Annotated in this window: 50 protein-coding genes; 25 read left to right on the top strand and 25 right to left on the bottom strand. The window is 72.0% G+C overall.

The genetic code is table 11. From position 1 onward, the window contains the following. Nucleotides 1-177 precede the first annotated feature (177 nt). On the top strand, nucleotides 178-525 hold the full coding sequence (locus tag IF55_RS26475; RefSeq protein WP_048832502.1) for a hypothetical protein: 348 nt from the start codon (nucleotides 178-180) through the stop codon (nucleotides 523-525). A 357-nt stretch (nucleotides 526-882) separates the two neighbouring features. Here IF55_RS26475 and IF55_RS26470 read toward each other — a convergent pair whose 3' ends face one another. Then, nucleotides 883-2,397 carry an FAD-dependent monooxygenase gene (locus IF55_RS26470; protein WP_030887340.1) on the bottom strand — a complete coding sequence of 505 codons (1,515 nt, stop codon included), beginning with the start codon at nucleotides 2,395-2,397 and terminating at the stop codon, nucleotides 883-885. A 73-nt stretch (nucleotides 2,398-2,470) separates the two neighbouring features. On the opposite strand from IF55_RS26470, the gene IF55_RS26465 reads away from it, so the two are divergent. Further along, a complete protein-coding gene (locus IF55_RS26465) occupies nucleotides 2,471-3,184 on the top strand; it encodes a TetR/AcrR family transcriptional regulator C-terminal domain-containing protein (protein ID WP_030887337.1) in 714 nt (237 codons plus the stop codon). A gap of 125 nt (nucleotides 3,185-3,309) precedes the next feature. On the opposite strand, the gene IF55_RS26460 is transcribed toward IF55_RS26465, so the two are convergent. The 5 genes from IF55_RS26460 to IF55_RS26435 all read right to left on the bottom strand — a co-directional run bounded on the left by IF55_RS26460 (nucleotide 3,310) and on the right by IF55_RS26435 (nucleotide 11,291). Beyond that, on the bottom strand, nucleotides 3,310-4,929 hold the full coding sequence (locus IF55_RS26460) for a type 1 periplasmic-binding domain-containing protein (protein ID WP_245661428.1): 1,620 nt from the start codon (nucleotides 4,927-4,929) through the stop codon (nucleotides 3,310-3,312). After that, nucleotides 4,926-7,115 carry a hypothetical protein gene (locus tag IF55_RS26455; protein ID WP_030887332.1) on the bottom strand — a complete coding sequence of 730 codons (2,190 nt, stop codon included), beginning with the start codon at nucleotides 7,113-7,115 and terminating at the stop codon, nucleotides 4,926-4,928. The genes IF55_RS26460 and IF55_RS26455 overlap by 4 nt, the downstream gene beginning before the upstream one ends. Before the next feature lie 312 nt (nucleotides 7,116-7,427). Further along, nucleotides 7,428-8,660 carry an acyltransferase family protein gene (locus IF55_RS26445; RefSeq protein WP_078645238.1) on the bottom strand — a complete coding sequence of 411 codons (1,233 nt, stop codon included), beginning with the start codon at nucleotides 8,658-8,660 and terminating at the stop codon, nucleotides 7,428-7,430. Nucleotides 8,661-8,799: 139 nt separating this feature from the next. After that, nucleotides 8,800-10,314: an alpha-2,8-polysialyltransferase family protein gene (locus tag IF55_RS26440; RefSeq protein ID WP_245661426.1), complete on the bottom strand. Its 1,515-nt coding sequence runs from the start codon at nucleotides 10,312-10,314 to the stop codon at nucleotides 8,800-8,802. Continuing rightward, a complete protein-coding gene (locus IF55_RS26435; RefSeq protein WP_030887325.1) occupies nucleotides 10,314-11,291 on the bottom strand; it encodes a glycosyltransferase family 2 protein in 978 nt (325 codons plus the stop codon). Before IF55_RS26435 ends, IF55_RS26440 begins: the two co-directional genes overlap by 1 nt. Before the next feature lie 187 nt (nucleotides 11,292-11,478). Between IF55_RS26435 and IF55_RS26430 the strand changes: the two genes are divergently transcribed. The 12 genes from IF55_RS26430 (at nucleotide 11,479) to IF55_RS26375 (ending at nucleotide 25,859) form a co-directional block, all read left to right on the top strand. Then, nucleotides 11,479-12,813 carry a DUF6716 putative glycosyltransferase gene (locus tag IF55_RS26430; protein ID WP_030887322.1) on the top strand — a complete coding sequence of 445 codons (1,335 nt, stop codon included), beginning with the start codon at nucleotides 11,479-11,481 and terminating at the stop codon, nucleotides 12,811-12,813. 23 nt (nucleotides 12,814-12,836) lie between these two features. After that, nucleotides 12,837-14,063 carry an acylneuraminate cytidylyltransferase gene (locus IF55_RS26425; protein ID WP_030887319.1) on the top strand — a complete coding sequence of 409 codons (1,227 nt, stop codon included), beginning with the start codon at nucleotides 12,837-12,839 and terminating at the stop codon, nucleotides 14,061-14,063. Between the two features lie 75 nt (nucleotides 14,064-14,138). Beyond that, a complete protein-coding gene (locus tag IF55_RS26420) occupies nucleotides 14,139-15,065 on the top strand; it encodes an N-acetylneuraminate synthase family protein (RefSeq protein WP_030887316.1) in 927 nt (308 codons plus the stop codon). Between the two features lie 119 nt (nucleotides 15,066-15,184). Then, nucleotides 15,185-16,390: a hypothetical protein gene (locus tag IF55_RS26415; RefSeq protein WP_245661424.1), complete on the top strand. Its 1,206-nt coding sequence runs from the start codon at nucleotides 15,185-15,187 to the stop codon at nucleotides 16,388-16,390. 258 nt (nucleotides 16,391-16,648) lie between these two features. Then, on the top strand, nucleotides 16,649-17,878 hold the full coding sequence (locus IF55_RS26410; protein WP_030887310.1) for an amidohydrolase: 1,230 nt from the start codon (nucleotides 16,649-16,651) through the stop codon (nucleotides 17,876-17,878). Between the two features lie 130 nt (nucleotides 17,879-18,008). Continuing rightward, complete coding sequence (locus tag IF55_RS26405) at nucleotides 18,009-19,037, top strand: BMP family lipoprotein (protein WP_030887307.1); 1,029 nt, start codon at nucleotides 18,009-18,011, stop codon at nucleotides 19,035-19,037. A 295-nt stretch (nucleotides 19,038-19,332) separates the two neighbouring features. Beyond that, nucleotides 19,333-20,943 (top strand): ABC transporter ATP-binding protein, encoded by a 1,611-nt coding sequence (locus IF55_RS26400; RefSeq protein WP_078645236.1) that lies wholly within the window; start codon nucleotides 19,333-19,335, stop codon nucleotides 20,941-20,943. Next, entirely contained in the window at nucleotides 20,940-22,046 is a 1,107-nt protein-coding gene (locus IF55_RS26395) for an ABC transporter permease (protein WP_030887303.1), read from the top strand. Before IF55_RS26400 ends, IF55_RS26395 begins: the two co-directional genes overlap by 4 nt. Continuing rightward, nucleotides 22,043-23,329, top strand: a complete 1,287-nt coding sequence (locus tag IF55_RS26390) for an ABC transporter permease (protein ID WP_030887300.1) — start codon at nucleotides 22,043-22,045, stop codon at nucleotides 23,327-23,329. The genes IF55_RS26395 and IF55_RS26390 overlap by 4 nt, the downstream gene beginning before the upstream one ends. 60 nt (nucleotides 23,330-23,389) lie before the next feature. Then, nucleotides 23,390-23,734 carry a cytidine deaminase gene (locus tag IF55_RS26385; protein ID WP_048832499.1) on the top strand — a complete coding sequence of 115 codons (345 nt, stop codon included), beginning with the start codon at nucleotides 23,390-23,392 and terminating at the stop codon, nucleotides 23,732-23,734. Nucleotides 23,735-23,890: 156 nt separating this feature from the next. After that, complete coding sequence (locus IF55_RS26380; protein WP_030887295.1) at nucleotides 23,891-25,168, top strand: thymidine phosphorylase; 1,278 nt, start codon at nucleotides 23,891-23,893, stop codon at nucleotides 25,166-25,168. A 97-nt stretch (nucleotides 25,169-25,265) separates the two neighbouring features. Beyond that, nucleotides 25,266-25,859, top strand: coding sequence for a Uma2 family endonuclease (locus IF55_RS26375; RefSeq protein ID WP_048832472.1), 594 nt, complete (start codon nucleotides 25,266-25,268; stop codon nucleotides 25,857-25,859). A 68-nt stretch (nucleotides 25,860-25,927) separates the two neighbouring features. On the opposite strand, the gene IF55_RS26370 is transcribed toward IF55_RS26375, so the two are convergent. Further along, entirely contained in the window at nucleotides 25,928-27,316 is a 1,389-nt protein-coding gene (locus IF55_RS26370) for an MFS transporter (protein ID WP_030887288.1), read from the bottom strand. Between the two features lie 119 nt (nucleotides 27,317-27,435). Between IF55_RS26370 and IF55_RS26365 the strand changes: the two genes are divergently transcribed. Further along, nucleotides 27,436-28,365 carry a LysR family transcriptional regulator gene (locus IF55_RS26365; RefSeq protein ID WP_030887285.1) on the top strand — a complete coding sequence of 310 codons (930 nt, stop codon included), beginning with the start codon at nucleotides 27,436-27,438 and terminating at the stop codon, nucleotides 28,363-28,365. A 122-nt stretch (nucleotides 28,366-28,487) separates the two neighbouring features. On the opposite strand, the gene IF55_RS26360 is transcribed toward IF55_RS26365, so the two are convergent. After that, the gene (locus IF55_RS26360; protein WP_030887283.1) at nucleotides 28,488-29,576 is read right to left on the bottom strand and encodes a YncE family protein; all 1,089 of its coding nucleotides are present in this window, start codon (nucleotides 29,574-29,576) and stop codon (nucleotides 28,488-28,490) included. Between the two features lie 282 nt (nucleotides 29,577-29,858). Beyond that, entirely contained in the window at nucleotides 29,859-30,641 is a 783-nt protein-coding gene (locus tag IF55_RS26355; RefSeq protein ID WP_030887281.1) for an alpha/beta fold hydrolase, read from the bottom strand. A 102-nt stretch (nucleotides 30,642-30,743) separates the two neighbouring features. On the opposite strand from IF55_RS26355, the gene IF55_RS26350 reads away from it, so the two are divergent. Beyond that, the gene (locus IF55_RS26350) at nucleotides 30,744-31,898 is read left to right on the top strand and encodes an adenosine deaminase (protein ID WP_030887279.1); all 1,155 of its coding nucleotides are present in this window, start codon (nucleotides 30,744-30,746) and stop codon (nucleotides 31,896-31,898) included. 133 nt (nucleotides 31,899-32,031) lie between these two features. Beyond that, entirely contained in the window at nucleotides 32,032-32,454 is a 423-nt protein-coding gene (locus IF55_RS26345) for a hypothetical protein (RefSeq protein ID WP_063764041.1), read from the top strand. A 149-nt stretch (nucleotides 32,455-32,603) separates the two neighbouring features. Here IF55_RS26345 and IF55_RS26340 read toward each other — a convergent pair whose 3' ends face one another. Next, a complete protein-coding gene (locus tag IF55_RS26340; RefSeq protein ID WP_030887273.1) occupies nucleotides 32,604-33,701 on the bottom strand; it encodes a helix-turn-helix transcriptional regulator in 1,098 nt (365 codons plus the stop codon). Nucleotides 33,702-33,872: 171 nt separating this feature from the next. Between IF55_RS26340 and IF55_RS26335 the strand changes: the two genes are divergently transcribed. Beyond that, the gene (locus IF55_RS26335) at nucleotides 33,873-34,271 is read left to right on the top strand and encodes a VOC family protein (RefSeq protein WP_030887271.1); all 399 of its coding nucleotides are present in this window, start codon (nucleotides 33,873-33,875) and stop codon (nucleotides 34,269-34,271) included. 167 nt (nucleotides 34,272-34,438) lie between these two features. On the opposite strand, the gene IF55_RS26330 is transcribed toward IF55_RS26335, so the two are convergent. The 5 genes from IF55_RS26330 to afsQ1 all read right to left on the bottom strand — a co-directional run bounded on the left by IF55_RS26330 (nucleotide 34,439) and on the right by afsQ1 (nucleotide 38,832). Continuing rightward, nucleotides 34,439-34,645 carry a PspC domain-containing protein gene (locus tag IF55_RS26330; RefSeq protein ID WP_030887270.1) on the bottom strand — a complete coding sequence of 69 codons (207 nt, stop codon included), beginning with the start codon at nucleotides 34,643-34,645 and terminating at the stop codon, nucleotides 34,439-34,441. Between the two features lie 139 nt (nucleotides 34,646-34,784). Beyond that, nucleotides 34,785-35,348, bottom strand: coding sequence for a VanZ family protein (locus tag IF55_RS26325; RefSeq protein ID WP_030887268.1), 564 nt, complete (start codon nucleotides 35,346-35,348; stop codon nucleotides 34,785-34,787). A 187-nt stretch (nucleotides 35,349-35,535) separates the two neighbouring features. Then, nucleotides 35,536-36,282, bottom strand: coding sequence for a hypothetical protein (locus tag IF55_RS26320; protein ID WP_245661422.1), 747 nt, complete (start codon nucleotides 36,280-36,282; stop codon nucleotides 35,536-35,538). Then, a complete protein-coding gene (locus IF55_RS26315) occupies nucleotides 36,279-37,916 on the bottom strand; it encodes a sensor histidine kinase (RefSeq protein WP_048832497.1) in 1,638 nt (545 codons plus the stop codon). The genes IF55_RS26320 and IF55_RS26315 overlap by 4 nt, the downstream gene beginning before the upstream one ends. A 238-nt stretch (nucleotides 37,917-38,154) precedes the next feature. After that, a complete protein-coding gene (gene afsQ1 / locus IF55_RS26310) occupies nucleotides 38,155-38,832 on the bottom strand; it encodes a response regulator transcription factor (RefSeq protein WP_211270041.1) in 678 nt (225 codons plus the stop codon). A gap of 298 nt (nucleotides 38,833-39,130) precedes the next feature. Here afsQ1 and IF55_RS26305 point away from each other — a divergent pair, with 298 nt between their 5' ends. Beyond that, the gene (locus tag IF55_RS26305) at nucleotides 39,131-39,904 is read left to right on the top strand and encodes a SigE family RNA polymerase sigma factor (RefSeq protein WP_030887260.1); all 774 of its coding nucleotides are present in this window, start codon (nucleotides 39,131-39,133) and stop codon (nucleotides 39,902-39,904) included. 172 nt (nucleotides 39,905-40,076) lie between these two features. Here IF55_RS26305 and IF55_RS26300 read toward each other — a convergent pair whose 3' ends face one another. Further along, entirely contained in the window at nucleotides 40,077-40,781 is a 705-nt protein-coding gene (locus IF55_RS26300; RefSeq protein ID WP_245661420.1) for an ATP-binding protein, read from the bottom strand. A 126-nt stretch (nucleotides 40,782-40,907) separates the two neighbouring features. Here IF55_RS26300 and IF55_RS26295 point away from each other — a divergent pair, with 126 nt between their 5' ends. Then, nucleotides 40,908-41,372 (top strand): hypothetical protein, encoded by a 465-nt coding sequence (locus tag IF55_RS26295; protein WP_048832468.1) that lies wholly within the window; start codon nucleotides 40,908-40,910, stop codon nucleotides 41,370-41,372. Between the two features lie 82 nt (nucleotides 41,373-41,454). Here IF55_RS26295 and IF55_RS26290 read toward each other — a convergent pair whose 3' ends face one another. Together IF55_RS26290 and IF55_RS26285 are read right to left on the bottom strand one after the other, a co-directional pair. Further along, nucleotides 41,455-42,930, bottom strand: coding sequence for a DHA2 family efflux MFS transporter permease subunit (locus IF55_RS26290; protein WP_048832466.1), 1,476 nt, complete (start codon nucleotides 42,928-42,930; stop codon nucleotides 41,455-41,457). After that, on the bottom strand, nucleotides 42,927-43,430 hold the full coding sequence (locus IF55_RS26285) for a MarR family winged helix-turn-helix transcriptional regulator (RefSeq protein ID WP_048832464.1): 504 nt from the start codon (nucleotides 43,428-43,430) through the stop codon (nucleotides 42,927-42,929). Before IF55_RS26285 ends, IF55_RS26290 begins: the two co-directional genes overlap by 4 nt. A gap of 107 nt (nucleotides 43,431-43,537) precedes the next feature. Here IF55_RS26285 and IF55_RS26280 point away from each other — a divergent pair, with 107 nt between their 5' ends. Further along, nucleotides 43,538-44,140, top strand: coding sequence for a cysteine hydrolase family protein (locus IF55_RS26280; protein WP_030887244.1), 603 nt, complete (start codon nucleotides 43,538-43,540; stop codon nucleotides 44,138-44,140). 21 nt (nucleotides 44,141-44,161) lie between these two features. Further along, nucleotides 44,162-44,695, top strand: a complete 534-nt coding sequence (locus IF55_RS26275) for an L-threonylcarbamoyladenylate synthase (RefSeq protein WP_051776202.1) — start codon at nucleotides 44,162-44,164, stop codon at nucleotides 44,693-44,695. A gap of 419 nt (nucleotides 44,696-45,114) precedes the next feature. Here the strand turns inward: IF55_RS26275 and IF55_RS26270 are convergent, their stop codons facing one another. After that, a complete protein-coding gene (locus IF55_RS26270) occupies nucleotides 45,115-45,510 on the bottom strand; it encodes an ATP-binding protein (RefSeq protein ID WP_030887239.1) in 396 nt (131 codons plus the stop codon). Nucleotides 45,511-45,718: 208 nt separating this feature from the next. On the opposite strand from IF55_RS26270, the gene IF55_RS26265 reads away from it, so the two are divergent. Continuing rightward, entirely contained in the window at nucleotides 45,719-46,600 is an 882-nt protein-coding gene (locus tag IF55_RS26265) for a helix-turn-helix domain-containing protein (RefSeq protein ID WP_030887236.1), read from the top strand. Then, on the top strand, nucleotides 46,597-46,803 hold the full coding sequence (locus tag IF55_RS26260; RefSeq protein ID WP_030887233.1) for a DUF397 domain-containing protein: 207 nt from the start codon (nucleotides 46,597-46,599) through the stop codon (nucleotides 46,801-46,803). The genes IF55_RS26265 and IF55_RS26260 overlap by 4 nt, the downstream gene beginning before the upstream one ends. An 817-nt stretch (nucleotides 46,804-47,620) precedes the next feature. On the opposite strand, the gene IF55_RS26255 is transcribed toward IF55_RS26260, so the two are convergent. The 4 genes from IF55_RS26255 to deoC all read right to left on the bottom strand — a co-directional run bounded on the left by IF55_RS26255 (nucleotide 47,621) and on the right by deoC (nucleotide 52,065). Further along, nucleotides 47,621-48,550: an NADP-dependent oxidoreductase gene (locus IF55_RS26255; protein ID WP_030887231.1), complete on the bottom strand. Its 930-nt coding sequence runs from the start codon at nucleotides 48,548-48,550 to the stop codon at nucleotides 47,621-47,623. A gap of 219 nt (nucleotides 48,551-48,769) precedes the next feature. After that, entirely contained in the window at nucleotides 48,770-49,633 is an 864-nt protein-coding gene (locus IF55_RS26250; RefSeq protein ID WP_030887228.1) for an aldehyde dehydrogenase family protein, read from the bottom strand. Beyond that, nucleotides 49,623-51,056 (bottom strand): aldehyde dehydrogenase family protein, encoded by a 1,434-nt coding sequence (locus tag IF55_RS26245; protein ID WP_030887225.1) that lies wholly within the window; start codon nucleotides 51,054-51,056, stop codon nucleotides 49,623-49,625. Before IF55_RS26245 ends, IF55_RS26250 begins: the two co-directional genes overlap by 11 nt. A gap of 7 nt (nucleotides 51,057-51,063) precedes the next feature. Then, on the bottom strand, nucleotides 51,064-52,065 hold the full coding sequence (gene deoC, locus IF55_RS26240) for a deoxyribose-phosphate aldolase (protein ID WP_030887223.1): 1,002 nt from the start codon (nucleotides 52,063-52,065) through the stop codon (nucleotides 51,064-51,066). Between the two features lie 370 nt (nucleotides 52,066-52,435). On the opposite strand from deoC, the gene IF55_RS26235 reads away from it, so the two are divergent. Continuing rightward, the gene (locus IF55_RS26235) at nucleotides 52,436-53,086 is read left to right on the top strand and encodes a PH domain-containing protein (RefSeq protein ID WP_030887219.1); all 651 of its coding nucleotides are present in this window, start codon (nucleotides 52,436-52,438) and stop codon (nucleotides 53,084-53,086) included. A 29-nt stretch (nucleotides 53,087-53,115) separates the two neighbouring features. Here IF55_RS26235 and IF55_RS26230 read toward each other — a convergent pair whose 3' ends face one another. Together IF55_RS26230 and IF55_RS26225 are read right to left on the bottom strand one after the other, a co-directional pair. Then, on the bottom strand, nucleotides 53,116-54,399 hold the full coding sequence (locus IF55_RS26230) for a glycosyltransferase family 39 protein (RefSeq protein WP_157854480.1): 1,284 nt from the start codon (nucleotides 54,397-54,399) through the stop codon (nucleotides 53,116-53,118). Nucleotides 54,400-54,566: 167 nt separating this feature from the next. Next, nucleotides 54,567-56,231, bottom strand: coding sequence for a phospho-sugar mutase (locus IF55_RS26225; protein WP_030887211.1), 1,665 nt, complete (start codon nucleotides 56,229-56,231; stop codon nucleotides 54,567-54,569). Nucleotides 56,232-56,413: the final 182 nt, after the last annotated feature.

The raw sequence follows: 56,413 nt of genomic DNA, 5'->3' as shown, positions 1-56,413 counted from the left end.
AGTACTGTTTTGCAAGTAGTAGCATTGCAGTACTAGTGACAGTGCATCGGAGATTGCCCCATGACAGACACCGAGACCGGCGCCGACACCGACACTGACGCCCAGGCCGACCCCAGGGACGTCACTGCTACCGGCACCGCACACGCCACGCCCGTACCCCACTGGGTCCTGAAATTCATGGATGCCATCGACACCCTGGAGTTCGAGGAGGGCTTCGCGCCGCTGACCGAGGACACCGACATGTTCTTCGGCACCGAGCACGTCCGCGGCGTCGAGGCCATCAAGGCGTTCTTTGTGAGGATCGACGAGCCGCTGAACATCACCCACGAGGTCCTGGAGTACTGGACCGCGGGCGACGGCGTCCGCCTGCTGCGCGGCGAGGCCACCATGGCCAAGAAGACCGCGCCGGACACGGTCGTACGCGCCCCGTTCACGCACATCTTCTACCTCGACCAGGAAGCCCCCGCCCGCATCCGCACCCTCCGCATCACCGCGGGCCCACTCCAGACCGACGCCGTGATGTGACGACGCCCCGGGGCCCGGGGCCGCATCGCCGGCCTGCGCATGGCCAACTCGAACGTGGGACCACCCCCGCACGCGCGGGGACCGCTCGGCCTCGGCGTACTCGTCGAACAGCTCCGGGGGACCACCCCCGCACGCGCGGGGACCGCAGGACGTGACCTGCTCGTTCGAATCGGCGGGCCCTGGTTTTTACTTGCCTGTGCAGTTTCTGGCATGGAGCATAAATCCCCTACCCCTAGGCCCGGACCCATCGTTGGGGCAACGTGGGCGGCTCGACCAGAAGGCCCGCGATGTGGGCCTGGACAGGCGACCACCAGTAGCGGGCACCGCCCCCGCGTCGCCGGGGCTGCCGCCGGCCCGTCACCCCCCAACCGGCCAGTACCCCGCCACATCCGCCGCCTCGTTCGTGGCCAGGCCCACGTAGCCGTCTGGGCGGATCAGGAAGAGGCCGTGGTCGGCGTAGGCGCGGGTGGCGTGGGCGTCGGGGTCGAGGAGGTCGGGGGTGGGGCCGGCTATGCGGTAGGTGCGGACGCGCGGCGTCAAACCGTCCACCGAAGTGGGGAGTTCGGTGTCTCCCAGTGCCAGCAGGGTGAAGTGCGGGCCGCGGAAGAGGTCGAACAGTCGCCGGGCCTCGCCCGTGCGGGCGTCCTTGCAGGGGGCGTCCGGGGCGCGGTCGCCCGCACGTAGCGCGGTGTCCGCAAGACCCGTACGGCGCTCCACGGACAGGGGGCTGTCGCGGTAGCCGAGGGCCAGTTGGTGGCCTTCGGGGCCGCGGTGGCTGCTGAGAGGGCCGGTGGTGGTGCCGCGGTGGAGGCGGGTGCTCAGGCCGAGGACGCCGGCGGCTACGGGCAGGCGTTCGGCCTCGTACGAGTCCAGCAGGGCGTCCGGCGCGCCGCCACGCAGCACGGCGGCGAGCTTCCAGCCCAGGTTGTAGGCGTCCTGGATGCTGGTGTTGAGGCCCTGGCCGCCGGCGGGGGAGTGGATGTGGGCGGCGTCGCCGGCGAGGAAGACGCGGCCTTCGCGGAAGTGCTCCGCCATGGCCGCCCGGGTGCGGAACACCGAGGCCCAACGGACCTCGCCCGCCGGCAGGCCCGTACGCTCGGTGACCACGCGGCGCACCGCCTCCGGGGCGGGGTCCGGGTCGCCTCCGTCGAAGCGGATGTAGGTCTGGAAGAGGTTCGAGTGCGGCAGCGGGCACATGGCGACCGCGCCGTCGGGGTGGGAGTTCCAGGTGTGCCAGTGGGTGCGCACCAGGCCCGCCTCGTCCATCTCCATGTCCGCCGTCAGCATCGGCGTCGGGTCCACCGTCTCGCCCGTGAAGGTGGTGCCGAGGGCCGCCCGTACCGTGCTGCGGCCCCCGTCCGACCCGATCAGATACGCGACCCGTACGCGCTCGAACGCGTCCCCGGGGCCCGACAGCTCGGCCGTCACGCCCTCCGCGTCCTGGGCGAAGTGCGTGAGCCGCACCCCGAACTCGACCTTCCCGCCCAGTTCCGCGAGCCGCTCCCGCAGCACCTCCTGCGTGCGCGACTGCGGCAGCAGCCACGGCTCCGCGTACGGCGTGTCCGGGGTCGGCTCGCCGCGGGTCATCATGTCCCAGTCGCGGACGCGCTCGCCGTTCTCCCAGGCGGTCATCGTCGGGTACGGCGAGCCCTTGGCGTGGATCGCCCCGATGACCCCGAGGTCATCGAAGACCTCCTGCGTACGCGGTTGCAGCCCCTTTCCGCGCGAGCCGGGGAAGGCCGCCTCCGCCGCGTCGATCAGGCGGTGCGGCACGCCCCGCCGGCTCAGCTCCAGCGCCAGCACCAGGCCGGCCGGGCCCGCCCCGGCTATCAGCACCTGCGTCGTTCCCGTTGTGACGGTGGTCTCGGGCATGGTCTCACCCACTCCTTAACGACGTTCAATTTAACGTTGTTAAGGGTGTACTGAACGGCGTTAAACTGTCAAGGTGGCAACCCGAATCGATCGCGAACAGGTAGTGGGCACCGCCCTCCGCGTGCTCAATGACGTCGGCCTGGAAGGGCTGACCCTGCGCCGCATCGCCAACGAACTGGGCGTGCAGGCCCCCGCCCTCTACTGGCACGTCAAGAGCAAGCAGGACCTGCTCGACGAGATGGCCACCGAACTGCTGCGCCGCGCCGCCCTCGACTTCGACGAGGCGCGGGAGGGCGGCGGGGGCGAAGACATCGGGGCTTCCGGGGCTTCCGGGGGCGACCGTACTGGCGAGGGGAGCGCGCCCGGCTGGCAGGAGCCCTACGCCCAGGCCATGCGCTCCCTGCGGCGCGTACTCCTCCGCTACCGCGACGGCGGGAAGGTCTTCGGCGGTACGCGCTTCCGCGGCACCGAGTACGGCGCGCACATGGACCGGCAGTTCGCCGCCCTCACCGAGGCCGGGTTCGAGCTGCGGGCCGCCGCGCGGGCGGTGATGACGGCGTACGCGTACACCATCGGCTACGTCGTGGAGGAGCAGTCGACGCGCGGCGACATGGTCACCGGTGAGGGCGGGTTCGACGTGGACGTACGCGCCGAGCGACTGCGGGAACACCCGCTCGCCGCTGCCGCCGGCTACGAGATGTTCACCGAGTACGACGACGGGTTCGAGGCCGGGCTGGCGGCCATCGCCGCCGGGGTCGAGGCCACGCTGCTACGGAAGAACCGCTAGCCCCCCGGCCGTACCAGCCCCCGGTCGTACCAGCCCCCGGTCGTACCAGCCCCCGGTCGTACCAGCCCCCGGCCGTACCAGCCCCTGTCCGGGGCAGCCCCCGTCCGTACTGGCCCCTGTCCGGGTCAGTCCCCATCCGCCGTGCAGTCCTCCGCCGGCGGTCTGCCGCCCTCCGGCCACGCGTGGCCCACGAAGTCCACGCTCCTCGTGCGCGGGTTCAGCCGGACCACCGGTACCGACTTGTCGTACGGATTGCCGTAGTTGTCCAGGCAGATCCAGCCGCTCGCGCCCCGCACCTTGTCCGCGCCGTGCAGCCGCAGCCACGCGTTGCGCACCTGGTCGAGGCTGGGGATGGTCCCGGAGCCGTTGCGGGAGTTGTTGCGGATGGCGGTGATCGCCGTCCAGGCCGCGTCGTGCGTCGTGACCGCCCGCGAATCGGTGAGGTCGACCCGGCCGATCGGGCCGACCGGTTTGCGCGCCGCCTCCGCCGCGAGGCCGCTCAGCTCCTCGTACGCGGCCTTGGAGCCGCCCGTCGCGGGGGCGCCCGGCGTGGTCCAGGCGTCGGGGTGGGAGACGGAGGCGTACTCGACGCTCACGCCGCCGCGCAGGGCGTCCCAGTTCAGCTTGGCGTCCGAGGAGAGCGTGGAGGCGGCGTAGCCGGAGACCACGCGGTACTGCTTGTCCGTACAGGCCCGCGCGCCCAACTCGTTGATGAACTGCCTCAGTTGTACGGGCCGGCCCGCGAAGTAGATGTCCTTGGCCGTCGAGTTGCAGATGGTGTTGACCATCTGGTGGAAGTCGTTGGACGTGCTCCCCTCCTTGCTGAAGTCGGCGGGGGAGCGGAACTGCTCCGGCGCGCGCGGCGCGCCCTTCGTCAGCTCATGGAACGCCTTTTTGAGGGTGACCGTGTAGTTGTCGTCCTCGCGCAGGTCCTCGACGACCAGCGAGTGCTCGGGCGCCTCGTCCTTGCCCCCCTTGTTGAAGAAGGACAACGCCGCCGCCTGGTCGCGTGTGGTCGGCAGTACGCGCACGAACCCCTTGTACGCGTCCGGGTGCGCGGCGCTGTTGCCGATGTCGTTCGCGGTGACGGCGCCCCCTACCACGGGGATATGACGCTCGTTCGTCAGCCGGGCGATGGCCTGCTGCGTTGCCCGGACGCTCACATTGAACGCGACGACCGCCCGCAGGTGCTCCCCCGCCCCGGCCCGCCGCGCCAGGTCGTCGGAGACCGCCGGCCAGTACGCGTGGTCGCGCCCGGGGTTGGCGAGCAGCAGCCGGATCTTGGGCGTCTGGTCGTTCGAACGGTGGTTGGCGCGGTACTGGGCGAGATACATGCCCTGCACCTCGGAGAGGACCTTGCGCTGCTCGAACGGCTCGTCCGCCGTCATCGGGATCATGATGGCGACGGAGACGTGCGGTACGCGCGCCACACTGTCGTTCTCGGCCTTGATCCGCGCGCTGACCTCGTCCAGGTTCCCGGCGAAGCTGAAGCCGCCGTCGCTCACCCCCACGCACTCCCCGCCGCGCCGGTCGACGCCCGCCGCGCACGTACGGTCGGGCCGGAGCCAGCCGTACAGCGTCCAGCCGCCCCCGGCGAGCAGCGCCAGCGCCAGCAGCCCCGCCGCGGCCTTCGTCAGCGGGCCCCAGGTCCGCAGCCCCGCGAACCCCCGCCGCGCGCCCCGGCGGCCCGGCAGCCCCACGAACCCCGTCAACCCCGCGAACCCCGCGTGTCGCAACCGCCTCATGAGCCTTCACCCTCCGGAATCCGCAGATCGGGGGCGCGGACCTGGCCCTCCAGCCCGGCCGCCCACATCTGCGCGGCCTGCCGGTACGTGGTGTCCTCGGACCGCTTGGCCTGATGCAGCCGCTCCAGCTCCGCCCGTACCGTGCCGATGTCCTCCGGGCGCGGCGCGTACGACAGCGGGTCCGACAGCCGCCATACGGTCGTCAGGAGGCGGCGAATCGCCCAGTGCAGGTCGTCGGGGCCCTCGCCGGGCGGACAGGCCGCGCACGCGGGCGGCCGGGGGGAGGGGTCCGGCAACGGCGGACCTGACGATGACGGGTCTGATGGCGGCGGATCTGATGGAAGCGGACCTGGCGATGACGGATCTGACGAGGGCGGATCTGACGACGGCGGGCCTGGCGGCGGAGGCTCCGGCGGCCGCCCCAGGGCTTCCGGCGGCTCGGGCGAAGGCGGATACGAAGGCGAGCGGTCCGGCCCCGGCCCCCGCCCCCGCGCCTCCGGGCCAAGCTCCCCGCGCCAGTGCGGTGCCGCGCAGATCAGGTTCGCGGAGGCGAGCCAGCGGGCGGGCGGGGTGTCCGCGAAGCGCCGGTGCATCGCGTGCGCGACGGGCTCGACCCTGCGCAGCGCCAGGGTGTGGTGCAGATACGTGTCGCAGTGCCCCGGCGCGTACTCCGCGAGGCCGCCAGGGTTGTAGCCGGCCCGCAGGTTGAGGTGCACCCTGAACCACCGCGGATCGCCCGCGAGTTGATGCAGCAGCAGCGCCCGTACGGCCCGGTCGTCCTGGAGCCGGGCCGTGGCGAGGTGGTCCATGGCCTGCTCGACGCGGGCGGCGGCGTCGCCGTCCGGATGGAAGGCGGCCCACAGCCGGAGGGCGGCGGCCCGGTCGCGCGCCGCCGCGAGGAACGTCAGCGCGGCCCGCGCCTCGGCGTCCGGCAGCAGGCTCTCCAGCAGCCGGGGCGCGGCGGCGTCGAGGAGGCGCGCGGCGTCCGGGCGCTCGCCGCTCCGCCGGAGCCGTACCGCCTCGTCGGCCAGCAGCCGGGCGCTGCCGGTGCGGCCGCCGCTGTACCGCTCGACGAGGTGCGGCAGTTCGGCTGGGTAGTCGGGGGTGGCGTTGAGCATGGCCCGGATGGCGGAGCCGGTGACGGCCGGGATGCCGAGCGAGATCTTGGGCCACTCGCGGGGGAGGTCGCGGATGTCGGGCTGGGGCGGCGGGTGCGCGCGGCCGTCGCCGAGGGCCGTGACGACGACGGCCGGGCGCTCCGAGCCGCCCGCGCCCTGCCCGTACCGCTCGCACAGCAGGTCCAGGAACCGCCGGCCGGCGGGCGTGTGCCCGTTGTCGAGGAGCAGCAGCGGCCGAGGGGCCCGGTTCCACTTCCGTACGACGCCGTAGTGCTCGGCGATGTCGTCGAGGAACGCCTCGACCAGCAGCGACTCGGCCTCCCGGCGCCGCTCCCCGTACCGCCGGAAGTCCCATACGGACGCGAAGAGGCGTTGCAGCCCGTCGCCCTGGAAGTACGGCAGGTGCTCGCCCCACCAGCGCAGCGCGCCCCGGTCCGGGCGGGTCAGGAGCTGGTCGCGGGCGCTCTGCAGGGTGGCCGCGATGACGGCGTCGATGCCGGGGAAGACGGGCACGAGCGTGCCCAGGTTGCTGATCACCGCGTCCACCCACTGACGCAGCGCGGCGCGCCGCCGCCGGGGGTCGGGGCGGTCCTCCGTGACGATCCGCAGCAGCTCCTCCTGCGCGCGCAGCAGCCCCGGCGGGCCGATGCCCTCGCCGTCCGGCCGCCAGGCGGTGACGACCAGCAGGCCGAGGTGGAGCCGGGGAAACCGCACCGGCCGGTGGAACGCGCCCGCCTTGAGCCCGAGTTTGTGGGAGACGAGGTAGAGCAGATTGGTCACCGGCGAGGCGTTCGGCGCCTCCTCGTCGTGCACGCCCGCGACCAGCCCCGGCTCGCCGTACTTGCTGTCGGCGAAGTCGGCGCGGGCAAGCGGCGCCTGGTCCTTGTACGCGGCGAAGAGCGCGTCCAGCAGCGCGGTCTTCCCCGTGTCCCGGCCGCCCACCAGCTCCACCACCGGGTTGCCCTCCCGGTACGCGCAGACCCGGATGGCACCGCCGCGCTCGCGCCCGACCAGGCACGGCACGAGATCGTCGAGCAGCACATCGAGGCCGTACAGGCTCCGCACCATGAACCAGCCTCCATCCGCCACCGGCATCCACCGCCGGCCGCCCCCTTCGCCGCGCGCAGAGGAACCTAGCGGACCCGGCCGCCCCCGACGGCGCGGTCGCCAAAAGACCCCCTACAGGGGTGAGTCATCCATGGCCCCCGCTCAGCCAACGCCGAAGGCCCCGTACCCGGTGAGAGATTCACCGAATACGGGGCCTTCGCATGGAGCGCCCGGCAGGCCTTGCACCTGCATTTCCCGCTGGATGGCGGGCGTCTTGCCTTGGACCACAGACGCGCGACTCCCGCGCCGCGCGCCGGAGTTACGTAGATGATCTTACATGATTCGAGGGGTCTCGCCGACCGCGTCGCCCGTCGGGCGGGGTGGGCCCGAGAGGGATCTGCGGAGTACCGGCGTCAGGCGGCGTTCCACCAGGCGGTGGAGGAGCCAGGCCAGTGCGAGCATCAGGGCGAGGGTGAGCGCGAAGGTGGCGTATGAGGGGATGCCGAGGTTTCGGTGGAGGACGGCGATCACTACCCAGCCGACGTGCTCGTGGAGGAGGTAGAAGGGGTAGGTGAGGGCGCCGGCGACGGTGAGCCAGGGCCAGTTGGCCCAGCGGAAGGCGCCGAGGGCTATGGCGGCGACGGCCGCGTAGCCGGCGGCGACGATCGCGATGATGACGTACGGCGAGCGGTACGAGAAGAAGTGCGGGTTCGGGGCGTGCCACAGGGCCGCGACCGCGTAGTGCTGGCCGATCAGGAAGCTGACGCCGACGATGCCCCAGGCCAGGGCGGAGTGGCCGAAGCGGTGGATGAGGTAGAGGCCGACGCCGCCGATGAAGTACGGGGCGTACTCCGGCATCAGGACGGCCTTGAGGAAGTCCTGGTGCGAGGCGTCCGCGAGCACCGCGCCCAGCGTCCACACCGCGCAGAAGAGCACCACCCGTTGGCGGGTCGCGCCCGGCAGCACGACGAAGAGCGCGAAGAGGGCGTAGAAGCGCAACTCCGCCCAGAGCGTCCAGCACACGCCGAGTACCCGGTGCGCGCCCACCGGCATCTGAAGCATGGTCAGGTTGACCAGGGTGTCGCTCGGCGACACCGTCTTGTACGCCACCCACGGCAGCGCGAAGACCACGGTCACGATCAGGATCGCCGCCCAGTACGCGGGGTACAGGCGCGCGACGCGGGAGGCGAAGAACGAGCGCAGCGGGCGGCCCCAGCCGCTCATGCAGATCACGAAGCCGCTGATGACGAAGAAGATCTGCACGCCCAGGCAGCCGTACGAGAAGGCCGTGGACAGCGACGGGAACTGGGCGCGCGGCGAGGTGCCCCACGCCTGGCCGACCTCGCCCGTCCGGCCGCCGTAGTGGTAGAGGGCCACCATCAGCGCGGCTATCAGCCGCAGCCCGTCGAGGGCCCGCAGTCGGCCGTGCGCCCCCTTGCGCGCCCCGCCGGTACGGGCCGGATCGGCGGCGGGCGGGGGCGTCGGTATCGGGTCGGGCAGGGGCAGGCCCGCGCCGGAGGGGGCGGGGTCCAGGGACGCCGTGCCGTAGGAGGAGGCCGCGCTCATCGGGCCGCCCCTGCCCGGCGGGAGACCGCCGGTTCGTACGCCCCCGCCCCACGGGAGGCCGCCGCCCCACGGGAGGCCGCCGCTTCGTACGCCCCTGCTTTGTACGCCTCCGCTTCGTGCGCCTCCGCTTCGTACGTACTCACCCCAGTGCCGCCGTTCGCTTGACCAGCCGCCGCTGCATCGCCCGTGCCCGGCGCGCGACCTTGCGGACCGTCGGGTTGCGCGGCAGGAAGGCGAGCTGGGAGGGGAGCGCGCCGGGCAGCGCCAGCGAGGTCAGGCGGCGGCGCTTGAAGTACCGCCAGGTGTGGGGGTTGAGGTTGGCGGCGAGGTAGCGTTCGGCGGCCGGGCGCAGTTCCGGGTAGATCTGCGCCTGCATCGCGAAGCCGACCGCCGACAGCAGACCGGTCAACTGCTCGCCCGCCGCGGTGCCGGCGGGCGGGGTCCAGCCCCTGACCGTCTCGGGGCGGTTCAGGTCGGGGAGCAGGGCGTCCGCGATCGTCACCGGCACCCGGTTGCTGTTCTGGTACGGGGTGAGCCGCTCCAGCAGCAGCTCCGTGCCGAGGCGGGCGGCCGGCAGACCGTACAGGGCGCTCGCGGTCAGCAGTGCCGTGGAGAAGCAGCCGACGACGAGTGCGGGCCGCAGGCGCTGGTAGAGGACCTCCGCCAGAACGGGCGTGTCCAGGACCACCAACTCCACGCCGAGCCGCCCGGCCTCCTCCTCCAGCATCCGCGACCAGCGGGCGGGCGCGGTGGGGTGGGGCTTGAACACCACTGCTCGATGACCGAGTTCGACCGCCCCGCGCAGCATTCGCACATGCAGCTCCTCCTCTTCCACGGGGGTGAGGATGTCCAGTGCCGAAAGGTACTGGCCCAGCAGCAGCGCGGCGCCCTTCGGTGCGGTGATTTCCGCGGCGGAGGCCGCCAGATGGGCCAGGACCTCGGTGAACGCCTCGGTGGGCACGATCTCGGCCGGCACCCCGAACTCGGTGAGCAGCAGCGGGCGCAGCCCCGGCACCAGGTCGAGGTGGAGGAGGCGGCGGACGCGGGTGCCGATGAGCGGGTCGAGCTTGTTGCGGGTGGGGCCGTAGCTCATCAGGCCGTCGGCGTAGACCTCGACGGGCGCGCCGGGGAAGAGCTGGGCGAGCGCCAGCGCCGGGTTGACCTGGATGGACTCGACGATCAGCTCGATGTCGTCGTCGCCGAGGTCCCAGAGCAGCCGCAGATGGCGCTCCCACAGCGGCACGTCGTCCGCCCGGGGGGACCAGCCGCCGGGGTGGAAGGGGCGGATCGTCTCGTTCCAGGAGAGCAGCCCGTCGAAGCGGTCCCGCAGCAGCTCGAAGCCGGGGGCGTCCTGGAGGGACGGCGTCGTCTCGGGGATGGCCGCGTTGTTGGAGACGAGCAGCAGCCGGCGGCCGGCGGGGGCGAACCGGCCGGCGTCGAGGGCGGCGGCGAGGGTCGCGGCCCCGTACAGCGTCGAGGCGAGGAAGATCTGGGTGCGGGGGCGGCCGGGGCGGCCGGGCTCGGCGGGCCGGCCGGCCGAGGCGGGGCGGTCGCACGCGGTGGGACGGTCGGACTCGGCTAGGCGGTCGGCCGAGGCGGGACGGTCGCGGTGGTCCGACCGGAGGGAACGGTCGGCGGCGGGCTGGGCGGTCATCAGGCCGACACCTCCGACACGGCCGCCCGGCGCCGGACCCTGCGCAGCCGCGCCGCGCGCTCGTAATCCATGGAATTCAGCGCATCCTTCAGAATATCCTGCGGCATTCTTTTCATCGCCGCCGCGCTCATCGAGCGCAATGTCCTGGCCACGGCCGGTTCGAATCGTTCGATGGTGCCGAGCTGATGAGAGATAATCGCGCAATACGTGCGCACGGCCTTCGGCAGCAGCCGGTCCGCGTCCGCGTCCCGGGCTGTTTCCTCGATGACCCGATCAAATGCGTGGATGAAATCGAGCTGCCGCACATCGCCGATCTGCGTGAGCGAGGAGGCGACGCCGCGCCGGTAGAAGACGCCGAGCAGCCCGGCCACCGCGAAGGTCCGCGCCTCGCGGTGCAGCCGCCAGATCCACGGCCGGTCCTCGGCGGTGCGCAGCCCGTGCTGGAAATGCAGCAGCCCGTCGTCGAGCAGGCGGCGGTGGTACATGCCCGCCCACGCGTAGGCGTAGTCCACGGAGGTGGAGCGGTCGGCGGGCAGGATCGCGTCCCGCGGATCGAGTACGACGCCGCGCCGGCCGTGCGGCACGCGGTGCACGGAGCGGGCCCGGCCGGAGCACTGGACGTGGTCGGCGCGGACGAAGTCGACGCCCAACCCCTCTATGAACGCGAGGAGTTGGGAGAAGTAGCCGGGCGCGAGCCAGTCGTCGCCGTCGAGGAAGGTCAGGTATTCGCCGCGCGCCGCGTCGAGGCCGGTGTTGCGGGCGGTGGCGAGGCCGCCGTTCTTCTCGTGCCGCACCAGCACCGCCCCCGGCAGCTCGCGCTCGGCCTGCCGCAGCAGCTCCGGCGTCCCGTCGCTCGAACAGTCGTCGACGAGAATGAATTCGAAGTCCGCACGCGCGTTCGCGCGCAGGCTCCGCAGCGTGTCGGGGGCATAGGTCTGCACGTTGAAGAACGGCACGATGACGGAGAGCTTAACCACCCGGGTGAGGCTATGGGGCCGCCCGGCATTCGTCTTGACGCCGGGCGGACGTAGGGGTGAACGAAGTACGTCCAATTGGTGAACCGGTCACGCGGAAAGGTCGGTTCTTGTTCCGTCATCCTGTTGTTTACCGAGCGTTGAACTCCTGTTGGGCAACGAAACGGAATGAATTCCTATCGTCGGCGTCGTGTCATCACGTACGCATTCCCCGCCGCGGGTAGCCGTCCTCGCCGATTCCGACACCCGGTGGAAATGGGGCGCGCTCACCGCGCACCGCCTCGCCCCCGGCGGCCGGCTCGACGGGTTCCTGCTGCGCGGCCGCGCCACCCCCACGGTGCGCCAGCTCGCCGAGGTCGGCGCGCGGGCCGACGCGCTCACCGAGGTGACCGGCACCGAATTCGTACGTACGGCCGACCGTAGTCGCTACGACGTGATCGTGCTGTCCTGCGTCGGCGGCGCCGTCCAGGCCATGGTGCACGGACTCGCCCGCTCCTGGGCCGGGCAGCGCCGCCGCCCCGCCGTCGTCACCGGCTACGTCGGCGTCGTCTACGAGAAACTCGCCGACGGCCTGCTGCTGCGGCACGGCGCGGACGTGGTCCTCGCGGGCTCCCGCCACGACGCCGAACGGTTCCGCGCCGTCTACCACGGCGTCGGCGCGAGCGCCGACTCCGTCGTCGAATGCGCGCTGCCCTTCCTCGGCGGCGACCGCTACGCCCCCGCCCCGCCCGGCGAGGTCCAAAGCCGCCCGTACACCGTGGTGTTCGCCGCCCAGCCCTCCGTGCCCGACACCCGCGCCGCCCGCACGTACCTGCTGAAGCGGGCCGTGCGGCACGCGCGCCTGCACCCCGAGCGCGAGGTGCTGATCAAGCTCCGCAGCAAGCCCGGCGAGCACACCACGCACATCGAGGAACTGCCCTACCAGAAGCTCGCCGCCAAGCTCCCCGACCCGCTGCCCGACAACTGCCGCCTCGTCTACGGGCACATGGGCGAGGTACTCGACCGCACCGACCTGCTGGTCACGGTCAGCTCCACCGCGGCCCTCGAATCCCTGCACCGCGCCATCCCCACCGCCGTCCTCACCGACCTCGGCGTCCGCGAGACCCTCGGCAACCACCACTTCCTCGGCTCCGGCTGCCTCGCCTCCTGGGACCAGCTCGACGCCGGCCACCGCCCCGAGCCCGATCCCCGCTGGACCGCCCGCCAGGGCGTCGCCGCCGACGGCTCGTACGAGCGCGCCTTCGACGCCGCCCGCGACCGCGTCGCCGACCTCGTCGCCGCCCCCGAACTCCCGCCCCTCGCCCCCTACTACACGCCCGCCACCGCGCCCGGCTACCTCCCCGGCATCCTCGCCCGGCACGGCCTCGACCCCACCGGCGACCCCCTGCCGCACACCGCCGAGCCCCGCGAGGCCGGCCCGCTGCGGCGGGCCACCCGCAACGCCATGCGCGACGCCGCCCGCGGCGCGTACCGGCACGGCGTCCAGCGCGTCGCGCCCGTCATCCGCCGCATGGGCCAACTGTGACGACCGCACCCCAAGGAGCCGCCATGCCCCCGACCGTCCTGGCCGTCATCCCCGCGCGCGGCGGGTCGAAGGGCGTGCCCGCCAAGAACCTCGCCGCCGTCGGCGGCGTGCCGCTCGTCGCCCGCGCCGTGCACGAGTGCCGGGCTTCCCGGCACATCACCGACGTCGCCGTCTCCACCGACGACCCCGGCATCGCCGCCGCCGCGCGCGGCGCGGGCGCCGTCGTCGTACAGCGCCCCGGCGACATCGCGGGCGACACCGCCACCAGCGAGGCCGCCGTGCTGCACGCCATGGACGCGTACGAGGCGGCGCACGGCACCGCCGTCGACGTGGTCCTCCTCGTCCAGTGCACCAGCCCGTTCATCGCCCGCGAGGACATCGACGGGGTCACCGAGGCCATCCTGGCGGGCGGCGCGGACACCGCCCTGACCGTCGCCCCGTTCCACGGCTTCGTCTGGCGCGCCCCCGACGCGGCGGACGACCTGCCGACGGAGGAGACGAGCACGACCGCCACCGGCGGCATCGGCGTCAACCACGACAAGTCCTACCGGCCCCGCCGCCAGGACCGCCCCCAGGACTTCCTGGAGACCGGCGCCGCCTACGGCATGCGCGCCGACCGCTTCCGCGCCGAGAAGCACCGCTTCTTCGGCCGTACCGAGCTGGTACGGACCGACGCCGCCCGCGTCCTGGAGATCGACGACCCGCACGACCTGGCCCGAGCCCGCGCCCTCGCCCCGCTGCTCGACGCCGGCCGGCCGGGGGCGCTGCCCGGCCGCGCGGACATCGACGCGGTCGTCCTCGACTTCGACGGCACCCAGACCGACGACCGGGTCCTGATCGACTCCGACGGCCGCGAGATCGTCGCCGTGCACCGGGGCGACGGGCTCGGCATCGCCGCGCTGCGCCGCGCCGAACTGTCCCTGCTGATCCTGTCCACGGAAGTTAACCCGGTCGTCGCCGCGCGGGCCAAGAAGCTCCAACTTCCCGTCCTCCACGGCATCGACCGTAAAGACCTGGCGCTCAAGCAGTGGTGCGAGGAACAGGGCATCGCACCCGAGCGCGTGCTGTACGTCGGCAACGACGTCAACGACCTGCCGTGCTTCGACCTCGTCGGCTGGCCGGTGGCGGTGGCCGGCGCGCACGACGTGGTACGCGGCGCGGCGCGCGCCGTGACCTCCGCGCCCGGGGGCGGCGGGGCCATCCGGGAGATCGCCGCCTGGCTCCTCGGCCCGTCCCTCCAGCCCGTCTGACCCGCCCCCGCAGGCGGCGGACCAACTCGACCAGCAGCCCTCAGCACTCCCCCGACAGCAAGGAACCTGCCTTCCATGAGCCCCACTCTCCGCACCCGGACCCTCGGCGCCAAGACCGCGGGCCCCGGCCACCCGGTCTACGTCACGGGCGAGATCGGCATCAACCACAACGGTGAACTGGAGAACGCCTTCGCGCTCATCGACGCGGCCGCCGACGCGGGCTGCGACGCGGTCAAGTTCCAAAAGCGCACCCCGGAGATCTGCACCCCGCGCGACCAGTGGGACATCGAACGCGACACCCCCTGGGGCCGGATGACATACATCGACTACCGGCACCGCGTCGAGTTCGGCGAGGACGAGTACCGCAAGATCTCCGAGCACTGCGCCAAGCGGGACATCGCCTGGTTCGCCTCCCCGTGGGACACCGAGGCCGTCGCCTTCCTGGAGAAGTTCGACGTCCCCGCGCACAAGGTCGCCTCCGCCTCGCTCACCGACGACGAGCTGCTGCGCGCCCTGCGCGCCACCGGCAAAACGATCATCCTCTCCACCGGAATGTCCACGCCCAAGCAGATCCGGCACGCGGTGGAGGTCCTCGGCAGCGACAACATCCTCCTCTGCCACGCCACCTCCACCTACCCCGCCAAGGCCGAGGAGCTGAACCTGCGCGTGATCCACACGCTCCAGGCCGAGTACCCCAACGTGCCGATCGGCTACTCCGGCCACGAGACGGGGCTCCAGACCACGCTCGCCGCCGTCGCCCTCGGCGCCACCTTCGTCGAGCGCCACATCACCCTCGACCGCGCCATGTGGGGCTCCGACCAGGCCGCCTCCGTCGAACCGCAGGGCCTCCAGCGGCTGGTCCGCGACATCCGGGTGGTCGAGGAGTCGCTGGGCGACGGCGTCAAGAAGGTCTACGAGAGCGAGCTGGGCCCGATGAGGAAGCTGCGCCGCGTCGCGGGCGTCGTCGCCGAGGCCGGCGACCGCGAGCCGGTCGCGGTCTGAGGCGGCCGGGCCCGGTGACAGCGACAGCGGGGCCGGCCGGCCCACCCCCGGAAGCGACGGCCGCTCCCGCCGCGCGCTTCCGGGGGAGCGGGGCCGCCCCGAGCGGAACCCTGGCGTTCGTGGAGAGCCCGGTCCAGCTCCTGAACGTACTGGAGTGGTCGTACGGCCGGATGACCGGCGCGGACGCCGCCGCGCCGGAACCGGGCGGGCCCGACGCCGTACGGTCGCCCCTGCCCACCCTCTACGACGGCGTGCCCCGGCAGCCGTACGAGACCGTGGAGCCGTACGAGACCGAGGAGCCGGAGCCGCCTGGCGCGCCCGAACCGGCCTCCGGCGAGGCGGACCCGCGGGATCGGAGCGCGCACGCCGGGCTCACCGTCATCGTGCTCGCCCCGCACGACCCCATGACGCGGGGGCAGTTGCGCCGGATGGCGGAGCTGGCGCGGCGCGCGGGGCACACCGTGCGGTGGGAGGAGGCGCGCGGCGGCGCCGGAGCGCCGGCGCAGACCATCGCGGGGCTCGCGCCCCTGCTGCGGCGCGCGAGCCGCGTCGTCATCGGGGACCCGTTCTCGCGCTACGTGCAGTTGCTGCTCACCATCGCCCGCGCCCGCGACGTCGTGGTCGTCGACGACGGCACCGCCACCATGGAGTTCGTCGCCCAACTGGCCGTCGGCTCACGGCTGGTGCGGTGGCACCGCAGGGGCGGGCTCGGGGCGCGCGACCTCGTCTTCGCGCCATTCGCCGCCGCCGCGCGCCGCAGGCTCACGCCGGGCGAGGACCGCCGCGTCGAGGTGTTCACCGCCATGCCCGTCCAGGCGCCGCCCGGCGTCACCGTCACCCCCAACGACTTCGCGTGGACCCGCTCGGCGTTCGGCCCGCCCCGGCTGACCCGCGGCACCGACCTCGTCGGCACCTCCCTCGTCGAGACCGGCGTCGTGGACCTCGACCACTACCTGACCGCCGTCGCCTCGCTGGCCCGTACGCACGGCGCCACCCGGTACTTCGCGCACCGCCGGGAGTCCACCGACAAGCTCCGCCGGATCGGCGGCGAGCTGGGGCTGGAGATCGTACGGCCCGACCTGCCGCTCGAACTGATCGCCCGGCGCGGCCCCATAGGGCGCATGATCCTGAGCTTCCCCTCCACCGTGGTGCACACCCTGCCGCTGGCCCTGGCCGGCACCGGCATCACCGTGGCGGTCTGCGACGTGGACCCCGCCTGGCTGACGGAGACCGCCTCGCCCCGCGCGGGTGACTTCCTCTCCGGCGTCACGGGCACCGCGCGCGGCATCCACCGCGTCCCGTACGTACCGGCCTCGACGCTCTGAAGGCGGAGGCCGGGGGAGGCGGGGCCCGCGGACGCGCGGGTAGGTGGAGACGGGGCCCGCGGGCAGGCGGGAGGGGGCGGTTTTCCCCGTGGTGCCAAAGGGGCGTTCGCCCGGCGCGTAGCGGAGTCTTCTACCCCGTATCTCTTGTGGTCATGCGACCCGCGGCCTAGTTTCCCTTCCCTCATCGGGCTGAACTTTTGTTGATCGCCAGGCAGTTGCCCACCCCGTGCCCCTAACCTTCACAGGGTGAACCAACTGATGTCCCGCGAATCCGAGCCCGAGGCAGGTACCGATCCCGAGCTGTCCGGCGTACTGTCCGCCGGGCTGCGCGCCGAACTCATCGCCTTCCGCCGGGACTTGCACATGCACCCCGAGCTGGGGAAGTGCGAGTTCCGCACCACCGGGGCCATCAAGGCGAGACTGGAGCGGGCCGGGCTCGCCCCACAGATCCTCCCCCTCGGCACCGGACTCGTCTGCGACATCGGACCCACGGACCGCGGGGCCGCCGCACGCCCCCTGCTGGCGCTGCGCGCCGACATCGACGCCCTGCCGATCCCGGACACCAAGACGGTCCCGTACCGCTCGACCGTCAAGGACATGGCGCACGCCTGCGGCCACGATGTGCACACCACCGTCGTCCTCGGCGCCGGGCTGGTCCTCGCCGAGCTGGCCCAGCGTGGGCTGCTGCCGCACCCGGTCCGGCTGATCTTCCAGCCCGCCGAGGAGGTGCTGCCCGGCGGCGCGCCCGATGTCATCGAGTGCGGGGTGCTGGACGGCGTCGGCCGGATCATCGGGGTGCACTGCGACCCGAAGGTCGACGCGGGGCGGATCGGGCTGCGGCCCGGCGCCATCACCTCGGCGTGCGACCGGCTGGAGGTGGCGCTGCACGGCGCGGGCGGCCACACCGCGCGCCCCCACCTGACGACCGACCTCGTGACGGCCGCCGCGAAGGTCGCCACGGAGGTGCCGGCGCTGCTCGCCCGGCGGGTCGACGCGCGCTCCGGCCTGGCGGTGACCTGGGGGCGGCTGGAGACCGGGCACGCCTGCAACGTGATCCCGCAGCGCGCCGAACTGTCCGGCACGGTCCGCTGCCTGGACCTCCAGGCGTGGCGCGAGGCCCCGGACCTGGTGCACGCCGCGATCGACGAGGTGGCCACCCTGCACCGGGCCAAGACGGAGATCGACTACATCCGGGGGGTGCCGCCCGTCGTCAATGAACCGGACGTCACCGACCTGCTGCGCCGCGCGATGACCGCGCGGCGCGGGCCGTCCTCGATCGAGGACACCGAGCAGTCCCTGGGCGGCGAGGACTTCTCCTGGTATCTGGAGCAGGTGCCCGGCGCGATGGCCCGGCTGGGGGTGCGACGGGTGGGGGACACCGTCCGACGTGACCTGCATTGTGGTGATTTCGACGTGGACGAGTCGGCGATCGCGGTGGGCGTGGAGCTGTTCACCGCCGCGGCTTTGCTGGATGTCAACCGTCCGTAGGCCGCGAGGTGGGGGTGGGTTCGCGACGATCCGATAACGGCTTTCTGCGACCCCTTTATCCCCCATCTACGCGCGTTACGATGCCCGCGAAACCAGCGCCGACCGTGGCGCTTCGAGTGAAGGGGCCCTCGTGCGCCGGGTATCCACCATCGCTGTCGCGGGCATCTGTACCGCGGCCCTCGCTTTCTCGCTCACCGCGTGCGGTGAGTCCTCGACCGAGTCCGGCGGCAAGGACAAGGGCATCGGCCTGGCCTTCGACGTCGGCGGCCGTGACGACCACTCCTTCAACGAGTCCGCCGCCCGCGGCATGGACAAGGCCATGAAGGAGCTGAAGGTCGGCGGCAAGGCCATGACCGCCAAGAACAACGAGACCGAGGCCGACCGCGAGCAGCGGCTCTCCTCGCTGGCCGAGGCGGGCTACAACCCGGTCATCGGCGTCGGCTTCAACTACGCCAAGTCGATCCAGAAGGTGGCGGCCGACAACCCCAAGACCACCTTCGCGATCGTCGACTCGGTCGTGCCGGGCAAGAACGTCGACAGCATCGTCTTCGGCGAGCACGAGGGCTCCTACCTCGCGGGCGTCGCCGCGGCGCTGAAGACCAAGACCAAGAAGGTCTCCTTCATCGGCGGCGTGAACAACGCGCTGATCCAGAAGTTCCAGGCGGGCTTCGAGCAGGGCGTGCGGGAGACCGACCCCAAGGTCAAGATCACCTCGCAGTACCTGTACCCGAACAACGACAAGGGCTTCAACGACCCCGCCGCCGCCAAGGACAAGGCGAAGGGCATGCTCGACGCCGGCAACGACGTCATCTACACCGCCGCCGGCCTCTCCGGCAGCGGCTCCATCGAGGCCATCGCGGCCCAGAAGGGCGCCTGGGCGATCGGCGTCGACTCCGACCAGTACCAGCAGTCCGGTCTGGAGAAGTACAAGTCCTCGATCCTGACCTCCGTCGTCAAGAACGTGGACGTCGCCGTCTTCGACCTGGTCAAGTCCGTCAAGGACGGCAAGCCGCTGACCGGCACGCACCGCTACCTGCTCAAGGACGGCGGCGTCTCGCTGTCCACCTCGGGCGGCAACATCGACGACCTCAAGGACAAGATCGCGGAGGCGAAGCAGAAGATCGTCGACGGCAAGGTCAAGGTCAAGGAGAACCCGTGAGGTAGCCCTGTGCCCCCTCCCCGGCCTCGGCGGCGAGGGGAGGCGGCGCAGGCTCCGCGGCCGGGACGGCTCCCCGGCCGGTACGGACCCGGGCTCGGCTCGGCGGTGTGCGGCCGCCGCGTCGGGCCCGTACAAATGAGCCAACGCTACGCGCGTAGCGGCGAGTTGGCGCGGTACGTTCGCCTACGAGGCGCGTGGACCGCCCGCGGGCAGCCCACCGGCCGCTCGCCGTACGTTCCCGGGCCCCGCCCAGCCCCGTCTCCCCAACCGCTCCCTTCTCCGAGGAGAGTGCGCCATCAAAGCGTCCACCAGCAGCCCCCCGACCGCCGGCGCGCCCAGCGCCCCGGCCGTCCAACTCCGCGGCATCACCAAGCGGTTCCCGGGGGTCGTGGCCAACCACGACATCGACATCACCGTCCGCCGCGGCACCGTGCACGCCCTCGTCGGCGAGAACGGCGCCGGCAAGTCGACCCTCATGAAGATCCTCTACGGCATGCAGAAGCCGGACGAGGGCACCATCGAGACCGACGGCGAACAGGTCAGCTTCGCCGGCCCCGGCGACGCCATCGCCCGCGGCATCGGCATGGTCCACCAGCACTTCATGCTCGCCGACAACCTCACCGTGCTGGAGAACGTCGTCCTCGGCGGCGAGAAGCTGCACGGCATCGGCAACCGCGCCCGCGCCCGGATCAAGGAGATCTCCGACGCGTACGGCCTCGGGGCCCGCCCCGACGTCCTCGTCGAGGACCTGGGCGTCGCCGACCGACAGCGCGTGGAGATCCTCAAGGTCCTCTACCGCGGCGCCCGCACGCTCATCCTCGACGAGCCGACCGCCGTCCTCGTCCCGCAGGAGGTCGACGCGCTCTTCGACAACCTCCGCGAGCTCAAGGCGGAGGGCCTGACCGTCATCTTCATCTCGCACAAACTGGGAGAGGTCCTCTCCGTCGCCGACGACATCACCGTCATCCGGCGCGGCACGACCGTCGCCTCGGTGGTGCCGAGCGAGACGAGCCCCAAGCAGCTCGCCGAGCTGATGGTCGGCAGCGAACTGCCCTCGCCCGAGACCCGCGAGTCGACCGTCACCACCACCCCGATGCTGACCGTGGACGGACTGCGGCTCTCCGCCGTCGACTCCGACGGCGCCGTACGGACCGTACTCGACGACATCGCGCTCACCATCCACAAGGGCGAAGTCCTCGGCCTCGCCGGGGTGGAGGGCAACGGCCAGGCCGAACTCGTCGAGGCCATCATGGGCATGCGCGACCCCGACGGCGGCACCGTCACCCTCGACGGCGCCGACATCACCCACGCGCCCACCCGCGCCCGCCGCGAGGCCGGCGTCGGCTACATCCCCGAGGACCGCCACCGCCACGCGCTGCTGCTGGAGGCCCCGCTCTGGGAGAACCGCATCCTCGGCCACGTCACCGAGGCGCCCAACAGCAAGGGCGCGCTCCTCGACCTCAAGGCCGCCCGCGCCGACACCGAGCGGATCGTCGCCGACTACGACGTCCGCACCCCCGGCATCGAGGTCACCGCGGCCTCCCTGTCCGGCGGCAACCAGCAGAAACTGATCGTCGGCCGGGAGATGAGCCACCGGCCCAAGCTCCTCATCGCCGCCCACCCCACGCGCGGCGTGGACGTCGGCGCGCAGGCACAGATCTGGGACCAGATCCGCGAGGCCCGCCACGAGGGGCTGGCCGTCCTGCTGATCTCCGCCGACCTGGACGAACTCATCGGGCTCTCCGACACCCTGCGGGTGATGTACCGCGGCCGGCTGGTCGCGGACGCGGACCCCGCCACCATCACCCCGGAGGAGTTGGGCTCGGCCATGACCGGCGCCGCTACCGGCCACCTGGAGCACGTCGACGACGACGCTCACGGCGCGGACGGAGGCGAGGGAGAGTGAAGAAGCTCGACAAGAACAAGCTGATCCTCGCGGTCGCCGCGCCGCTCCTCGCCATCGTCGCCGCCCTCGTCATCACCTCGGTGATCATCGCGGCCACCGGCAAGGACCCCCTCCACGCCTACCAGGTCATGGTCGACTTCGGCTCGAAGAGCGACAGCCAGGTCTGGATCATCAACAAGGCGACCCCGTACTACCTGTCCGCGCTGGCCGTCGCCATCGGCTTCCGGATGAACCTCTTCAACATCGGCGTCGACGGCCAGTACCGCATCGCGGCCTTCTTCGCCGCCGTCGTCGGCGGCTCCCTCACCCTCCCCGGCTTCGTACAGATCCCGCTGGTCATCCTGGTGGCCATGGTCGTCGGCGCGATCTGGGCGGGCATCGCGGGGCTGCTGAAGACCACCCGCGGCGTCAGCGAGGTGATCAGCACCATCATGCTGAACTCCATCGGCGCCTCGGTCATCGGCTACTTCCTCCAGGACGGGCGGCTCGCCATCAAGGAGGGCAACCTGATCCACACCCCCTACCTGCCCGACTCCGCGCACTTCTTCGAGATCCCCACCACGCCCAAGCCCGTCTACGGCTTCGTGATCGTCGCGGCGCTGGCGGGGCTCGTCTACTGGTTCGTCCTCAGCCGCACCCGGTTCGGCTTCGACCTGCGCACCGTCGGCCGCTCCGAGTCCGCCGCCCAGGCCGGTGGCGTCAGCGTCAAGCGCATGGTCGTCACCTCCATGGTGCTCTCCGGCGCCGTCGCCGGGCTCGTCGGCATGCCCACACTGCTCGGCGTCTCGTACAACTACGGCACCGACTTCCCCGCCGGCATCGGCTTCACCGGCATCGCCATCGCCCTCCTCGGCCGCAACCACCCCATCGGCATGGCGCTCGGCGCGCTGCTCTGGGGCTTCCTCGAACGCACCGGCACCCAGCTCGAATTCGAGGGCTACGCGCAGGAGATCGTCGGCGTCATCCAGGGCGTCATCGTGCTGTGCGTCGTCATCGCGTACGAGATCGTGCGGCGCTACGGGCTCCGGACCCAGCAGCGCAAGGTCGGCGAGGAACTCGCCGCCCAGGCCCGTAAGAGCGACAAGGCGGAGGTGACCGCGTGAGCAGCAACCTCACTGCCGTGCTCGCGAAGGGGCTCAGCGGCGGGAACAAACCCGAGCGGCGCAAGCTCACCTATCCGGTGGTGCTGCTCCTCCTCGCGGGCGCCCTGCTGCTCCTCGCCGTCCTGCGCGTGGTCACCGGCGCCGAGGACCTCACCTCCTCCGGGCAGTTCAGCGGCGCGCTCGGCGCCGCCGTGCCGATCGGGCTCGCGGGCCTCGGCGGGCTGTGGGCCGAGCGGGCCGGGGTCGTCAACATCGGCCTCGAAGGCATGATGATGCTCGGCACGTTCTGCGCCGGCTGGATGGGCTGGCAGCACGGGCCGTGGGTCGCGGCGCTCGCGGGCATCGCCGGCGGCGCGGTCGGCGGGCTCATCCACGCGCTGGCCACCGTCACCTTCGGCGTCGACCACATCATCTCCGGCGTGGCCATGAACATCCTGGCCCTCGGCGTCACCCAGTACCTGGCCAAGCTGTGGTTCGGCGCGGACGGCAGCGCCGCGCAGCGCGCCGGCGGCAACGACAAGCAGTCGCCGCCGATGAGCAACATGCCGGACTTCTCCATTCCGGGGCTGTCCGACTGGCTGGCGTCCGTCGAGAAGCACCACTGGTTCCTGATCTCGGATGTCGCGGGCATATTGGACGGGCTCGTCACCGACGTGTCCTGGCTGACGATCGCCGCCGCCGCGCTGTTCGTCGGCACGTTCTTCGTGCTGTGGCGGTCCTCCTTCGGCCTGCGGCTGCGGTCCTGCGGTGAGAGCCCCGTCGCCGCCGAGTCGCTGGGCGTCAACGTCTACACGTACAAGTACGCGGCCGTGATCGTCTCCGGCGGACTCGCCGGGCTCGGCGGCGCGTTCCTCGCCATCGGCACCCACATGTACTCCGACGGACAGACCGGCGGCCGCGGCTACATCGGCCTCGCCACCATGATCTTCGGCAACTGGCGGCCCGGCGGCGTCGCCATGGGCGCGGGCCTCTTCGGCTTCATGGACAGCCTCCAACTGCGCGGCGGCGGCGAGACCGTCCACGCGCTGCTGCTGCTCCTCGCCGTGCTGCTCGCCGCCCTCGCGCTCTGGAAGCTCCGGGCCCAGCAGCGCCGGACCGCGCTGATCAGCGGCGTGTTCGCGCTGCTGCTGATCGTCTGGTACGCGTTGACGGCACGGGTGCCGCTGGAGTTCGTGGACGCCACGCCGTACGTGGTGACGCTGCTGGTGCTCTCCGTCTCCGCGCAGCGCCTGCGGATGCCCAAGGCGAACGGCAAGCCATACCGGAAGGGCCAGGGGAAGTAAGTGAACGAGTCCTGGGAGACGTTCGACTGGGAGGCGCTGCGGGCGCGGGCGCGGGAGACGATGTCGCGCGCGTACGCCCCGTACTCCCGCTTCCCGGTCGGCGCGGCGGCCCTCGTCGACGACGGCCGCACCGTGTCCGGCTGCAACGTGGAGAACGCCGCGTACGGCGTGGCGCTGTGCGCCGAATGCGGGCTGATCTCCGAACTGATCGCCACGGGCGGCGGCCGGCTGACCGCCTTCACCTGCTGCGGGAAGGACGGCGGACTGCTCATGCCGTGCGGGCGGTGCCGCCAGTTGCTGTGGGAGCACGGGGGGCCGGAGCTGTGGATGGACACGGCGTCGGGGGCCCGGCCGCTGTCGGAGCTGCTGCCGGACGCGTTCGGTCCGGAGGACCTGGGGCGCTGACGCGGCGCTGACGCTTGTGCGGTGACGCCCCTGTGCCGTCGGGGGTCGGCCGCGGGCCGGCTGTGGCTGATCGCGCAGTTCCCCGCGCCCCTGAGGGGACGCGGGCCCGGCCTTCATCCTGGCCGACACCAAGAACGAAACGAAGAAAGCGAGCCCATGGACGTCATCTCCGTCATCCGGACCAAGCGCGACCGGGAGCGACTGAGCCCCGAGCAGATCGACTGGGTCATCGACGCCTACACGCGCGGCGAGGTCGCCCACGAGCAGATGTCGGCGCTCGCGATGGCGATCCTCCTCAACGGCATGGACCGTGCGGAGATCGCCCGCTGGACCGCCGCGATGATCAACTCGGGGGAGCGGATGGACTTCTCGTCCCTGCCGCGCCCCACGGCCGACAAGCACTCCACGGGCGGCGTCGGCGACAAGATCACGCTGCCGCTCGCGCCGCTGGTCGCCGCGTGCGGCGCGGCCGTGCCGCAGCTCTCGGGGCGCGGCCTCGGCCACACCGGCGGCACGCTCGACAAGCTGGAGGCCATCCCCGGCTGGCGGGCGCTGCTGAGCAACGCCGAGATGATGGACGTCCTGCGCGACGTCGGCTCCGTCATCTGCGCGGCGGGCGACGGGCTGGCCCCCGCCGACAAGAAGCTGTACGCGCTCCGGGACGTCACCGGCACGGTGGAGGCGATCCCGCTGATCGCCTCCTCGATCATGTCGAAGAAGATCGCGGAGGGCACCGGCTCGCTGGTCCTGGACGTGAAGGTCGGCTCCGGCGCGTTCATGAAGAACATCGAGGACGCCCGCGAACTCGCCTCGACCATGGTCGGACTCGGCACCGACCACGGCGTACGGACCACGGCCCTGCTCACCGACATGTCCACCCCGCTCGGGCTGACCGCGGGCAACGCCCTCGAAGTCCGCGAGTCCGTCGAGGTGCTGGCCGGCGGCGGCCCCGCCGACGTCGTGGAACTGACCCTCGCCCTGGCCCGCGAGATGCTGGCGGCCGCGGGCCTCGGCGACGTCGACCCGGCCAAGGCGCTGGCCGACGGCTCCGCCATGGACCACTGGCGCCGCATGATCCTCGCCCAGGGCGGCGACCCGGACGCCGCGCTGCCGGTCGCCCGCGAACAGCACGTCGTCCACGCCGCCGCCTCCGGCGTCCTCACCACCCTCGACGCCTACGCCGTCGGCGTCGCCGCCTGGCGCCTCGGCGCCGGCCGCGCCCGCAAGGAGGACCCGGTCCAGGCCGGCGCCGGCGTCGAACTCCACGCCAAGCCCGGCGACCCCGTCACCGCCGGCCAGCCCCTCCTCACCCTCCACACGGACACCCCGGAAAAGTTCGCCTACGCCCTGGAAGCCCTCGACGGCGCCGTCCTCGTCGCCCCCGAGCACACGGCGTACGAGCCGACCCCGATCATCTTGGACCGCATCGCCTGACCTGCGCTTTCCCCATTTGGGTGAACGGGACCGGTGGACCGTCGCCGGTCCCGTTCGGCATGCTGGGATCGGTGACGTACCGATAGAGGAGCACACCATGGCAGCAGGCATCGCTGAGCGCCCCCAGCGGGTTGAGGAATCCCTCTGGGACGAGGCACTCCGACTCTGGGAGCGGACGTCTCCTCCGGAGGGCTGCAAGGTGGAGATCATCGAGGGGATCGTCACCGTGGCACCACCGCCGGAGAGCGACCATAACGACACCGCGGACGAGCTTCAGCGTCTGCTGTACACCGCCATCCCACGGGACTGGGGGATCTACCAGACCCAGGGGCTGACCGTGCCCGGCAGGCGGGGGCTGTACGTTCCCGATCTCGCCGTCATTCCTAAGAAGCTGCTGCCCCGCCGCCAAGAGCGGCAGACAGCCGACGCGGCCCAGCTCGTCGTCGAGATCACCTCCTCGTCCAACGCGAACCACGACCGGATCGAGAAGCTGCACGGTTACGCCTCCGCCGAAGTCCCCCTCTACCTGCTGCTGGACCCGTGGCATTCCGGGAAGCCGACGGCCACGCTCTACGGTGAGCCGAAGGGGGGCTCGTACCGCGTGCTCGCATCGGTGGCCTACGGCGATGAGCTGCATCTTCCCGAGCCGTTCGATGTCACGGTCGACACCGCGCTCTTTCCCGTTAGCTGACTCCGCCGACAGTCCGAAGGGGCCGCCCACACCGGAAGGTGTGGGCGGCCCCTTTGTCGTGCTCGGGGCTATGCGCTCGTCGCGAGCCGCCGTTCGGCTGCGGCCTTGCGGGTGGCGTACAGGGTGATGGCGGCGGCGGATGCCATGGCGAGGAGGCCCAGGGCCACGGTGGCGTTCCAGCCTGCGGCGTGGAAGGCGAGGGCGCCGAGGAGGGCGCCCAGGGAGCTGCCCAGGTAGTAGGTGGTCTGGTAGAGGGCAGAAGCTTGGGCCCGGCCCGTGGTGGCGGTGTGGCTGACCGAGGACGAGGCGACCGAGTGGCCTACGAAGAAGCCCGCGGTTATCAGGACCAGGCCCAGCAGGACGGTGATCAGCGAGTCGAGGGCGCTGAGGACGAGGCCCAGGGACGCCGTGCCGATCGCCAGGTACAGGGCGCCGCGCCGGCCCAGGCGTTCGACGAGTTTGCCGGCGAGGGCCGAGGTGACGGTGCCGACGAGATAGACGAGGAAGATGGAGCCCACGATGCCCTGCGGCAGCTCGAAGGGCTTGGCGGTCAGGCGGTAGCCGATCACCGTGTAGACCGCGCCGAATACGACCATGAAGAGCGCCCCGAGCGCGTACAGCCGGCACATCAGCGGGTCGCAGAGGTGGCCGCGGACCGTACGGGCCAGGGAGCGCGGCGAGACGGGGCGGGGGGTGAAGTTCCGGGCGGGCGGGATCGTCGCCCGGAAGACCACCGCGCAGACCACCGCCATGACGCCGACCACGCCCAGCGCGACCCGCCAGTTGGACGCCTGGGCGACCCAGCCCGTCACGATCCGGCCGGACATGCCGCCGATGCTGTTGCCCGATACGAACAGCCCGATCGCGGCGACCAGCGCCTTGGGCCGTACCTCCTCCGCCAGGTACGCCATCGCCGAGGCCGGCAGCCCGGCCAGCGCCGCGCCCTGCACCGCGCGCAGCGCGATCAGCGTCGCGAGGTTCGGCGCGAACGGCGCGGCCAGCGCCACCAGCGCCGCGACGATCAGCGAGCCCGTCATCATGGCCCGCCGCCCGTACCGCTCGGAGAGCGCGCTCAGCGGCACGACGGCCACGGCCAGCGCCCCGGTCGCCGCGGACACGGTCCAGCTCGCCTGGTCCGGGCTGACGCGCAGGTCGTCGGAGATCGCGGGGAGCAGCGCCTGGGTGGAGTAGAGGAGCGCGAAGGTGGAGATGCCGGCGGAGAAGAGCGCGAAGCTCATCTTCCGGTAGCCGGGCCCGCCGGGCACCAGTTTGTCGGCGTCGGCTTCGGCGATGTCGACGACATCCGCGGTCGAAGCAGGACGGTCCGGGGCCGCGGCGCCGGCTGCACCGCCGGCCGCTTCGTCTGGTCCGGTGGGTTCGTCGGTTCCGGTGGGCGACTGTGTGCGGGCATCCACGCGCTGTACCGCCGCGGACGCCCCCGTATCGGCAGGGCGCATGTAATGACCGTATGCACGTACCTTTCATGCGTCCAATGCATGAAACGGCGATAATCGATGCCATGGAGCATGAGCACAGGCCAGCGCCGTCCCTGTCACCCACCCGTAGTGAAATCGACATGTCGGCCACGGTGGAGCTCGACGCCGGCTCCTGGGCGGCGACCCTCGCCCCGCGGCTCGCCCAGTTCGCCGCCGTCGCCCGCCAGGAGCACGTCACGCGCGCCGCGCACCAGCTCGACGTCCCCCAGCCGACCCTCAGCCGCGCCATGGCCCGGCTCGAACGCGACCTCGGCGTGGCGCTGTTCGCCCGGCACGGCCGCACCGTCTCGCTCACCCCCGCCGGCCGTACGTTCCTCGGCTCCGTCGAACGGGCGCTGGCCGAGGTGGACCGCGCCGCCGAGTCCGTACGCTCCGACGCCGACCCCACGGCCGGCAAGGTCGCCTTCGGCTTTCTGCACACCCTCGGCCCCGAGACGGTGCCCGGCCTGCTGCGCGACTTCCGCGCCGACCACCCGCGGGTCCGCTTCCAGCTCGTACAGAACTACGGCGAGGCGATGATCTCCGGACTGCGCGCCGGCGAACTGGACCTGTGTCTGACCGCGCCCGTCCCCGACGCCCCGGACCTCGTCGCCCGCCGCCTCGACGAGCAGAAGCTGCGCCTGGTCGTCCCCGACGACCACCCGCTCGCGGGGCGCAGGCGGGTGCGGCTCGCGGAGGCCGCGGCCGAACTCTTCGTCACCCTCGAACCCGGGTACGGGCTGCGCCGCATCACGGACACGCTCTGCGCGGAGGCCGGGTTCAAGCCGAAGGTCGCCTTCGAGGGCGAGGAGGCCGAGACGCTGCGCGGGCTCGTCGCCGCCGGGCTGGGCGTCGCGCTGCTGCCGCCCCCGGCGGTGCCCCGGCCGGGCGTCGTGGAACTGACCGTCACGGCGCCGCGCGCGGTCCGCGAGATCGGCGTGGCCTGGCTCGACGGGCACCCGGACACCCCGCCGGTCGCGGCGTTCAAGCGGTTCCTGCTCTCCCGCCGGGGGCAGTTGCTGCCGCGCTGAGCGGTGATATCGCGCAGAGGCGGGCGGAAAAACCCGATCGCCCCCGCGGTGCCGGCCGCGGGGGCGATCAGGATGGGGGCATGGCTCGGGTCAGGGGCCGCCCGCCGGAGGCAGAGCCTGTGTCAGCGCTCGGCGCTGATGCGGTGCACGGAGTCGAGGAGCTTGTCGCCCGCCGCGGCCTTGTCGACCACGAAGGCCGTACCGCGCGCCACGGTCACGTGGTTGGGGTTGGGGCCGGTGGCCAGGGTGGCGACGACGGCGCCCTTGTGCGGGTCCACGACGGTGGTGTTGCCGGGGCCGCGGTTGGCGACGAACACATTGCCGGAGCGCGGGTCGGCGGCGACGGACAGCGCGCCCTCACCGGTCTTCACGGTCCGCGTCACCTTGCCCTTGAGCAGGTCGACGACGGAGAGGGTGCCGCCCTTGTTGTCGGCGGTGTAGGCGGTGCGGCCGTCGCGGGAGAGCGCGATGGAGATGGGGCCCTGGCCGGTGGGGATCAGCTTGGGCTGGTCGGAGAACCGGGAGACGGCGATGATGTTGCTGTTGGTCAGGTCGGTGGCGTAGACCGTGCCGGTCCACTTGTTGACCGCGAGCCCGGTGGTGCCGGCGCCCTTGACCGTCACCCGCTTCTTCTCCTTGAAGGTACGGGTGTCGAAGCCCACGATGCTGCCGTCGCCGAAGCCGCTGGCCCAGGCGGTGTTGTGGCGCTCGTCCACGACGATCTCGCGGGCGTGCTTCACGCCGGGCACGGTGGCGAGGTGCTTGCCGGTGCGCTGGCTGTAGACGGCCACCGAGTCGTTACGGGTGTTGGTGGTCCACACCGTGTTGTGCGCGTCGTCCACGGCCACGCCGTACACGGCCTCCACGGCCTTGGTGCTCGCGTCCGTGACCGGCGGGGTGTAGGCGGCCTTGGTCTTCAGCGACTTCGGGTCGACCTTCAGGAGCTGGGACTGGGTGACCGGCGGGCGGCCGACGGCCGTGGTCGCCCACAGCACGTGGTTCCGCTCGGAGTACGAGGACTGGTAGAGGCCGCGCGCGAGCTGCGCGGAGTCGACCTTGTACGAGGTCTGGTGGTGCGGCCGGTGGTGCGCGGGGGCGGCCGGGGCGGCGGTGGCGGCACCGGCGGCGCCGAGGACGGTGCCCGCGGCGAGGACGACGGCGGCGGACCGGCGGACGAGCTTGTGGGCGGCGTGCTGGTGTCTGACGGTCATCGTCACTACTCCCCAAAGAACAGGCATGGACGCCAAGAAGACAGGCGCGCGGACGGCATCCGGGCGGTGCGGCCTCGGACGATCGTCAGCTTAGCTTAGGCTTGCCTAAGTAGTCAGGGGGCGGGTGGGGCGAAAGTGGCGAGAGGGGCGGCGGGGGCGCGCCGCGTTGAGAGGCGTACGCACCGCTGCGAGGGTGCGTGGCTCACCGCCGAGGCGGACATGGCGGAGGTGGTGGACGTGCCGGACGTGGCGGACATGGTGGACGTGGCGGCGGCCCGTGGCTCACTGCCGCAGCGACGACCCGAACCCCGCCGCCAGCGGCATCCGCAGCCCGAGCGGCGGCGGCGCCGCCAGCGCGTCCGCCACCGGCCGTGAATACCCCCGCGCGAACAGCGAACCCATCATGAAGTCAACGGCCAGCGCGGTGACTTCGGAGCGGTGCTGGTGCAACCCGTGCCCGTCGGAGTGGACTTCGAAGCGGCACACCTGCCGGTTGATCTTCTTGGCGCGCTCGGCGAGCCGGTACGACAGGTCCGGGTCGGTACGCGCGTCATTGGTGCCGTGCGCGATCAGCACCTGACGGCCCGCCAACTGCTTGACGGGGTCGGGTTCGGGCTCGGGGGCCGAGCCCGGCCCGGCGGCGGAATCCGGCTCCGGCAGCCAAGGGGCGAGCGCGAGAACGGAGTTGACGGCCGGATGGCCCCCGGCGCGCAGCGCGGCACGCGCCCCCATGCCCGTACCGATCAGGCAGACCGGCACGTCGCCGTAGCGGCGTACGGCCTCGTCGACGGCCCACTCGGCGTCGCGCGCCGGATGCGCGGCGGCGCCGTTCCAGCCCCGGAAGCGGTAGTGCACGACATGGACGACAAGCCCCTCCTCGCGCCCCGCGCGCGCGAGCCGTCTCGCGAGCGGGCGCATGGCGGCGACCGGCAGGCGAGACGGGCGCCGGGTGCCGGACGCTTCGCCCGAGGGAAGGAGCAGGGCGACGCCGTGCACCGTGCCGGCCGTTCCGACGGGCTTGCCGAGCCGAGCCGCACCGCGCTCCGGGAGAGCTTCCTGAGCCATGCAGAAACGATGGCAGAAGGAGCGCGCGTGTCCACCCCGGCGACGGGTCACCGTTACGTATCGTTCGCCGTCGTCTACGCGCGTAGGAGTTAAAGTTCCCGGATGACGAGCCAGCCCGCACCACCCAGCCCCGAGCAGATCCGCCGCGCGCCCAAGGCGCTGCTGCACGACCACCTCGACGGCGGCCTGCGCCCCGGCACCCTCATCGACCTCGCCCACGAGACCAGCTACGACGGCCTCCCCGAGGGCGACGCCGACAAGCTCGGCGCCCTCATCCGGCAGGCCGCCGACTCCGGCTCCCTGGAGCGCTACCTCAAGAACTTCGCGCACACCTGCGCCGTCATGCAGACGCGCGACGCGCTGGTCCGCGTCGCCGCCGAGTGCGCCGAGGACCTCGCCGCGGACGGCGTCGTCTACGCGGAGGTTCGGTACGCGCCCGAGCAGCACCTGGAGCGCGGGCTGACCCTCGACGAGGTCGTCGAGGCCGTCAACGAGGGCTTTCGCGAAGGCGAACGGCGGGCCAAGGAGAACGGCCACCGCATCCGCGTCGGCGCGCTGCTGACCGCCATGCGGCACGCCGCCCGCGCCCTGGAGATCGCCGAACTCGCCAACCGCTACCGCGACCTGGGCGTCGTCGGCTTCGACATCGCGGGCGCCGAGGCCGGCTTCCCGCCCACCCGACACCTCGACGCCTTCGAATACCTCAAGCGGGAGAACAACCACTTCACCATCCACGCGGGCGAGGCGTTCGGCCTGCCGTCCATCTGGCAGGCGCTCCAGTGGTGCGGCGCCGACCGGCTCGGCCACGGCGTGCGGATCATCGACGACATCGAGGTCGCCGAGGACGGCTCCGTCAGGCTCGGGCGGCTCGCCTCGTACGTACGGGACAAGCGCGTTCCGCTGGAACTGTGCCCGTCCTCGAACCTCCAGACGGGCGCGGCCGCTTCCTACGCGGAACACCCGATCGGGCTGCTCCGTAAACTGCGTTTCAGGGCGACCGTAAATACCGATAATCGCCTGATGAGCGGCACGAGCATGAGCCGCGAATTCGAGAAGCTCGTCGACGCCTTCTCGTACACGCTCGACGACATGGAATGGTTCACCGTCAATGCGATGAAGTCGGCTTTCATTCCTTTCGGTGAACGACTGGCGATGATCAATGAAGTCATCAAGCCCGGATACGCCGAGTTGAAGTCCGAGTGGCTGTTCCGTCAGACGGCCGCGGAACCCGTGGTGAGCAGCGGTTTCATCGCATAGCCGCGATCCGTCCAAATAGCCGAAGAAGGGCCGGGAATTCAAGTCCCGGCCCTTCTTCGGTGCTTGCTACCCCCCTGGGCCCATGACTACGTTGCAGTGCCGCTCCCCAACCCCGTCATGAGGACGAATTCTGATGAAGCAGGGAACCATCAAGACCCTCGGCGTCGCCGCTCTCGGCGCCGCGTTCGCCGCCACGGCCGCCGGCACCGCCGCCGCTGCCGGGCCCGTCGAGACGGTCGCCCCCACCGTCGCCGACGCCGTGGACAGCCTCCCCGTCAGCACGGTCGGCAAGCTCGCGCCGGGCGGCGAGGCCCTGGCCACCGGCCAGACCGCGTTCTCCACGGTCACCAGGACCGCCGCTCCCGTCGCCGACCAGGCGCTCAACACGGTGACCAGCGCCGGTGCGCAGGAACTCCTCGGCGGCCTCCCCGCCACGCGCCGCACGGCACAGGCCCTGCCGACCGGCGAGATCGTGAAGACGGTGCCCACCGCGGTCGGCACCGCCGCCCTCGGCGCGGTCCCCGGCGCGGGCCTCCTCGGCGGCCTCCCGGCCTGACCGGCGCGCCTGCTCGTACGGCGCGCCTGTACGCCCGTACGGCCACGGCCCGTACCTCCGTCGCGCACCGCTCGGTGCCGGCGCGGGGGGCGGGCCGTTTGCTGTGAGGAGGAGGGGGCGCGGGTATGGCCGTACGCGCCACCGGCCTCTTACGTGTGCGGCGGGAGCCGCCTGGCGGAGGAGGCGAGCCGCTGGGCGAAAGCCTCGACGAGGCCGCGGAGTTCGTCCGGCCGCTCGATGACGAACGGCCGGTCCAGGGAGGCGAGAACGGCGGGGAGCCAGTCCAGGCGCTCCGCGCGGATCTCGGCGCGGCACCACCCCTCGCCTCCCGGCGTGGCGTTCTCCGGCGCGGCGTCCTCCGGCGTGGCGTCCTCCGTGGGGGGCAGTTCCGTCACGACCGCGACGCTCGCGGGGAGTCGGGTGCGGATGTGCTCGACCGTCGCCTGGAGGTGCACGGCCACCTCATGCCGGTACGGGGCCGTGGCCAGCCCCGTCAGGAGGCGCTGCGCCGGGTCGACGCCGACGGGGGCGTCGAAGGAACCGGGCAGGGTCCGCACGTCGGCGACGCGGTCCAGCCGGAAGGTCCGGTCCTCGCCCGCCGCGGGGTCCGCGGCCGTCACGTACCACTTGCCCGCGTGCGCGACGACCCCGTACGGATGCACGGTGCGCTCGCTGCGCCGGCCGTCGCGCGCCGTGTACCGGAGCAAGACCGGCCGACGGTGGTGCACCGCGTCCGCGATCGACAGGAGGACGCCGGGCTCGGGTGCGGCGGCGGCCGGGCCGGGCGGCTCCGTGAAGGCGAGGGAGCCGAGCACGGCGTCGAGCCTGCGGCGCAGCCGCTCCGGCAGCACGCGCCGGATCTTGGCCGCCGCCGTCTCGCTCGCCGTCCCCGCGGTCCCGGTCGGTCCGGTCAGCCCTGTGGCTCCTGGCAGCCCCGTCGGTCCCGGCAGCCCCGTCGGTCCCGGCAGCCCCGACCGGCCGCCCGCGGCCAGGCCGAGCAGGACGGCGAGCGCTTCGTCGTCGCTGAGCATGAGCGGCGGGACGCGGTAGCCGGGGGCGAGCCGGTAGCCGCCGTAGCGACCGCGCACCGATTCGACGGGGATGTCGAGGTCGATGAGGTGCTGGGCGTAGCGCCGCACGGTGCGCTCGTCGACGCCCAGCCGGTCGGCGAGTTCGGTGACGGTCCGGGTGCCGCCTGACTGGAGGAGTTCCAGGAGGGTGAGGACGCGGGCGATGGGGTGGGGCATGCCGGAAAGTCTCCCGTATATACCGGGCGGGTTCTGTCCGGTATTGGTCGTAGCGTGTGGCCGTAGGCGCCAGCGGCCCGGCCGTCAGCCCGAACGGCACGGCCGTGACCGAGCATCGAAGAGCGCCGAAACCGCACAACATGGCCGTACGGCCGTACCAGGAGAAAAACCATGGACTTCGTCTCCTCCCGCGTCATCACCGCGGACATCACCCGCCTCGTCGACTTCTACGAGCGCGTCACCAAGGTGCCCGCCACCTGGGGCCACAAGGAGTTCGCCGAGATCAGGACCGGTTCGGGCACCCTCGCGATCGGCAGCACCAACACCGTCCCGCTGTTCGCGCCCGGCTCCGCCGAACCGGCCGCGAACCGCACCGTCATCCTCGAATTCCTGGTGGACGACGTGGACAGCGTCTACGAGGACCTGAAGGAGATCGTGACGGACTTCGTGAACGAGCCCACCACGATGCCCTGGGGCAACCGCGCGCTGCTCTTCCGCGACCCCGACGGCAACCTCGTCAACTTCTTCACGCCGGTCACGCCGGAGGCCAAGGAGAAGTTCGGCCGCTGAGGCCGGCGAGGGCGCTGCGGCCGGCGAGGCGCGGTGGGCGGCGAGGCGCGGTGGGCGCGTACGACTACGGGCCGCACCCCCTTCTGGGATGCGGCCCGCCGTCGCGTACTCGGTAGCCGTGCGACCGCGATGCTGTGACGCCTACGGAGAGTGACCGTTCGCGGCGGTCACCAAGCCGTCTTGCGGTGCGTGTCCTCGGAGGGCAGCAGCACCCAGAGCGCGAGGTAGATCAGGAACTGCGGGCCGGGCAGCAGGCACGACACCAGGAAGATCACCCGCATCGTCGTGGGCGTGGTGCCGAAGCGCCGGGCCAGACCCGCGCAGACGCCGCCGAGGACCTTGTTGTTGCGGGAACGGACCAGCGGAGCGGACATGATGGCGACTCCTCGTTGTCAGCGTTGTCAGCGTTGTCAGGGTGTTGGCAATCGCGTAAGGGACGGGGCGGGGCCGCCGCCGCGGAAGCGTTTGCCCGTGTCTCCACGGTAGGCCCGTGACCTGCGCGAAGCCGTCCGACTACGGGGCCGTCTTGACCCTGGGGATCGTGGGGGCCGCGCTCTGGGGCCCGTCCTCCCGGCGGAGGGGGCGCGGCCGGGGGCCCTCATACCGGCGGCGGAGCCGGGCTCGTACCAGCGGCACCACCGCCAGATGGGCGACGGCCACGCCCGCCGAGTTCAGCAGCAGCTCATCCACGTGCAGGACCTGGCCCGCGACGCCGCTCCGCACCAGTTGCAGCGTCAGCGAGATCATCACCCCGGCGAACACCGTCCGGGACAGCGACATCAGCGGCGCCACCGCCAGCCGCCCGCCCGCCAGCGGCAGCAGCACGCCCAGCGGCGCGAGCAGCAGCATCGATCCGCCGATGGCGCACGTCGCCTCCCACGCGCCGAGCGCCAGGTCGGCGCGGATGGTGGCCAGCGGCTCGGGGCTGGTGGCGGGCACCCATGGCGCGGTCAGCGGGCGCAGGGTCAGCCAGCCGACGACGAGGAGATGGGCGGCCGCGAGGACGAGCCCCACGGCGCGGTAGCGGTATCGGAGGGCGGCTGAACCGCCGTAACCATGACCCTGCACGCCTCCCATGACGCGTGGTGCGGTGGCCGCGGTTCCGTCCACGGCCACAGAGAGTCAGGGGCGACCGGCGGGTCGCGGCGCGACGGCCGGGTCGTTCGCGGTACGAGACGACGGCGGGGGCACGAGGCGACGACCCGGTGAGGACGCGACGGTACCCCCGTCACGAGGCGACGCCCCTGTCACGGCGAGGCGACCGTCACGACGAGACCGGGGAGCCCGTCGGGGCGGACTGCGGACGGGAACGCATCTCGTCGGTGCACTCATAGCGCCGCGGCTTGCCGTCCTCCGGCCCGCCCAGCACCACGCCGCGGCCGCCGTCGGCCGCCGCGGTCCCCGCGAAGGTGCACACGAGCTGCGCCAGCGCGAACGGCGGCAGCTCGTCCGGCGACCGGCTCAGCCGCAGCGCCGCCGACGGGTCGCCGTCGCGCGGCCCCGAGACCGACAGCCCGGCGGGCACGTCCGTGGAGAACCCCGCCTCCTCCTCCGCCGCCAGCGGCGGCTGCCGCAACTGCTCTAGGAACGCGCCGGCCACCCGCACCGGGTCGCCTGCGGCATCGCCCTCCGGCAGCCGCAGCGTCCGGGTCACCGGCAGCAGTTGCGAGGCGCACACCAGGTACACCGAGACCGCCTGGCCATCGGCCGACGCGCTCTCCCCGCCGCCCGGCCGCACGACGCACGTCGCCCGCGACGGCGCGCTCCCCGCGTCCACCGGCACCGACGTCCCCCGAATCCCGCATCCGGCAAGCAGCCCCCCAGCCACGACCAGCGCCGACACCTTCGCCGCCCAGCGGGGCCTCTTGGGGGAGGGCGGCCGGACGCTGGGGCCCGTACCGCCCGTACCGCCCGTACCAGCGTCACGACCGCTTCCGGCGCTGCGGCCCGTACGACCGACAAGACCGATACGGCCGATACGGCCCGTACGAGCCACCATGCTCAGCCTCATCGGTCGCCGCCTTCCGTCGAACTCTTCCCCGGCCCCTGGGCCGGTCCTTCACCCGGCTCCTCGCCGCCGACCTCGTTACCGCTGTCGGCCGCCGCGCCCCGGCCGCCCCCGCCGGCAGCCCCTCCGGCCTGCTGGGAGGAGGCCGCGGCCCTGGCCGCGCCGTCCTCCCCGCTGTCGTCGTCCTCGTCCGGCGAGAGCCGGGACGCGTCGCGCGGCAGCGTGAGGGTGAATACAGCGCCGCCCAGCGGCGAATTGGCGGCGGAGATCTCGCCGCCGTGGATGTGGGCGTTCTCCAGCGCGATCGACAGGCCGAGGCCGCTGCCCTCGGAACGGGGCCGGGAGGCGCTGGCCTTGTAGAAGCGGTCGAAGACGTGCGGCAGCACCTCTTCGGGGATGCCCGGCCCGTGGTCGCGTACCTCGATGACGAGGTCGTCGCCGTCGGTGCGTACGGCGACGCGCACGGGGGAGCCGCCGTGCTTGAGGGCGTTGCCGATGAGGTTGGCGAGGATGACGTCGAGGCGGCGCGGGTCGAGGCGGGCGATGATGCCGCGGGCGGCGTCCAGTTCCACGGCGTCGAGCCAGGCCCGGGCGTCGATGCAGGCGGTGACCTGGTCCGCGACATCGACGGAGTCGAGGACCAGGCGGGCGGTGCCCGCGTCGAAGCGGGTGACCTCCATCAGGTTCTCCACCAGGTCGCCGAGGCGCCGGGTCTCGCTGACGACGAGTTCCACGGCGGGCCGGATCATCGGGTCGAGGGACTCGGCCTCCTCCTCCAGCACCTCGGTCACGGCGGTGATCGCGGTCAGCGGGGTCCGCAGCTCGTGCGACATGTCCGCGACGAACCGCCGGCTGGCCGCCTCCCGGGCGCTCAGCTCCTCGACGCGCTTCTCCAGCGACTCGGCCGTCTTGTTGAAGGTCCGCGACAGGTCGGCCAGCTCGTCGGTGCCGGACACCCGCAGCCGGGTGTCGAGCTTCCCCTCGCCGAGCCGCCGCGCCGCGTCGCCGAGCCGCTGTACGGGCCGCAGCACCGTCGACGCGGCGGCCTGCGCGAGCAGCGCGGAGCCGATCAGGGCCAGGCCTGTCGCGATCCCCAGCGACCAGGCCAGCGAGTTGAGGTCCTGCCGCTCGTTCTCCAGCGACTTGAGCAGATAGCCGGTCGGGCCGCCGCCGATCACCTTCGCGCCGCCCACCAGGTACGGCGTGCCGTCGAGCGTGATCCGCTGCCAGTACAGGTGGTACGGGTACCGGTTGGACTCGTCCACCGGCCGTTCCCGTACGACCGCCGCGCGCAGCGACTTCGGCACGACCTTCAGCGTGAACAGGTCGCGGTTCGAGGGCGCGGCGCAGTCCCCGCCGCCCTCCACGGAGCCGATCAGCAGCACCTCGTACTTCTGGGTGGTGTCCGCCATCCGGTCCGCGGCCTGCTGGAGCTCCGCGCAGGTCGGGGTGGGCGGCAGAGAGGCCGTGTTGTCCTGGAGGGACTTGCGGAAGTCGTCGAGCGCGGCGTCCTGGGTGCGGGTGAGGACCGCGTCGCGGTTGAGCCAGTACGCGATGCCGGACGCGGAGACCGCGGCGGCCAGCGCGACGAGCGCGAAGACCAGCATCAGCCGCAGCCGCAGGCTGAGCCAGCGCATGCTGCGCTGTACGAACTTATGGGCGGCGGCCCCCGGGCCTCGTACCCGGCCGGGCTCGTCCGTCACTGTGCTCAACTGTCCGTCCCACCGCTGTCCGCCCCGCCGCTGCCCGTGCCGGCACCGCCCGTGCCAGTACCGCCCGTGCCGGCATCGCCCGTGCCGGTACTGCCCGTGCCGGCATCGTCCGTGCCGGCACCGCCCGTACGGGCGTGGCCCCGGTATACCGTCGCCGTCCGCTTCACGAAGGCGTGTCCAGCCGGTAGCCGACGCCACGGACCGTACGGATCAGGGTCGGGGACGAGGGAACGTCCTCGACCTTGGCGCGGAGCCGCTGCACACAGGCGTCGACGAGCCGCGAGTCGCCGAGGTAGTCGTGTTCCCACACCAGCCGCAGCAACTGCTGGCGCGAGAGCGCCTGCCCCGGCCGGCGGCTCAGCTCCAGCAGCAGCCGCAGCTCGGTCGGGGTGAGCTGGAGATCCTCGCCGTTCTTGGTGACGGTCATGGCGGACCGGTCGATGACCAGCGACCCGAACGAGGCGGAGTCGCTCGACTCGCGCTCCCCGCGGCGCAGCACCGCGCGGATGCGGGCGTCGAGCACCCGCCCCTGCACCGGCTTCACCACATAGTCGTCCGCGCCCGACTCCAGGCCCACCACGACGTCGATGTCGTCGTTGCGCGCGGTGAGCAGGATGATCGGCAACTGATCGGTGCGCCGAATGCGGCGGCACACCTCAAAGCCGTCGATACCGGGCAGCATCACATCCAGCACGATCAGATCCGGGCGCTGCTCGCGCAGCATTTTCAGACCGTCCTCTCCCGTCGCCGCGGTCACCACACGGTGACCCTGGCGCGACAGGGAGAGTTCGAGGGCCGTGCGGATGGCGTCGTCGTCCTCGATCAGCAGCAGGTAGGGCACGTTGGTCATTCTGGACTAAGACAGGCTGGGAGTTCGACCGTAGAAGCGCTCCCACACAGCACCTCCCCTTGTGGTGCGCGGGTGACGGACGGCGGACGGGCCGGTTCCGTGCGCCCCCGCGGCAGGTGAATTCCCGGTGTCACGGCCCCGAGTGGCACCGCCGGGCGCCCTTGTGACGCGCCTGTGACAGACGCCGGACAGCGCGATGAAACTGGCCCGGCATTGTTTTGGCCATCGGACAGAACGACCGTCCGATACACCGACCGAACGAGCTGGCTCCAACGACGGGGGGCGCGACATGAACACACTGCACAGCACCACGACCAGCGCAGTCATTCGCACGCGCCTGCACGACGCCGTACGGAGCCCGGAGAAGTCCGGTGCCGTGAGCGGACGGGGGTGCGCTCGCGGCACCGGACGCGGACGGCCGCCGTACATGGTGGCCATCGACGCGACCGTGTACGGGGAGGCCGCGGGGGAACCGCGGGGGACCGGGACGCAGCGGAAGCCCGAACGGGCCGAGAAGACCGCCGAGACCGGGCAGCCGGACGCCGAAGCGGCCTTCACCGCCTACGTCCAGGAGCGCAGGGCCTCCCTGTACGCGACCGCGTACCACCTGACCGGCGACCGCTTCGAGGCGGAGGACCTGCTCCAGAGCGCGCTGTTCTCCACGTACCGCGCCTGGGACCGGATCACCGACAAGGCCGCGGTCGGCGGCTACCTCCGCCGCACGATGACCAATCTGCACATCAGCGCCTGGCGGCGGCGCAAGCTCAACGAATACCCGACCGAGGAGCTGCCGGAGACCGCCGGCGACCACGACGCGATGCGCGGCACCGAGCTGCGCGCCGTGCTGTGGCAGGCGCTGGCCCGGCTGCCCGAACTACAGCGCACGATGCTCGTGCTCCGCTACTACGAGGGCCGTACGGACCCGGAGATCGCGGAGATACTCGACATCAGCGTCGGCACGGTCAAGAGCAGCATCTGGCGTTCGCTGCGCCGGATGCGCGACGACGAGGCGCTGAGCCTCGGCCGTGACGAGGAAGAAGCCTTCGGCGAGCTGGTGGCCTGAGGAGGGGGAAACGGGGGCCCGAGGGGGAACCGGGAACGGGGGTTCACGGGGAATCACGGGGGATCGGGGGAAACAGAGGAGAAGAGGGGGGAACGGGGGATATCGGGGGAAAGGGGAGCGGGGCCGGACAGCCGGGGGGTCTGTCCGGCCCCGCTTCTTGCTGTGTTCCTCCTCAGGCGGTGCCTGTCGTCCCCGAGACGTTCATACCCATGTCCATGTCCATGCCCGCGGCCGTATTCGTGTCTCGCGTGTTCATGCAGGTTTTCTCGCGCCGTCCGGCCGCGGCGGAGGCGATCCGGCCCATGGCGGTGTCCTTGCCGCAGGCGTACGCGCCGAGCGCGGTGTGCCGGGCGACGATCGACCGCTCGGCGCGCAGCAGCCGCAGGCCGCGGCGGATCAGATAGGGGACGGGCTTGCGGCTCTCGCGCAGATCGCGCAGCAGCCGCCGGCGGAACGTGGTGGAGGGCCGGCCGCGCAGGCAGATGGCGTCGGCGAGGAGCCCCAGTTCGCGGCAGTCCTCGATGATGTCGGCGGCGAAGATGCCCTCGGCTATGAACAGCGGCGTACGCCCGATGTCGAGCTGTTCGGCGCCGCGCCGCGAGCTGGTGGCGATGTCGTACAGCGGTACGGACGTACGGGACGTACCGCACAGCTCGGCGATGGCCGCGACGGCCGCGGCGGAGTCCCACGAGAGCGGGGAGTCCCAGTCCGCGCCCTCGCCGCTCGCCAGTTGGGGGAGCGTGGGGTCGCCGATCTCCTTGTAGAAGTCGTCGAGGTTGAGCACGGGCAGCCCGGTGCGGGCGGCGAGGGACGACTTGCCGGAACCCGAGGGGCCGGTCAGCAGGATGACGCGGGTGCGGGGCAGGTGGGGGGTCACGGGTCACCAGTGTGCGGCATTGGTCCGGTCGGGGGAGTCCGAGGGCAGGGGAATGCGAGGATCGGCGTGGCTCAACTACGTTGGGTGCGCGATTGATTACAAGCCCCTACTTTCCGGCAGGTACCCATGGCCTCGTACGCACGCCACCGCGCCCGTCCCGCACGCTCCTCGCAACCCCTCCTGCCACGCGTCCTGCTGCGTGCCGGGCTGTTGAGCGTGACGGCGGGCGCGGCGTGCGCAGCGGGCGGCGCGACGGCGGCGAACGCCGCCGCCGTCCCGGACGCCGCCCCGCCGGAGGCGAAGGGCGTGCCCACCGCGGACGCGGGCACGGTCCTGGCGGCGGCGGTGCCGACCGGGCCGGTCACCAAGGCCCTGGGCAGCTCCTTGGGCGGCGGCGTCGCCCCCGTGAAGAACCTGCGCCTCGACCCCCTGGCCCGTACGGGCTCGGACCCGCTCAACAACGGCGTCGGCACCCAGATCGCGGACTTCAAGCCGGTCGGGACCAGCCTCCTGACCGGCCCGGTGACGGACGGCGGAGGCGTGAAGGACCTGCCGCTGGTGGGGCCGGTGGTGGATCTGCTGCCGGGGTGAGCGGTGGATCGGTGGGCGGCGGACCGGTGCGCGGCGGACCGGTGGAGGGCGGGCCGGCGCGCGGCGGGCCGGTGGGCGGGCGTCAGGGGGCGGGGTGGTCGGGGCCTCGGTTCAGCGAGGCTATGAGGCCGAGGACGCAGGCGCAGGCGAGGGTGAGGAGGGCCCAGCGGTAGCCGGTGGTGAGGGCGTCGATGGTGTGGGGGGCGAGGCCGTGGGCGGTGCCCGCGTAGGCGGCCTCCTTGACCGGGCCCGGCAGTTGGCTGGTGGCGATGGCCAGGGCGAGGGCGGTGCTGACGGCGTAACCGGCATTCTGGGTGGTCTGGCGTACGCCGTTGGCGATGCCGCGACGCTGGGCGGGGACCGATCCCATGATGGCGCTGGTGTTGGGAGTCATGAACAGGCCCACGCCGGCGCCGACGGCCAGCAGGCAGGCGGCGAGGACGGCGCTGTTCATGGCCGGGTCGATCAGCGCGGCCAGGGCGGACAGCCCAGCGGCCGTCAGGACGAGCCCGGCGCTGGACAGGGCGCGTGCGCTGAACCGCGCCCGGAGCCGTCCGGCGGCGGGGGAGACGGCGGCCATGGCCACGGCGACGTACAGGACGTGCAGTCCGGCCCGGTAGGCGGGCATGCCGGAGGCGGCCTGGAGGTAGAGCGACATGAGCAGCACGACGGCGAAGTACGCCATGGCCATGAGGAAGAGCGCGAGATAGGCCATGGCGCGGGCCCGGTCGGCGAACAGGCCCAGGTCGATGAGCGGGTGCCGGCGGCGGGCCTGGACGGCCAGGAAGAGCGGGGTGAAGACGGCGAAGAGGCCGAGGCCGGTGAGGACCGCGGGGCTGGTCCAGCCGAGTGCTCCCCCTTCGTTCAGGGCCAGGACGAGGCCGCCGAGGGCGAGCGTGGACAGGCCGGCGCCGAGGTAGTCGAAGGGCTCCCGGCCGGAGGCGACGGGGTCGCGGCGGAGCGTGAAAGCGGCCCAGAGCAGGCCGAGTACGCCGATGGGGACGTTGAACCAGAACACCGCGCGCCAGCCCAGCCCGGACGCCAGCGCGCCGCCGAGGGCCGGGCCGACGACCTGGGCGAGAGCGGCGACGGTGACGTTGACGCCGAGGGCGGTGGGCAGCCGGCGGGCCGGGAAGGCGTCGGTGATCAGGGCGGTGATGTTGCACAGCAGCGCGGCGGCGCCGACGGCCTGCACGCAGCGGAAGACGATCAGCCAGGTGACGGAGGGCGCGAGACCGCACAGCAGGCTGCCGCCCGTGAGCAGGGCGATGCCGGTCAGGTACATGCGGCGGCGGCCGACCAGGTCCGCGACCCGGCCGAAGACGAAGACCAGCACGGTGGTCACGAGCATGTAGGACAGCAGGGTCCAGGACGCGGCCGACGCGGAGGCGCCGAAGTGGCGGCCGACGGTGGGCAGGGCGACGTCCATGGTGGAGGTGTTGACCCCGGCGAGGAAGCCGCCGAGCCCGGCGACGACCTGCACCTGCCACAGCCGCGGCGTCGGGCCGCGCGCGGGCTCCCGGGCTGTGGCTCCCGTGCGGGTCAGCGGGGTGGTCATGTTCTTTCCTCCTTGTCCGGGGCGCCGGGCAGCGCCTCGGGGTCGAGACGGGCGAGGAGCGTTTCGCCGATGTCCGTGAGCTGGTCGCGGGCCTGGCCGGTCAGGGGACCGAGGACGTGCTCGCGCACGCTCGCCGCGTAGACGGGGGCCGCCCGCTCCACCCGCCGCAGCCCTTCGTCGGTGAGGACCGCCAGCCAGCCGCGCCGGTCGCCCGGCGGGACTTCGCGACGTACCAGCCCGTCCGCCTCCAACCGGCCCACGGCGTGGGTGATCCGGCTGGACTTGGAGTGGGTGAGCTCCGCCAGCCGGCTCATCCGCAGGGACCGCCCCGGCGCCCTGCGCAGTCGCCACAGGATGTCGAAGTAGCTGCGCGGCAGGCCCGCGGCGCGTTCCATGTCGGCGTCCAAGCGGGCGGTGGCCGCCTCCCAGGCGCGGTTGAAGGCGCGAAAGGTCCGCAGTTCGTCGGGGCTGAGCCAGCCGACTTGTTCGTCGCTCGTCATGTTTACTACAGTACTGGATACTACAGCGCTGTAGTAAACCCTCGCACAGTGGCCCCCGGCACCGCGAGAAGCCCGCCCCCACGACGAAGGAACCGCACGTGACGAGCATGATCCCCGCCCTGACCCCCGGCCGGACCGCGCTGCTGCTCATGGACCTCCAGCCCTCCCTGCTGCACGAACTCCCCGAGCCGGACCGCCTCTTGCGGAACGCCCAACGGGCCCAGCGCGCCGCCCTCGCGGCCGGCATCCGCGAAATCCACGTCCGCGTCGCGTTCACCGACGACGACCACGCGGCCGTGCCCGCTCACAACAAGGTGTTCGCGCCCCTGGCCGAGACCGGCGGCCTGGCGGCGGCGGAACGCGACAACGACGTCCACCCCTCGCTCAGGGAAGGGCGCGGGAGCGCGGACGTGCATACGGTCACCAAGACCCGCGTCGGCGCGTTCAGCACCACCTCGCTGGACGCGTTCCTGCGCGAACAGGGCATCGACACCCTGGTCCTGGCCGGCGTCATCACCAGTGGCGTGGTCCTGTCCACCGTGCGCGAGGCCGCCGATCGCGACTACCGCCTGTTCGTGCTGGCCGATGCCTGCGACGACCCCGATCCGCGGCTTCACCGCACGCTGATGGAGTCCGTCCTGCCCACCCAGGCCGACGTTCTCGGCGTCGCCGCCTTCGAAGACGCGGCGCGCCGGGCGGCGGCCCGCTGACTGTACGCGCCGACGGCTCGCGTGCCAGGCGGCGGCCCGCTGACCGTACGCCGGCGTCGGCCGAGCGACCGCGCCGGTCCCGGTTCCCGTGCGCAGGCCACCGTCCTGGCCACCGACCTCGCCACAGTCGAAACGCTGGTCCAGTCCCTGCCGCCCGAGGGCCGCCTGATGACCGAAGCCTTCTGGCCCGGGGCCCTCTCCCTCATCCTGCCCGCAGCGCCCTCCCTGGCCTGGAACCTCGGCAACACCGCCGGAACCGTCATGGTCCGCATGCCCGACCACCCGTTGGCCCTCGCCCTGCTGGACAGCTCAGGCCCCGTCGCCCAGTCCAGCGCCAACCTCACCGGCCGCCCACCCGCCACCAGCCTCGCCGAGGCCAGGGCCCAGCTCGGAGACACGGTCCACACGTACCTCGACGGCGGCCCGAGCGGGGCCGCGCCGTCCACCATCGTCGACTTCACCGCCGGTGACGGCGCCCCCGTCATCGTGCGTACGGGCGTGATCCCCCGCGCCGCGATCGAGGAGGTCATCGGCCGCACCGGGCCCGCCGCATGAAGCCATGGGCAGGAACAGGACGGGGAGGAACAGGACTGGGCGGACGGACCATTCGGCTCGGGTACCTCCTGAAGACGCGACGAACGTGTACGGCTCACCCGCCTTGAGGCGCATGACCGCCTCCCACTGGCCGTGGTCGAGCCACCGGAGACGCGGGTGAAGTCCTCGGGGTCGAAGGTGATCAGTACCGTCCGCACGGCGAGCCGCATCCAGGCCAGTGCGTGTGCCGGCGTATCCGCCGCACTCGTACAGACGTCGCCCGCCAGGTGGCTGACGTCGTCCGCTGGGTCCCACAGCGTGAACTCGCACCACCAGCCGACGCGGCCCATGGCAGCGGGCCGGTGCATCAGGCTTGTTCGCATGTTTCGCCTCCTTCCAGAGCGGGCGCTTTGAGGTGTGCTGCGCGTTCAGCACGCCGGTCACTCGTGGTGGATCGGCAACTGGGCCCAGACCGTCTTGCCGGTCCGGCGCGGGCGAACGCCCCACTTCTCCGCCAGGGCGTTGACGATCAACAGCCCGCGCCCGTCGGCGTCTTCGTCGCCGGGGTCCCTGAGCACGGGCATCCGCCACTGGTACGAGTCCGACACTTCGAGGATCAGGACGCCGCTCCGGCGTCTCAGCTCCACCTCGAAAAAATCGCCGATTCCCTTGGCGTGGACGACGGCGTTGGTCGTCAACTCGCTGACGACGAGTGACGCGTCTTCGATGAGGCCGCCGAGTTTCCACTCCGTGAGGAGTGCTTCGACGTGGTGGCGGGCTTCGGGGACCGAGTCCTTGCGGACTCGGAATCTCTTCGTGTTCGTGCGCCCGGACATAGGTCCCCCAAGGGTGGTGGGCAGGCGGAACTTGATCACCCAGCGTCCCAAGGTGAGCGCGAAGCGTGATGTAATTGAAGCTAGCCCCGTCGGGCAACAGAGTGCAAGTGGACGTCAATGTATGTTTGCAAGTCGCCCAGAGTGGCAACTCCCTGGCGGGTGCAGCTCGTTACCGTGCAGACTGGATGCGAAGAGCAGGGGAGGCATCGTGCCAGCAGGCGGGAAGCCCACAGTGCGTAGTCGGCGGCTTGGTGCCGCACTCAAGCGGTACCGTCTCGCCGCTCGGCTCGATCAGGAGCATGCCGCTGAGGCGCTCGGGTGCTCTATGGCGAAGATCAGTCGAGTCGAAGCGGGTATCAGCGGGTCCCGCGTGGGGGATGTGCGGGTTTTGCTGGACCTGTACGAGGTCGAAGACGCCAACATGCGCGTGCAGTTGGAACACCTCGCTCGGCAGAGCAACAAGCGTGGGTGGTGGCTCGACTATGCAGGAGTGGTCAGCGACGAGCACGCTGATTTGATCGCGCTGGAAACTGACGCGTCGTACATCCGCTCCTGGCAACCGCTCTTCGTGCCGGGGCTACTGCAAACCCCGAGCTACTTTCAGACCCTGATCGACGCGAGTCACACTGTCTACTCGCCAGAGACTGTCGAGAAGGGAATCGCGGTGCGCAGGGAGCGCGCACGAGTCCTCGAAGAGACCAGTGGGTCACACTTTGCGGCTGTCATCTGGGAGCCTGCCCTGACCGCCCCGATGCCGTCAACGAAGGTGCACCGTCAGCAGTTGGAGCACATCCTCAACGTGGCCCAGCGGCAGAACGTGACGATTCAAGTGCTCCCGTTTTCGGAGTGGGGTGCCGCGCACATGACCTCGCACTTCGTGATGTTCTCGTTCGGCCCCGAACCTGCCCCCGAAGCCGTCGCGTTCGACATCACGACCAGCACGGTAATTCTTGAGAACTTGGAGGACACGGCCAAGCATGCGCGCATCTTTGAAGCGCTCAGGTCGGCGGCCTTGAGCCCGGAGAAGAGCCTGGCCTTTCTCCAGAACGCCATAGGGAACATCCCGGAGAGTGAGAAAGAAGAGGCATGAAGAACCAGGAGATAGTGACCGCGTTCAAGAAGGCGAAGGCCTCGCAGGGGATCAACACGGACTGTGTTGAGGTGGCGCGTACGGCGGACGGGGGCCGGGCTGTCCGGGACAGCAAGAATCGCGACGGTGGCACCCAGTTCTACACGCCCACCGAGTGGGCCGCTTTCCTGGATGGGGTGAAGGCCGGGGAGTTCGACGACTGACTTGGATGTGCGTGCGGCACTGGGCCCCGTTCACGGCGACGAGCTGTGAGCGGGGCACAGTGTTGCAAGGGGTCGCCAGTGATGCATCCCCGGCGGGGGTGGTTAGGGGTTGTGTGGGGCGGTATTCGGTGTGGGTGGGTGCGGGTTTCGTCTCGGACCCTCCGGGTCCAGAGCGCCGGCAGCGGGAGGGAGGGGGCGGGGCCGGGGGCCGGTGCGCTGCCTGCGGCCCGGCTTGTGGCTGGGGTTCAAGCTGGCTCCGCTGCGCTACGCCGCTGGCTGCTGCCGCGATGAGGTGGGGGCGGGTTCTTCGGGCGCGGGTGCGTCTCGGGCCTGCGGCCCATCCGGAGGCGAAGCGAGGCGGTAAGGGGTGCTGTGGTTCGTTGGCTGCGGGCGGGATGACGGCCGGGGTCGGTGGTGGCGCGCTGCGCTGCGCCTCGTGCCCTTCCGCCCGGGGGAGTTGCGGCCCGTGGAAGAGGGGGTCACGCCTGTGGGAACGCAACTCTGACGGCGGGGGCGGCCGGTATGTCCGATGTGTCAGGTTTGATGTTCGACAGAGTGCGGTTGCCGCCCGATTCGGTGTCCCTAAAGGTGCTTTTGTCGGGTGGTAACCGCACTCTACCTGCCGGTAACCGGCTGCGTAGCGCAGCGGAGCCAGCTTGAACCTTGCCCGCCCGCCGGGCCGCAGGCAGTGCACCAGCCTCAGCCCCACCCCCTCCCTCCCGCTGCCGGCGCTCTGGACCCGGAGGGTCCGAGACGAAAGCCGCACCCACCCACGCCGAATACCGCCCCAGACAGCGAAGGCGTCCAAATCGAAGGGTCAGTTCGCGTCGACGTCCAGCACGATCTTGCCTCGGGTGTGGCCCGCCTGGATGGCTCGCCAGGCGTCTGCTGCCTCGGCCAGGGGGAAGGTGCGGTCGATGGTGACGGAGAGTTGGCCGGAGTCGGCCAGGGCGCGGAGGGCGCCGAGGTCGTCGGGGTTGGGGCGGGCCCAGACGTGGTGGCCGCCCTTGTCGGCGATGGTGGCGTCGACGATGGAGGCGACTCGGTCGGGGTTCTTGAGTACGTTCTGGGAGACGGCCACCGCGTCGCCGCCGACGAAGTCGAGCGCCGCGTCGACGCCGTCGGGGGCCAGTTCGCGCACCCGCTCGGTCAGGCCGTCGCCGTAGGTGACGGGCTCGGCGCCGAGCCCGCGGAGGTAGTCGTGGTTGCGTGCGCCGGCGGTGCCGATGACGCGCGCTCCACGGGCGACGGCGATCTGCACGCCGAACGAGCCGACACCGCCGGACGCCGCGTGGATCAGCACCGTGTCGCCCTTGCTGATGTCGAGCCGCTGGATGGCCTGATAGGCCGTCACCCCGGCCAGCGGCAGCCCGGCGGCCTGCGACCAGGTGAGGGACTTGGGCTTGCGGGCGAGCGTACGCACCGGGGCGGAGACGAGTTCGGCGTAACCGCCGTTCTGCGCCCAGTCCTTCCAGATGTAGCCCACCACCTCGTCGCCGACCTCGAACTCGGTGGCGTCGAAACCCCTGGCCTCGACGATGCCGGAGACTTCCCAGCCCGGGATGAAGGGGAAGTGCGTCTCCATGACGCTGTCGAGGTGACCGGCGGCGATCTTCCAGTCCCCTGGGTTGACGCCCGCCGCCTTGACCCGGACGAGGACCTCGCCCGGGGCGACCTTCGGGTCCGGTAGCTCCCTGAGCTCCAGGGCTTCCGGACCCCCGTACTGCTGCAACGCGATTGCCTTCATGCGCAGTGCCAACGGGCCGTACCGGAGGTGTATTCCGTTTTTTGGCCCCGCAGGGTCGACTACGGCCGCGGCCACCGTCTCTTCGCCAGTCCGCACCATCCGACAGGACGCGCGATGATTGACGGTGGCCGCACCCGCAGCGCTACGTCCGTACGTCTCCTACGTCCGTACGCCCCCTACGTCCGTACGGCCCCCATGGCCGTACGCCCCCTACGCCCCTCACGCCCCCATCGGGTGCCAGACCGTCTTCGTCTCCAGGAAGGCCAGCAGGCGCTCCGTGCCCGGGTCCGCGGACCAGTCGGCCGGTCGCGGGCGCAGGACGCGCTTGAGGTTGTCCGCGGCGGACGCCTCCAGTTCCTTGGCCAGTTCGGGGCCGGCCCCCGCCAGGTCGATGGCGTTGACGTCCTGGTGGGCCGCGAGCGGGGCGGCGATCTCGCCCGTACGGCCGGAGAGGACGTTCACGACGCCGCCCGGCACGTCGGAGGTGGCCAGGACCTCGGCCAGCGACAGCGCGGGGAGCGGGGACTTCTCGCTCGCCACCACGACCGCCGTGTTGCCGGTGACGATCGCCGGGGCGAGGACGGAGACCAGGCCCAGGAAGGAGGAGTCCTGAGGGGCCAGCACCGCCACGACGCCCGTCGGCTCCGGGGTGGAGAGGTTGAAGAACGGGCCGGCCACCGGGTTGGCGGAGCCGGCGATCTGGGCGACCTTGTCGGACCAGCCCGCGTACCAGACCCAGCGGTCGACGGCCGCGTCCACCTGGGCCGTCGCCTTGGCCTTGGAAAGGCCCTCGGCCTCGGCGACCTCCGAGACGAACTGGTCGCGGCGGCCTTCGAGCATTTCGGCGACGCGGTAGAGGACCTGGCCGCGGTTGTAGGCCGTGGCGCCCGACCAGCCGCCGAACGCCTTGCGGGCGGCGACGACCGCGTCGCGGGCGTCCTTGCGGGAGGAGAGGGGGGCGTTGGCGAGCCAGTCGCCCTTGGAGTCCGTCACCTCGTACACCCGCCCGCTCTCGGACCGGGGGAACTTGCCCCCTACGTACAGCTTGTAGGTCTTGAGCACGCTCAAGCGATCAGCCGACATTGAGGTACGCCTCCAGACCGTGGCGGCCGCCCTCGCGGCCGAAGCCCGACTCCTTGTAGCCGCCGAAGGGCGAGGCCGGGTCGAACTTGTTGAACGTGTTGGCCCACACGATGCCCGCCCGGAGCTTGTCGGCCATCCACAGGATTCGGCTGCCCTTCTCCGTCCACACGCCGGCGGAGAGCCCGTACGGCGTGTTGTTGGCCTTCTCCACGGCCTCGGCGGGCGTACGGAAGGTCAGCACGGACAGCACCGGGCCGAAGATCTCCTCGCGGGCGATGCGGTGGGCTTGCGTCACGCCCGTGAAGAGGGTAGGGGCGAACCAGTAGCCGGTGGAGGGGAGTTCGCAGGACGGGGCCCAGCGCTCCGCGCCCTCCGCCTCGCCCGCGTCGGCGAGTTCCCGGATACGGGCGAGCTGTTCGGGGGAGTTGATGGCCCCGATGTCGGTGTTCTTGTCGAGCGGGTCGCCGACGCGCAGGGTGCTCATCCGGCGCTTGAGGGCGTCCAGGATCTCGTCCGCGACGGACTCCTGGACGAGGAGCCGGGAGCCCGCGCAGCAGACGTGGCCCTGGTTGAAGAAGATGCCGTTGACGATGCCCTCGACGGCCTGGTCGACCGGGGCGTCGTCGAAGACGATGTTGGCCGCCTTGCCGCCGAGTTCGAGGGTGAGCTTCTTGTCCGTACCCGCGACCGTACGGGCGATGGCCTTGCCGACCTCAGTGGAACCGGTGAAGGCGACCTTGTCGACGCCGGGGTGCGTGACCAGCTCGGCGCCGGTGGAGCCGTCGCCCGTGATGATGTTGACGACACCCTTGGGGAGACCGGCCTGGCGGCAGATGTCCGCGAAGAAGAGGGCGGAGAGCGGGGTGGTCTCGGCGGGCTTGAGGACCACCGTGTTGCCGGCGGCGAGGGCCGGGGCGATCTTCCACGCCAGCATGAGGAGCGGGAAGTTCCAGGGGATGACCTGGCCGGCGACGCCGAGCGGGCGGGGGTCCGCGCCGAAGCCCGCGTAGGGGAGCTTGTCGGCCCAGCCCGCGTAGTAGAAGAAGTGCGCGGCGACCAGCGGCAGGTCCGAGTCGCGGGACTCGCGGATCGGCTTGCCGTTGTCGAGGGTTTCGAGGACGGCCAGCTCGCGCGAGCGCTCCTGGATGATGCGGGCGATGCGGAAGAGATACTTGGCGCGCTCCGCGCCCGGCAGCGCCGACCACTTCTCGAACGCCTTGCGGGCCGCCCGTACGGCCCGGTCCACGTCCTCGGCGGCGGCGTGCGCCACCTCGGAGAGGACCTCCTCGGAGGCGGGGGAGACGGTCTTGAAGACCTTGGCCCCGGCGGCCTCGGTGAACTCGCCGTCGATGAACAGCCCGTAGGAGGGCGCGATGTCGACGACGGAGCGGGATTCGGGGGCGGGTGCGTATGCGAAGGTCATGGGTGCCTCAGTCCACCGTCACGTAATCGGGGCCGGAGTAACGGCCGGTGCTGAGCTTCTGACGCTGCATCAGCAGATCGTTGAGCAGGCTCGACGCGCCGAAGCGGAACCACTCGCCGGTCAGCCACTCCTCGCCCAGGGTCTCGTTCACCATCACCAGGTACTTGATCGCGTCCTTGGTGGTGCGGATGCCGCCGGCGGGCTTCACGCCGACCCGCACGCCCACCGCGTCGCGGAAGTCGCGGACGGCCTCCAGCATCAGCAGGGTGACCGGCGGCGTGGCGTTGACGGCCACCTTGCCCGTGGAGGTCTTGATGAAGTCGGCGCCCGCGAGCATCGCGAGCCAAGAGGCGCGGCGCACATTGTCGTACGTCGACAGCTCGCCCGTCTCGAAGATCACCTTCAGGTGCGCGGCGGAACCGTCCGCGCGCCGGCAGGCCGCCTTGACCTGCTGGATCTCCTCGAAGACCGACAGATAACGGCCACTCAGGAACGCGCCCCGGTCGATCACCATGTCGATCTCGTCCGCCCCGGCGGCCACCGCCTCGGTCGTGTCGGCGAGCTTCACCGGCATCCCGGCGCGCCCGGAGGGGAACGCCGTCGCCACCGAGGCGACGTGGATGCCCGAGTCGCCCAGCGCGGCCTTCGCCGTGCCGACCATGTCGGGATAGACGCAGATCGCGGCCACCTTGGGGGCGCCGCGGTCGGTGGGGTCGGGGTTGACGCCCTTGGCGCACAGCGCCCGGACCTTGCCGGGGGTGTCCGCGCCCTCCAGGGTGGTCAGGTCGATCATCGAGATCGCCAGGTCGATGGCGTACGCCTTCGCCGTGGTCTTGATCGAGCGGGTGCCGAGGGCGGCGGCGCGGGCCTCCAGCCCGACCGCATCAACGCCCGGCAGTCCGTGCAGGAAGCGGCGCAGCGCGCCGTCGCTGGCGGTCACATCCGCCATCGAGGCCAGTCGCTCCGCGGCGTCGTTGCCGTGTGCGGGTACTACCGCAGGGGGTGCCATGGTCACCACCCGAGCATATCTACGCGCGTAGCGACCTGTCACCCCCTGGGGATGGCGATGTGACGGCCGCGGGAGGCGGGTGGGGTGTCCCTCGCGCCCTGGCCCGCGGGGCGCCCCCGGCCCGTACTTCTGTCGCCCGTGCTCCCGGCGCCCGTGCTCCCGGCGCTCGTGTTTCCGGCGCTCGTGTTTCCGGCGCCCGCGTCGTCCCTGCCGTCGTGCCCCTGCCGCCCGTGTCGTCCCTGCCGTCCGCGTCGTCCCTGCCGTCCGTGCCCCTGCCGTCCGCGTTCCCGTCGCCCGGGCGGGTGCCGTCGGCCGTATCGATGCCGTACCGCAACGTCCGGTTTCCGGACTGTCAGGCAGAATCGGGCGCATGACGACCCCGGACGACGCACCCAAGCCCTCGGACGACCAGCGGGAGGCCGCGTATGCCGAGCGCTGCTACCGCTCACCGGCGGCGATCGGGGCGGGGGTGCTGCTGCTCGCGCTCGGGGGGTGGCTGGGGATCGACGCGGCGGTGCGGGGGGCGGGCCGGACACCGTGGCTGGCGGTGGCCGGGCTGCTGTTCGTGGTGCCGCTGGTGGTGGCGTACACGGTGCGGCCCGCCGTCTGGGCCGGTCAGGACCGCATCCGGGTGCGGAACCCGTTCCGTACGATCGTGCTGCCGTGGGCCGCCGTCGAGGCGGTGCGCGCCGGGTACTCCAGCGAGATCTTCGCGGGCGGCACGAAGTACCAGATGTGGTCCATCCCGGTGTCCCTGCGCGCGCGCAAGCAGGCCGCCCGCCGGCAGGTACGGGCCTCCCTCGACGACTCCTCGCAGCAGACCTCCCCGCACGCCCCGCTCGGCGGCAAGCCGTTGCGGTCGCCCGCCGACCAGGCCATCGACGAGATCCGGGAACTCTCCGAGCGCAACGCCTCGCGCGAGGGCGCGCAAGGGGCGCCGCACGTGAAGTGGGCCTACGAGATCATCGCCCCGGCCGTGGTGGGGTTCGTGGCGCTGGTGGTCATCTACCTGGTCGGCTGAGGTCGGGAGCGGGCGGTGGAGCCCGTACCCTACGGCGCGCTCGGCCACACCAGGGCCATGTACGCGCCGAGGTACGCCGAGCACAGCGCCGCCCCGCCCAGCACCAGCAACGCCGTACGGCGCTTCGCCCGGGCGATGGCCACCGCGAACGGCAGCAGCAGGGGGAAGCCCGGCAGCAGGAACCGGGCGCGGGGGAAGTACACGCCGCCGCTGCACAACACGATCACCAGCAGCGTGCCCGTGAAGATCAGCAACGGCGGCGGCTGCCGGCGCGCCACGCACACCGCGTACAGCCCCGCCGACAGCATGATGACGAGCGAGACGACGACCAGGAACAGCTCCGGACGAGCCTGATAGGTGAGCGTCTCGCGCAGCGAGCGCAGCGTCTCGACGCCGCCGTCGATCTGGTTCGTCCACGTCCGCTGGACCGCGAAGTAGCCGTCCCAGCGGCCGAGCCGCACCGCGACCCAGACGAGGTAGCCGAGCCAGCCGAGCGGGGCCAGGACGCAGCCGGTGACGACGCGGGCCATGCTCGCCGCCGGGGGGTTTCCTGTGCCTGCCGCCGGGGGGCCACCTGCGCCTGTCGCCGGGACGCTTTCCGCGCCCGTCGCGCGCTCCCGGCGCGCCCTGCGCAGCGTCAGCAACGCGCTCACGGTCACCGCCGCCGCCAGCGCCACCCCCGTGGGGCGGGTGAGGCCCGCGAGGAGCGAGAGGGACCCGGCCCATACCCAGCGGCCCGTCAGCACCGCGTACAGCGACCACGCCGCCAGCGCCGTGAACAGCGACTCCGTGTAGCCCATCCACTGCACCAGCGCGACCGGCGTCACGCCCCACAGCACCGCCAGGACCACCCCCACCCGGCGCCCGTACAGCCGGTCGCCGACCGCGAACACGCCCCACGCCGCCAGCAGCGAGGCCGTCACCGACAGCGCGAGGCCCGTGCTCGCCCGGTGCCCCGGCGGCAGCGGGTGCGCGAACGCCTTCACCAGGAACGGGTACAGCGGGAAGAACGCCAGGTTGCAGGTGTTACGGGCGCCCGTCAGCACCTCGTCGTAACCCCGATTGGCGATGCCCAGGTACCACCGCGAGTCCCACTGGTTGGCGAGCTGCGGCCACAGGCCGTGGCCCTTGAGATGCGCCCACTTCGCGAGCACCACGACGCCGAGCAGCCGTACCGCCACATAGCCGAGCAGCGCCGGGGCCGCCCGCCGCAGCGCCCGCCGCGAACGGTGCCGCGCCCCATCCCGTACGGGCCGCAGCGCGATGCCCTCCGCCGCCGGCGCCACGGGCGGCGCGAAGGCGGTCGGAGGCACTTCGGCGGCTCCTGACGGCGGGCTGGAAGACACCCGTCCAGGCTTTCGCCCACCCCTCGCGCGGCGCCGGGCCGGGTGCGACAGGTGCAGTACGGATGTCACCCGTACGGGCGGGAGGCCCCTGGTTTGAGAACCGGGGGCCTCCTAATAGCCGACGTAACGGAATCTCAGATACCGGCTGCTTCAGAGAGGTCCGCCTTGATGGCCGTGAGCGTCGTCTCCGCCGTCGTACGCGCCTGGTTCAGCGCCGCCGCCGCGTCCACCGGGACGACGACCTCCAGATAGCACTTCAGCTTGGGCTCCGTACCGCTCGGCCGGACGACCACGCGCGCCGATTCCACCCCGGCGTCACCCGCCAAGTGGTAACGCAGCCCGTCGGTCGGCGGCAGCGACGCCGTGCCCTCGCTCAAGTCCTCCGCCGACACCACCGGCAGCCCCGCCAGGGCGGTCGGCGGCTGTTCGCGCAGCCGCCGCATCGCCGCCGAGATCACCGACAGGTCCTCCACCCGCACGGAGAGTTGGTCCGTGGCGTGCAGGCCGTACCGTACGGCGATCTCGTCCAGCAGATCCGTGAGCGTACGGCCCTCCTCCTTCAGTTCCGACGCCAGCTCCGCGATCAGCAGGGCCGCCGTGATGCCGTCCTTGTCGCGTACGCCCTCCGGGTCCACGCAGTAGCCCAGCGCCTCCTCGTACGCGTACCGCAGCCCCGGCGTGCGCGCCAGCCACTTGAAGCCCGTGAGCGTCTCCTCGTACGGGGTGTCCGTCGGCGCCGCCGCCGCGATCCGTGACAGCAGCGACGACGACACGATCGTCGTGGCGAACGTGCCGCGGGCCCCCTTGCGCACCAGGTGCTCCGCCAGCAGCGCGCCCACCTCGTCGCCCCGCAGCATCCGCCAGTCCGCTGCCGTGGAGGGCGCCGGTACGGCCACGGCGCAGCGGTCCGCGTCCGGGTCGTTGGCGATGACGAGGTCCGGGGCGACGCGGCGCGCGGTCGCGAACGCCAGGTCCATGGCGCCGGGCTCCTCCGGGTTGGGGAACGCCACGGTCGGGAAGTCCGGGTCCGGGTCCGCCTGCTCGGGCACGACGGTCGGGGCCGGGAAGCCGGCGCGGGCGAAGGCGGCGGTCAGGGTGGTGCGTCCGACGCCGTGCATGGGCGTGTAGACGACGTTCGCGCCGCGGGGGGAGCCGGGGGTCAGGACCGCGTCCGTACGCCGCAGATAGGCGTCCACGACGTCGTCGCCGAGGACCTCCCAGCCGGAGTCCGGGCGGGCCACGCCGGCCAGCGCGCCGACCGCCGCGATCCGGTCCGCGATCTCCGCGTCGGCGGGGGGCACGATCTGGGAGCCGTCGCCCAGGTAGACCTTGTAGCCGTTGTCGCGGGGCGGGTTGTGGCTCGCGGTGACCTCGACGCCGGCGACCGCGCCGAGGTGGCGGATGGCGAAGGCCAGGACGGGGGTGGGGAGGGGGTGGGGGAGCAGGGCCGCTTCGAGGCCCGCTCCGACCATGACGGCGGCGGTGTCGCGGGCGAAGTCGGCGCTTTTGTGGCGGGCGTCGTAACCGATGACGACGGTTTTGCCGGTGTGGCCTTGGGCTGTGAGGTAGGCGGCGAGGCCGGCGGCGGCGCGGATGACGACGGAGCGGTTCATGCGCATGGGGCCGGCGCCTAGTTCGCCGCGGAGGCCGGCGGTGCCGAACTGGAGGGTGCCGCTGAAGCGGGCGGTCAGTTCGGTGAGGTCTTCGGCCTCGATGAGCTTGGCGAGTTCGTCGCGGGTTTCGCTGTCGGGGTCCTCGGCGAGCCACGCCTTGGCTCGGGCGATGAGGTCTGTCTCCACGGGGGCTCCTCCGGAGTGGGATCGGTTGTTCTTGCGTTGCCGGGTGTGTACGTGTGCGTGTGCGTGCGGGTTCGGGTGCGGGTGCGGGTGGGTTTGGGTTCCGGTTTGGGTGCGGGTGGGGTGTCGGGTCGGACGGGAAGGCCGCCGCGGCCCGCCTGCCGTACCGCGACTCGCTGCCGCTG

The sequence above is a fragment of the Streptomyces varsoviensis genome (assembly GCF_000718635.1).
Taxonomy (GTDB): Bacteria; Actinomycetota; Actinomycetes; order Streptomycetales; family Streptomycetaceae; genus Streptomyces; species Streptomyces varsoviensis.
This window is presented reverse-complemented; position numbering and strand designations above follow the sequence as displayed.

What these genes read in the sequence shown, in the direction of transcription:
- deoC (WP_030887223.1), bottom strand. Translation starts at nt 52,065, where the DNA reads ATGGCACCCCCTGCGGTAGTACCCGCACACGGCAACGACGCCGCGGAG.
- IF55_RS26245 (WP_030887225.1), bottom strand. Translation starts at nt 51,056, where the DNA reads ATGACCTTCGCATACGCACCCGCCCCCGAATCCCGCTCCGTCGTCGAC.
- IF55_RS26365 (WP_030887285.1), top strand. Translation starts at nt 27,436, where the DNA reads ATGTCGGCCACGGTGGAGCTCGACGCCGGCTCCTGGGCGGCGACCCTC.
- IF55_RS26290 (WP_048832466.1), bottom strand. Translation starts at nt 42,930, where the DNA reads ATGACCACCCCGCTGACCCGCACGGGAGCCACAGCCCGGGAGCCCGCG.
- IF55_RS26475 (WP_048832502.1), top strand. Translation starts at nt 178, where the DNA reads ATGGATGCCATCGACACCCTGGAGTTCGAGGAGGGCTTCGCGCCGCTG.
- IF55_RS26315 (WP_048832497.1), bottom strand. Translation starts at nt 37,916, where the DNA reads ATGCGCTGGCTCAGCCTGCGGCTGCGGCTGATGCTGGTCTTCGCGCTC.
- IF55_RS26440 (WP_245661426.1), bottom strand. Translation starts at nt 10,314, where the DNA reads ATGACCGCCCAGCCCGCCGCCGACCGTTCCCTCCGGTCGGACCACCGC.
- IF55_RS26235 (WP_030887219.1), top strand. Translation starts at nt 52,436, where the DNA reads ATGACGACCCCGGACGACGCACCCAAGCCCTCGGACGACCAGCGGGAG.
- IF55_RS26410 (WP_030887310.1), top strand. Translation starts at nt 16,649, where the DNA reads ATGTCCCGCGAATCCGAGCCCGAGGCAGGTACCGATCCCGAGCTGTCC.
- IF55_RS26330 (WP_030887270.1), bottom strand. Translation starts at nt 34,645, where the DNA reads ATGTCCGCTCCGCTGGTCCGTTCCCGCAACAACAAGGTCCTCGGCGGC.
- IF55_RS26335 (WP_030887271.1), top strand. Translation starts at nt 33,873, where the DNA reads ATGGACTTCGTCTCCTCCCGCGTCATCACCGCGGACATCACCCGCCTC.
- IF55_RS26295 (WP_048832468.1), top strand. Translation starts at nt 40,908, where the DNA reads ATGGCCTCGTACGCACGCCACCGCGCCCGTCCCGCACGCTCCTCGCAA.
- IF55_RS26350 (WP_030887279.1), top strand. Translation starts at nt 30,744, where the DNA reads ATGACGAGCCAGCCCGCACCACCCAGCCCCGAGCAGATCCGCCGCGCG.
- IF55_RS26445 (WP_078645238.1), bottom strand. Translation starts at nt 8,660, where the DNA reads ATGAGCGCGGCCTCCTCCTACGGCACGGCGTCCCTGGACCCCGCCCCC.
- IF55_RS26260 (WP_030887233.1), top strand. Translation starts at nt 46,597, where the DNA reads ATGAAGAACCAGGAGATAGTGACCGCGTTCAAGAAGGCGAAGGCCTCG.
- IF55_RS26280 (WP_030887244.1), top strand. Translation starts at nt 43,538, where the DNA reads ATGATCCCCGCCCTGACCCCCGGCCGGACCGCGCTGCTGCTCATGGAC.
- IF55_RS26380 (WP_030887295.1), top strand. Translation starts at nt 23,891, where the DNA reads ATGGACGTCATCTCCGTCATCCGGACCAAGCGCGACCGGGAGCGACTG.
- IF55_RS26340 (WP_030887273.1), bottom strand. Translation starts at nt 33,701, where the DNA reads ATGCCCCACCCCATCGCCCGCGTCCTCACCCTCCTGGAACTCCTCCAG.
- IF55_RS26460 (WP_245661428.1), bottom strand. Translation starts at nt 4,929, where the DNA reads ATGAGGCGGTTGCGACACGCGGGGTTCGCGGGGTTGACGGGGTTCGTG.
- IF55_RS26370 (WP_030887288.1), bottom strand. Translation starts at nt 27,316, where the DNA reads ATGCGCCCTGCCGATACGGGGGCGTCCGCGGCGGTACAGCGCGTGGAT.
- IF55_RS26285 (WP_048832464.1), bottom strand. Translation starts at nt 43,430, where the DNA reads ATGACGAGCGACGAACAAGTCGGCTGGCTCAGCCCCGACGAACTGCGG.
- IF55_RS26360 (WP_030887283.1), bottom strand. Translation starts at nt 29,576, where the DNA reads ATGACCGTCAGACACCAGCACGCCGCCCACAAGCTCGTCCGCCGGTCC.
- IF55_RS26345 (WP_063764041.1), top strand. Translation starts at nt 32,032, where the DNA reads ATGAAGCAGGGAACCATCAAGACCCTCGGCGTCGCCGCTCTCGGCGCC.
- IF55_RS26255 (WP_030887231.1), bottom strand. Translation starts at nt 48,550, where the DNA reads ATGAAGGCAATCGCGTTGCAGCAGTACGGGGGTCCGGAAGCCCTGGAG.
- IF55_RS26385 (WP_048832499.1), top strand. Translation starts at nt 23,390, where the DNA reads ATGTCGCGCGCGTACGCCCCGTACTCCCGCTTCCCGGTCGGCGCGGCG.
- IF55_RS26455 (WP_030887332.1), bottom strand. Translation starts at nt 7,115, where the DNA reads ATGGTGCGGAGCCTGTACGGCCTCGATGTGCTGCTCGACGATCTCGTG.
- IF55_RS26470 (WP_030887340.1), bottom strand. Translation starts at nt 2,397, where the DNA reads ATGCCCGAGACCACCGTCACAACGGGAACGACGCAGGTGCTGATAGCC.
- IF55_RS26250 (WP_030887228.1), bottom strand. Translation starts at nt 49,633, where the DNA reads ATGTCGGCTGATCGCTTGAGCGTGCTCAAGACCTACAAGCTGTACGTA.
- IF55_RS26270 (WP_030887239.1), bottom strand. Translation starts at nt 45,510, where the DNA reads ATGTCCGGGCGCACGAACACGAAGAGATTCCGAGTCCGCAAGGACTCG.
- IF55_RS26355 (WP_030887281.1), bottom strand. Translation starts at nt 30,641, where the DNA reads ATGGCTCAGGAAGCTCTCCCGGAGCGCGGTGCGGCTCGGCTCGGCAAG.
- IF55_RS26325 (WP_030887268.1), bottom strand. Translation starts at nt 35,348, where the DNA reads ATGGGAGGCGTGCAGGGTCATGGTTACGGCGGTTCAGCCGCCCTCCGA.
- IF55_RS26420 (WP_030887316.1), top strand. Translation starts at nt 14,139, where the DNA reads ATGAGCCCCACTCTCCGCACCCGGACCCTCGGCGCCAAGACCGCGGGC.
- IF55_RS26320 (WP_245661422.1), bottom strand. Translation starts at nt 36,282, where the DNA reads ATGAGGCTGAGCATGGTGGCTCGTACGGGCCGTATCGGCCGTATCGGT.
- IF55_RS26305 (WP_030887260.1), top strand. Translation starts at nt 39,131, where the DNA reads ATGAACACACTGCACAGCACCACGACCAGCGCAGTCATTCGCACGCGC.
- IF55_RS26375 (WP_048832472.1), top strand. Translation starts at nt 25,266, where the DNA reads ATGGCAGCAGGCATCGCTGAGCGCCCCCAGCGGGTTGAGGAATCCCTC.
- IF55_RS26425 (WP_030887319.1), top strand. Translation starts at nt 12,837, where the DNA reads ATGCCCCCGACCGTCCTGGCCGTCATCCCCGCGCGCGGCGGGTCGAAG.